The sequence below is a fragment of the uncultured Sphingomonas sp. genome (genome assembly GCF_913776855.1).
GTDB lineage: Bacteria > Pseudomonadota > Alphaproteobacteria > Sphingomonadales > Sphingomonadaceae > Sphingomonas.
The window spans coordinates 1-57,671 of sequence record NZ_CAJYQD010000025.1 but is presented as its reverse complement, the minus strand read 5'-3'; the positions used below and the strand labels follow the sequence as shown (position 1 = coordinate 57,671).

Genomic DNA, 57,671 nt, shown 5'->3' with positions numbered 1-57,671 from the left:
GCTCGCCCGCCTCCTCCGCAATCGCGCGCAGCGTCTGCAGGTCGGCGCCGTCCTCCGCCGCCTGCCCCATCAGCTGCGCCAGCAGCCCCGGTTCGCCCATGTCTTGTCTCCCGCCTGTCGCCGCGCTAGCCCCACTTGCGTGAGACCGCGCCTCCGCATCATCGCCGCCGCCTTCGCCGCGGCGCTTCTCGCCTTCACCTTCGCGCTGCCGTTCCTGAAGGGGAAACGCTGCCTCGACGCCGGCGGCACGTTCGACCGCACGACGCTGGTCTGCACGCCGGCCGAGCCACAGCACTGATCCCCATAGCCACGGGCGTCACCCCAGCGCAGGCTGGGGTCTCTCGCGGCAAGCAGACCGAACCCCACCAGGAGATCCCAGCCTTCGCTGGGATGACGCCCGTGGCGGGAATTACATCCCCACCAACCCCCGCTTCTCCTCGGGCGTCAGGAAATCCGCCCCCGCGACCCGCGCCCACAACTGGTCGCGCTCGTCGCTCAAGGCCGGGATCGCCTCGACCTCGACCTCCAGCGCGCCCGTCCCCAGCCACGCGTCGATCCCCTGCCCGATCGCGCCCAGCACCCGCCGGCCCAGCGGCACGATCGTCTGCCGCCACAGCGCCCGGTTCGCCTCGCGGTAATTGGCAAAGGTATTGTCGCCCGGCAGCCCCAGCAGCATCGGCGGCACCCCGAACGCCAGCGCGATCTCGCGCGCCGCCTGGCCTTTCAGCCCCACGAAATCCATGTCCGCCGGGGTTAGGCTCATCGCCTGCCATTTCAGGCCGCCGTCGAGCAGCATCGGCCGCCCGGCATTGGCCGCGCCCGAAAAGGCATCGTCCATCTGCGCGCGCAGCCGGTCGAACTGTTCGCCCGACAGCACGCCGCCATCGCCCGGATCATGCACCAGCGCTCCGGAAGGCCGCGCCGCATTGTCGAGCAGCGCCTTGTTCCACCGCGCCGCCTGGTTGTGGATCGCCACCGCCCCCGCCGCCACGCCGAGACACCCCAGCCCGTAATGATCGTCCAGTGGATGAAAGCCGCGCAGGTGGATCAGCCCCGGCCGCCCGCCCTCGCCCTCCGCCACGATCCGCAGCACCCGCTCGCCGACCCGATAGCGATAGGCGACCGGCCACCCGCCGGCATCCGCCTCGACCGTCACCCGCTCGGGGCGCAGCGCATACAGCTCGCCGATCCCGCCCGCGCCATCGTCGATGATCTGGACATAGGCATTGCCGTGCAGCAACAGCTGCGCGCCCACGCTCTCCAGCAGATCCTGCCCGGCCGATCGCGCCTCGACCAGCGCCACGGCTTGGCGATCGCCTTTCAGCGGCAACGACGCCAGCCCCTCCGCCACGATCCTGACCGCGCGCTGCGCGATCGGATTGCCCAGATACGCCTCGCGCAGCTGCGCCTCATAGCCTTGCGCCCAATCCCCCGCCGCCGGCCCGCTGCCTTCCCTCCACAGGGTCGCGCCACCCCGCGCCAACACCGGACGCGCCCCATCGCGCCCGGACCTGCGTCCGAACCATTTCATGCGTGTTCTCCTGCTATCGGGCCGTGCCCGGTTATGTTGTGACGGCCTTGCGACGAAGGTGGACGTACCCCCGCGAAGGCGGGGGGCCAGGGCCATGAACACCGCCGTCCGCCCCACCGTCACCCCGGACTTGATCCGGGGTCCCGCTTCTTCTTCTACGATCGAAACCGCGCGCTCGCGGAACCCCCCTCTCGACTACGGTTCTCGACAAGCTCGAACCTGCGCTCGAAGCGAACGGGAGGGGAAGAAATGGAGGCAGGTGGATGGAAGGGTAATCGCCCCCAACCCCACCCACCCCGTTCAGTTCGAGCAGCTTCGAGCCTGTCGAGAAGAGGATCGGGTGAACCATGCCCCGCATGGTTCAGGATTGTCCGGGGGACAACCGACCCGATCCTCGTCGAGAACCCAGCCGGTAAGAAAGCGAAGCCTCACAACACCCGCACCACCGCCTCCCCCTTGCTCCCCAGCATCAGCTCGAACATCGCCCACACCAGCGCATCGGCCCGATCCGGCGACCGCCCCGGCCCCTCATACCCGCCGCCGGTGACCAGCCCGCACAGTTCGTCCTCCAGCGCGGGAAACGCGCCGACATGGAACGCCCGCGCACTCGTATAGAGCGCCGCCACCGGCTCCGCCCGCGCGACCTTGCCGCGCGACGCATGGACCAGCCGCACCGGCAGAGCGGCATCCGCCGCGCGCAGCACGCTCGCGACCATCGCCCCGCCCTGGTTCGCCTCCGCCACCACCCGATCGGCACCATGCCGTGCCGCACACGCTGCGACCGCTGCTGCCCAGCCCTCGGGCGACAACCCCGAAACGCTCGCATCCTCCAGCACATAGGCGAACCCGTCCGCGCCCTTGCCGACCGCGACGATGCCGCACGCATCGCCGCCGATCCCGGCGGGTGGATCGACCCCAACCACCACGCGCACCAGCGCGGGTACCTTGTCCACCCGCCGCGCCTCGATCACCGCCCGCTCCCACAAGGCGCCCGCGACATCCTCGATCAGCTCGCCGTCCAGCTCCTGCCGCCCCAGCCGCGTGCCGGCATAGGCCCCCTCGATCTGCGCGAACCAGCTCTCCGACAGATGGCGATTGTCGCGCGACCGCCCGCCGCTGATCCGCACGCCCTCCATCGCGCGGATGCGGCGCAGCAGCGGAATGACGCGCGGCGTGGTCGTGACCAGCGTCTGCGGCCGCTCGCCCATCCGCATCCCCATCATCAGATTGTCCCACGTCGCATCGGCATTGCGCCATTTGGCCAGCTCGTCACACCACGCGACATGATGCTCCGGCCCGCGCAGTCCCTCCGGGCTTTCGGCGGCATAGACATGCGCCTCGGCCCCCGATCCGAACTCGACCACGCCGCGCGACGGACGCCATGCGACCGGCCCGTAATGCCGCCCGATCGCCAGCAGGCCGGCGGGGCCGCGCACCATCACGCTTTCGACATCGCGCCGCGTCGCCCCGACCAGCGCGATGCGCAGGTCGCGCCGCTCGGCCGCCTGCGCGCACACCCATTCCGATCCGGCGCGCGTCTTGCCGAACCCGCGCCCCGCCTGGATCAGCCACACTGTCCAATCCTGGTCGGCGATCGTCTGTCCGTCATGCGCCCATAGTTTGAACCGCGTTGCCAGCTCGCGCCGCCGATGCGGCGTGACCTTCAGCAGAAACCGTTCGAGCTGCGCGTCATTCAATTCGGCCATCGCCGCGACCAGCGGATCGACGCCGCTCATACCCGGCGCTCCTGCTTGCCGCGCATCGCCTTGATCCGGGCGATCAGCATCGCGTCGGTTTCGGCCTGCGTCGCGCGCAGTTGCGCCTCGCGACGACCGGTACCCGGCTTCACCACGGCACGATGCCGGTCGAGCAGCTTGATCGCCTGCTCGACGCTGATCGCCCCCGTCACGACCTGATCCGGATCGCCGACCGCAACCTCGTCCAGCACTGCGATCGCCTTGGCCAGCAGCATTTCTTCCAGCCGGTCATACCCGGCCAGCAACGCCATGCGCCATTGCTCGGCAAAGGCGGGATCGCGTCGCCTGAGCGCATAGACGCTGGCCTGCGACAGCCCGACCGCTTCGGTCGCCGCCCGCACGTTGCAGGTGGCGGCGACATGATCGAGAAACTGTTCACGTCGGCTCGGCGTCCATCCTTGCGCGATGCGCTGTTTCTGCACCGGGCGATTGGCGCCCGTCGCCAGCACCTCTTCCTTGCTCATGCCCACCCCCAGACGCACGTCGGGGCCGACGACGTTTCCGCCCGGCCCCGAACCCCACACTTCCCGATGTTCCTGTTTTGTGCCATAAGAGCGTTGCGCTGTCAACCCAAATGTTCCCATTTGGTTCGTTTCTCCACAGCCATGGCGGATCGCCCCCCGCATCCCCACATAGGATGCATCGTTGGCAGATGGTCCGTAGGCGCCAGCGACCGGGAGACGCACGCGCTTCCGCTTACGCTGTCGGGAGCGTCAAACCATGGACCTCAACGATCTTCTCCACCGCCATCAGGTTTCGCTGATGCGCGCCGCCCATGCCACATCGGTCGAGGCCGCCCATGCGCATGGGGGGATGGCGCGCGGCTATGAACGCCGGATCGCGGCGTTGCGCGACCTGCTCGGCGCCTCGGGCCGGATGGTGGCGGCATGACCGCCGTCGCCGATCCCGCGCCCGGCCTGGTCGACGCGCCTGCTACGACCGCTGCCGAACCGGCGCAGCGTCCCGGCGCGATGAAGTTCCGCCGCAAATACACGACCGTCCGCCTCACCCCGGAACAGGCGACCCGCCAGGGCCAGGTCGCGACCAGCGCCTTCCGCCATTTCGGCGAACGCGACGCGGCCATGGCGTTCCTCAACGCCCACGACGAAAGCCTCGGCGGCCGCCCGCTCGACCTGGCGATCGCCAGTCCAGAAGGACTGACGCTGGTCGAGGCGGCGATGGTCGCGCGGGAGAGGTAGCCCCGCGTCCCCAACCTTATTCCAAACCCGTTCAGTTCGAGCAGGTTCGAGCTTGTCGAGAACCGCCCGTCGAGAACCCACCCGCTTGGGGCACCCCCGTCTCGACTACGGTTCTCGACAAGCTCGAACCTGCGCTCGAAGCAAACGGGACGGCAGGGAAAAAGTCACAACCCCGCCAGCATCGCCTCCCACGCCGCGACTTCCCCGTCGCGCCGCCCGACGATCCTGAGCGCGCCCGCGACCCCGGTCGCCGGATCGACCTCGATCTCGCCGTCCCATTCGAACGTCGCGTTGCCGGCGATGGTCACCACGCCATCGGCATCGGCCTTTGCCCGCACCATGCCGCCACGATTGAAGACGCGCGTCTCGACACCCCAGCCGATCCGCCCCGTCCGCGCCGCCGCATGGGTCGACGCCGCCATCGCGCTGCCGCAGCTGTTGGTCAGCCCGACGCCGCGTTCATAGGTCCGCACGAACAGCGCGGGTGCATGATCCGCCTCGCGCAGCTCGACGAAGCTGACATTGGCGCGCGTCGGGATCAGCGCCGGCCCACCCTCGCACCAGTCGCCCAGCCGGACCAGCTCGCCCTCGTCCACTGCCTCCACGAACGCCACCAGATGCGGGTTGGGCATCGCCACCGCGGTGAAGCGCCGCGCGCTCGGCAGTCCGGGAATGACCGCCTCGACGAACGGTGCGTCGCCGATGGTCAACCCGACATCGCCGGGGCTAAGCGACACCGGCCCGACCTTCGTCTCGATCGTGGCGACGCCGTGCGCGATCGGCGCGACCATCCGCGCTTGCGCGACGCTGGTCTTCAACCGCACTTGGCCCTCGCTGGTGTCGGTCACCTCGAACCCCAGCCGCGCGGTACAGCGGAGGCCGTTCAGGCACGTCTCCGCCTCCGACCCATCGGGATTGAACATCCGCATCCCGAAAATATTGCTTTTATGCGAACCGGTTAGCAGCAACAGCCCGTCCCCGCCGACATCGCCCGACCGATCCGCCAGCGCCCGCGCGACCCGCGCCCACGCCGCATCGTCCAGGTCGATCGCCCGCGCATCGACCAGCGGAAAATCATTCCCCGACCCATGGCATTTCACGAAAGAAAGTTTCATTTCAAAACCCTTTCCCGCGCCCGCGCGATAAACGCGCGCTCACCCGCCACACGGGTAGCAAAGGCCGGCCGTGCCAGCATCGCGTCCAGATAGCGCGCCAGGTTCGGATACACTGCCGCATCGACCGGCGCACAGGCGTGCAGCGTACTGGCGAATGCGCTGGCGATCGCGATATCGGCCAGCGTCAGCGTGTTCCCGACCAGAAAGTCCCGATCGCCGATTTCCGCGTTCACATAGGTGAGGATCGCCGGCCACTGGTCGCGCTCCGCCGCATCCGCCGCCGCGGCATCGCCCGCACCACCCCGAAACAATGGCCCGACCACCCGGTTGAAGAGCATGGCCCTTCCTGCCGCGAACACCACCGTGTCCGCCAGCTCGTCGAACCAGATCGTCCGCCCGCGCGCCTGCGCCTCTGCCGGAATCAGCGCCGGATCGGGATGTTTCGTCTCGAGATAGGTCACGATCGCGCTCGAATCGGCCAATGAGAAATCGCCATCGACCATCGCCGGGATCTGCCCGAACGGACTGATCGCGCGGAATGCCGGCGAGGTATCGCCGGGCGCGGCCGGGACCAGGTCGAACGCGATCCCCTTTTCCTCGGCGAACACCGCGACCTTGCGGACGAACGGCGAAATGGTCGAACCAAATAGCTGTATCGACATGCGATCTCCCCCCGGCGCGCGCGAAAGGGGCGACACCGGCCGGTCGGCTGTGCCACAATCCGCTATCGTGACGATAGTCCTCCTCCTCGCCGTGATCGCGCAGACGGTCCTGCTGGTCCAGTTGCAGCGGCGTGTCGACGCGCTGGAACGGCGGGGACCGCGCCCGGTCGAGCCGGCATCGCCACCGGTGCCGGCCCCCGCGCCCGTCGCGTCCCGGCCGGCCGCCGCCGCGACTGCGCCTTCCGATGCCCCGCGAGCCGATGCCCCGCGAGAGCGACGCATTCCCCTCCCTCGCCCGACGCGCCCGGCCGCCGACTTCGAAACGCTGATCGGCAGCCGGTTGCCGGTATGGATCGGCGGGCTGGCGCTGGTGGTCGGCGGTATCTTCCTCGTCCGCCTGTCGATCGAGGCGGGATGGCTGACCCCCGCGATCCGCACCGCGCTCGCCGCCTTGTTCGCGATCGCCCTGCTGATCGGCAGCGAGGCCGCACGCCGCATCCCCGCCACCCGTGACGATCCCCGCATCGCACAGGTGCTGGCCGGCGCCGGCATCGCCTCGGCCTATGCCACGCTTTATCTCGCCGCCGCGCTCTATCACCTGATCGGCCCGGCGACCGGGTTCGCGATCATGCTGGCCGTGACCGCGCTCGGCCTGTTCCTGGCGCTGCGCCATGGCCCACCGACCGCCATCATGGCGCTGGTCGGCGGGTTCGCAGCACCCCTGGTCGCGGGCTATGACGCCGCCGGGATCGGCGCGCTGCTCGTCTATCTCGGCCTGTTCGTCGCCGCGTTGCTGGCGCTGGCGATCCTGCGGGGCTGGGCATGGCTCGCGCTGTCGGCGCTGCTCGCGGCGTTCGGCTGGGTCGCCCTGCTGATTGCCCTGGTCCCGCCGGACAGCCTTGGCGGTATTGCCGCGTTCCTGATCGCGCTTGCGATCGGCGGCAGCCTCGCGCTTCCCCGCGCCGTCATTGCCCGGCCATGGCTGCGTGCCGCGCCGCTGCTTGTCGCGCTGGTGCAGATGCTGGCGCTGGCCCCGATGCTCGACTTTTCATGGCTGGCGTGGAGCTTCTACCTCACCCTTTCCGCCGCCGCGCTGTTCCTCGCATGGCGCGACGCGACGCTGCTCCCCGCGGCCCTCGCCGCCGCGCTCCTCGTCACGATCCTCACCGGCGCGGGAATGGTACAGGACGACGGCAACGCGACCGAGGCCATGGTGCCCGTCGCGATGCTGATCTTCGCCGGGACCGGGGCCGCCCTGTCGCGGCGCGGCACCGGCTGGGCATGGCTTGCGCTGATCGGCAGCATCGGGCCGCTGCTCGTCACGCAGCTCTGCACACCGTGGATCGCCCGCCCGGTGCTGTGGCTGCTGCTCGCACTGGCCGGAGCCGCGCTGGCATGGCGGCATCGCGACAGGAGCGACCAGGGCGATGTCGGACTGGTCGGCGGGATCGCCACCGTTGCGCTCGCCATCGGCATCCTGTTCGCCATGCTCCTGCCCACGACATGGCTTGCCCTTGCCCCGTTGGCAGCCGGCGGCGTGCTGGTCGCCGCGCTGCGCTTCGACCGGCAGGCGATCGGGCGGCTGGCGATCCTGCCATGGCTGTTGCTGTTGATCGCCGCCGCCGAACCGATCGCGCAGATGCTGACCGCGCTCGGCAAGTCGCTCGGCTTCGACGTCTTCCCCTATGCCTATCTGCCGAGCGCGATCGACGCCGCCACGCTGATCCTCTTGCCTGGCATCGCGGTCCTCGGCGCGGCATGGCGCGCGCCGACCCTGTTCGGCCCGGCCCGCCGGCTGATCCTGCCGTTGCAGATCGGCCTGAGCGTGCTGGGCGGCTATGTCCTGCTGAAGCAACCCTTAGCCATCGCCACCCTGCCCGCCTTCCAGGCCAACGGGTTCATCGAACGAGCGCTGCTGACCGATCTCGCGCTGCTGATCGGTGCCGTGCTGTGGGGGCGGCATCGTCGGCTCGCCACCGCGTTCCTCACCCTCGGGCTGGCACGGCTCGCCTGGTACGACCTGCTCGGGCTCAACCCGGTCTGGATCGCGCAGGCGGTCGGGCCGCTCCCGCTGCTCAACGCCGCGACGTTGCATCTCGGCTTTGCCGCCGCGCTGATCTGGCGCCTCTCCGACCTGCCGCGCCGCAGCCTGATCGCCGCGCTGCTCACCCTCGCCGCGACGCTCGCCACCATCCGCCAGATCGCGCACGGCACGCTGCTCACGGGGCCGATCGGCCTTGCCGAAAATGGCGGCTATTCGGCGGCGATGCTCGCGCTCGCGATCCTGTGGCTGTGGCGCGGTATCGCAACGGGCAGCGCCGATCTGCGTCGCTTCGGCCTGACGCTGCTGACGCTCACCACGCTGAAGGTCTTCCTGATCGACGCCGCCGCGCTGGAAGGCGTGCTGCGCATCCTGTCGTTCATGGCGCTGGGCGGCGCGTTGATCGGCATCGGCTGGGCGTATCGGCGGTTCGTTGTCGTGGCGGCACCGGCCCCCGCCCCCACCCCGCCACCCACGCCTGTTTCCTGATTGGGTGGCGGGGCGGGGGAGGGGGCCGGTGCCGTCTTCTCTAAAAACCATAATGCGCCGCCAGCCGATCGAGCGCCAGCGTAAGCACCAGCCGCCCGGCCCGCGCCGGCCAGCCCAGCGCCTTTTCCGCCGCCGGCAGCCCTTCGTTCGCGCACACCGTCCGCCACAAGATATCCGACAGCCCCGGCCCGACCGCCGTCACCGCCGCATCGAACCGCGCCTTCGCCGCGACCTGTCCGCCCGACGGATCGCTTGGGATCCCGATACCCCCGCGCGGCGCCCCGTCCCAGCGCATCGTCACCCGCGGCCCCAGCGCCGCGCGTTCATAATCGCCGCGCAGCCGCTCGCCCGCTTCATATTGCCGCGCGTCGACCAGCGACCGCGACCGCAGCCAGTCGAGCGGCGATTCGCGCAGGTTCACCTGCACCCGCCGGCCGCCCGGCTCGTCGCGTACCTGCCCCTCGACCAGCCGCCGCTCCACCAGTTCGCGCAAACCCCGCCTCCATCGCTCGATTCGCCGGCGGGGTTGCCATGACGGCACCTTTGTAGGAAAGCGTTTGTACCGATTTGGTTTGCGCGCAAAGGACGATGCCCCATGATCACCGCCATCCGCGAAGTCCGCCGCGCGCGCGGCCTGACGTTGGAGGAGGTCGCGATCCGCTGCGTGCCGCCGACCACCGCGCAAACCATCGGCCGCCTTGAAACCGGCACCCGGACCGTGTCGGTAGGCTGGCTCAACCGCATTGCCCATGCGCTGGCGGTCGATGCCGCCGATCTGGTCCGCCTGCCCGAACGCCCCGACCTGCCCGTCGCCGCGATCCTCGACGGGTCGGGCGCGACCGCCCCGCGCCGCGCGATGAGCGTCACCCCGCCGCGCAGCGAGGGTGATCTGGTCGCGATGATCGTGCAGGCGACCACCGGCGACTATCGTGCGGGCGACATGGTGTGGTGCCGCCGCCTCGCCCCCGCCGACTATATCGCCGCGCTCCACCGCGACGTGCTGGCCCCGGCGCCGGCCGGCCGCTTCGCCTTCGGCCGGCTGCTGGCGTTCGACGGCGACATGGTATCGATCCTGCCGGCAATGCTCGGCGCCAGCCCGGTGCCCTTGCGCTGCGCGTGGATCGCGGTGGCCGAACGGCTGGTGCGCAATCTCTGATTCACACCGTACCCCCGCCCGCAAACCCCAACTTTCCCCGACGTCACCCTAAAGCGTCGTGACGCCCCCTCCTTCCCGTGTTAGCCCTCTCCCATGCCCGTCTCGGCCACCGCCTCCGCCCGCGAAATCCTGACGAACCTTCACGACGTGATGGCGTCGCGAAGTCCGGCGCAGGCGAAGCTCAATTCGGTCGTCCGCATCATCGCCGAGGCCCTCGATAGCGAGGTCTGCTCGATCTACCTGCTGCGCGAAGGGCTGCTCGAACTCTTCGCCACCGTGGGGCTGGCGCAGGAAGCGGTGCATGTCACCAAATTCGCGCCGAACGAGGGGCTGGTCGGCACGATCGTCGCCAATATCGAAACGCTGAACCTCGCCGAAGCCGCGACCCATCCCGACTTCGCCTATCGACCGGAAACGGGCGAGGACAAATATCACAGCTTTGCCGGGGTCCCGATCATCCGCCGCGAACGCGCGGTGGGGGTACTGACCGTGCAGCACGCCGATCCGCGCCGCTATGCCGATGTCGAGATCGAGGCGCTGCAGACCGTCGCGATGGTGCTGTCCGAACTGATCGCCAATGCCGACCTGATCGATGCGACCGGCGGCACCTCGATCCGGCCGCAGGCGACCGGCGCGGTGCGCGTGCCCGGCTTCAAGCTGGTCGAGGGGATGGGCGCGGGCGTCGCCGTCTTTCATCAGCCGCGCATCGTCATCGAACACACCGTGGCGGAGGATGTCGAGGCGGAGCGCCACCGCGTCTATGCCGCGTTCGACAAGATGCGCGACCAGATCGAACGCATGTCGAACCAGGCCGAATTCGGCGTCGGCGGCGAACATGACGAGGTTTTGGCGACCTACAAGATGTTCGCCTATGACGAAGGCTGGGCACGGCGGATCAACGAGGCGATCGACAGCGGCCTGACCGCCGAGGCCGCGATCGAACGCGTGCAGCAGCGCACCCGGATGCGGATGCGCGAGATCAAGGACCCGTTGCTCGCCGACCGGATGCACGACCTTGAGGACCTGTCCAACCGGTTGCTGCGCATCGTGTCGGGGCAGCTCGGCACCGCCGCGCAGCTGGGCCTCCGGCAGGACACCATCCTGATCGCGCGCAACCTGGGTCCGGCGGAACTGCTCGAATATGACCGCCGCCGCCTGAAGGGGGTGGTGCTGGAGGAAGGGTCGCTGACCGCGCATGTCGTCATCGTCGCCCGCGCGATGGGCGTGCCTGTGCTGGGCCGCGTCCGCGATGTCCGCCGCCTGATCGCGGAGGGCGACCGGCTGTTGCTGAACTCGGTCGAGGACCTGCTGGTCATCCGTCCGACCCCGGCGATGGAAGAGGCGTTCGAATCGAAGCTGGTGCTGACGCAGAAACGCCGCGCCGCCTTTGCCGCGATGAAGGGCGAGCCGCCGGTCACGAAGGACGGCCACCGCATCACGATGATGGTCAATGCCGGCCTGCGCGACGACGTGGCCGCGCTCGACCTGACCGGCGCCGACGGCATCGGGCTGTTCCGCACCGACTTCCAGTTCCTCGTGTCGGCGACCCTGCCGCAACGCGAACGCCAGCAACGGCTGTACCGCGACGTGCTGGACGTGGCCGGCGATCGCCCGGTCGTGTTCCGCACCGTCGACATTGGCGGGGACAAGGCGCTGCCCTATCTCGACCATGCCGAGGGGCATGACGAAGAGAACCCGGCAATGGGCTGGCGCGCGCTGCGCCTGGCGCTCGGCCGCGAAGGCCTGATGAAGGCGCAGGCCCGCGCCCTGATCGAAGCCGCCGACGGCCGCACCCTGAACGTCATGTTCCCCATGGTTTCAGAGCCTTGGGAGTTCGAGGAAGCGCGCGCCCTGTTCGAGGCGCAGCGCGACTGGCTGCGCGGGCGGGGCAAGCCGTTGCCGGCCGACATCCGCTATGGCGCGATGCTGGAGGTGCCGGCGCTGGCCGATGTGCTCGATTTCCTGTGGCCGCAACTCGACTTCCTGTCGATCGGCACCAACGACCTGACCCAGTTCCTGTTCGCCGCCGACCGCGCCGACCCGCGCCTGGCGATGCGCTACGACTGGCTCAGCCCCGCGATCCTGCGCTTCCTGCGCCGGGTGACGAAAGCCGCACACGATGCCGGCAAGCCGGTGGCGGTCTGCGGCGAGATGGGCGGGCGGCCCTTGGAAGCCATGGCGCTGATCGCGCTCGGCATCGACCGGCTGTCGATCACCCCTGCGGCGGTCGGCCCGGTCAAGGCGATGATCCGCTCGCTCGACCGGCAGGCGGCGATGGCGGAGATCGACCGCCTGCTCGCCACCCCCAGCCGGACGCTGCGTCCCGCGCTGGAGGACTGGGCGCGCGAGAACGGCGTAGAACTAAGCTAATCCCCCCGGAACGGGGAGGGGGACCATGCACAGCATGGTGGAGGGAGGTGCCGGCATACGGCACGGTTGCGTTGCGGGGCGATCCCCCTCCACCTCCGCTTCGCGGCGGCCCCCCTCCCCGCGAGCGGGGAGGAGCTTGCTAAAAATTCTCCCCATCCCCGATGGGAAGGGGGGCCGCTCGCGCCAGCGAGCGGTGGAGGGGCAACGCCCCGAACCCCGCCCCTTCGGTGGAACGACCCCAATTCCCCGCCATCCCCCCGCTTCCGCGTTGACAGTCGCCCTGCGCTGGCCGAAACCGCGCGTGGACCGGGGGCGGACGATCAGCGGGTTGGAAGGGTAGTGATGATGGACGGCGACAGCACCACGGGCGCGCCACGCACGGCGGGCATGATGCTGCGTTCGGCACGCGAGGCGCAGGGCCTGTCCCTGTCGGACGTCGCGCAGCGCACGCGAATTCCGCTGCGCCACCTCGAAGCGGTCGAGGACGGCAAGTTTCAGGCGCTCCCCTCGATCACCTATGCGATGGGCTTCGGCCGCGCCTATGCCCGCGCGGTCGGCGTGGACGAGACGGAGGTCGCGCGCGCCCTGCGCGCCGAACTCGCGACCAACTACCAGCGGCCCGAACCGCTGCAGGACCTCGAACCGATCGACATGCGGCGCGGTCCCTCACCCAGCGTCGTCGTCATCGCCGCCGCGATCGCGATCGTGCTGCTGCTGGGCGTCGGACTGTATTTCGGCACCTCGCTGTTCCGCAGCGACGAGCCGGTGACCGCGCCCGCCGCGACCGTCGCCGGCGATCTCGGCATGTTGCCGCCCACGCCGACGCCCGCGAACGGCAACACCGCGCCCGTCGCCCCGCCGGTTCCGGCGGGCGGGGGTCAGGTGACGCTGACCGCGACCGGCACCACCTGGGTCCGCATCTTCGACGACACCGGCACGCTGGTGAACAAGGAGATGAAGGAGGGCGACCGCTACGACGTGCCGATGACCGCGAAGAACCCGCAGATCCGCACCGGGCGCCCCGACCTGCTGACCGTCACCGTCAACGGGTCGAACGTGCCGCCGCTCGGCACCGCCGAACGCCCGATCACCGTGGGGGTCAGCGCAGAGGCCCTGCGCAACCGCGGCTCGGCCAGCCCCACGCCCACGCCGTCGCCCGCCGGTTAAGCGTGGCGACAGCTCGCCTGTCTAGTTTCCAGCGGCCCGTCCAACCTGCTCCGGGGGGAGTTTTCATGCGCCATTTCAAAGCCCTGCCGCTTCTCGCCCTGCTCGCCGCATGGCCCGCTACGGCCCAGACCACCAGCCAGATCGAACCCCGCGTCAACAAGCTGGAGCGTGAGATGCGCGCCGTGCAGCGCAAGGTCTTTCCGGGCGGCGCCCCCAACCAGGTCGAGCCGCAGATCACCGCTCCGACCCAGCCGGTCGACATTCCCGGCAGCCCGTCGAGCGGCCCGCTCGCCACGCTGACCTCGCGCGTCGATGCCCTCGAATCGCAGCAGCAGGCACTGACCGGCCAGCTCGAACAGGCCCAGTACAAGCTGCGGCAGCTCGAATCGGCCTTCGAAGCGTACAAGACCGCGACCGACGGGCGGCTGAAGACGCTGGAATCCGCCGGCGCCCCGGCCATCGCCCCCGCCACGCCCGGCGCGGTCGCTGCAGCCGGCGACACCTCGACCGACACCGGCCCGGCGCCGACGCGCGGTCCCGGCAATGGCGGCGGGACGCTGGGCGGCACCACCGTCCGCCCGCCCGTCGTCAACGCCCCTGCCACGACCAGCGACCCGGCCCGCGCGGCGCGCATCGCCGCGATCGAAAAACCGTCGTCCGGCGACGCGGCGGAAGATGGCTATCTCTACGGCTTCCGCCTGTGGAGCGCGAAACTCTACCCCGAAGCCATCGCCGCGCTGCGCCCGGTCGTCGCCAAATACCCGAAACACCGCCGCGCCAGCTATGCCCAGAACCTGATCGGCCGGTCCTATCTCGACGACGGCAAGCCTAGCCTTGCGTCCCGCGAATTCTACGACAACTACAAGAACATGCCCGACGGCGAACGCGCCGCCGACAGCCTGTTCTATCTGGCGGACGCACTGACCAAGCTGAAGAAGACCAAGGAAGCCTGCGACGTCTATGGCGAGCTGACCGACGTCTATGGCGACAAGATATCGGGTTCGATGAAGGCGGACGTGGCGAAGGGACGGACGGCGAACAAGTGCGCGGCGTGAGGGGGGGGGGGGAATTTACCTCCTCTCCGTTCGTGCTGAGTAAGGGCTGAGCGTAGTCGAAGACCTGTATCGAAGCACTTTTGGCGGTCCTTCGATACGCTGCTTCGAAAGGCTCGGCAGCTACTCAGGACTAACGGGAGTACTCATACTCTACTCCTCACCCTAACCGTTCGGTTCGAGCAGCTTCGAGCTTGTCGAGAACGCTGCGTTCGGGGCAACCCCTTCTCGACTTCGGTTCTCGACAGGCTCGAACCTGCGCTCGAAGCAAACGGGGGAGGAAATAGGGGAACCGAACCGATGCCGGCATCCAATCTGACCCTACCCCCCGAAACCCTCACCCGCTTCACCCGCGACCTTACCGCACTCGCCCCCGCACCGACCCCCGATCGTCCGCTGGCGATCGCTGTCTCCGGCGGTCCCGACTCGATGGCACTGCTGGCGCTCGCCGCCGCCGCCTTCCCCGGCAACGTGATCGCTGCCACCGTCGACCATCGCCTGCGCGCGGCATCGGTGGACGAGGCCCTGATGGTCGCCGACTGGTGCCACACCCACGCCATCCGCCACGCGACGTTATGGCCCGAAAAGCCACCCGCCGGCGCCAGCATCCAGGCGCAGGCACGCCATGCCCGGTACGCCCTGCTCGCCGACTGGGCACTGGCCGCCGACTCATCCGCCCTTGCCACCGCGCACCATGCCGACGACCAGGCCGAAACCTTCCTGATGCGCGCCGCCCGCGCGTCCGGCCCGGCGGGCCTTGCCGGCATCCGGCCGCGCTGGGAGTTTTTTGCCGATCGATGGGCAGTCGCGACACTCTCAAAGGAACCGTACCCCCGCGCAGGCGGGGGTCTAGGGCAACAGGACGCGACCGTAGCGACAGGCGACCCTGGCTCCCCGCCTGCGCGGGGACACGGCGCCCGCATGGCGCAAAGCCTCCCCATCATCCGCCCGCTCCTTACCTGGCGCCGCGCCGACCTCCGCACGCTCGCCGCCGACCTGCCGTTCGTCGACGACCCGTCCAATAGCGACCCGCGCCACGATCGGACCCACGCTCGCGCGCTGCTGGCCGCCGGGCAGATCGACCCGCTCGCCCTCGCCGCCAGCGCCGCGCATTGCCGCGAGGTCGACGCTGCGTTCGCCGAAACGATCGACTGGCTATGGCGCACCCGCCGCCTCGACGCCGAAGCCGGCGAACACCGCATCGACGTGACCGACCTGCCGCGCGAACTGCGCCGCCGACTCGCCCGTTGCGCGATCGGCGACGTCCGCCTCGCCGACGGCATCACCGAAGGCCCCTTCTCCGGCGCCACCAACATCGAATCGCTGCTGGACGCGCTCGAGTCGGGCAAAAAAGCCACGCAAGCCGGTGTTCTGGCATCGGCAAGGGCCGGAATCTGGCACTTCCGCCCCGCTCCACCGCGCCGATCAGACTGATCGACGTTGTTCCATTGCCATTAACCTCGCCAAGCCTATCTTAGGTGGACTGAGAGGTAGCACGTCCGCATGAACGACAACGACAAGCAGAACGGTCCCGAGAATAACGGCGGCAATCCCTGGATGAAGAGCCTGTTGATCTGGGTCGGCATCCTGGTGTCGCTGGCGATCTTCGTCCAGCTGTTCAATGGCCCGTCGACCCAGACGCAGGGACAGGTGATCCCCTACTCGACCTTCCTGAACAAGGTCGATGAAGGATCGGTCCGCGATGTCTCTATCGCGCCGAACACGATCACCGGCACCTACACCAACGACGACAAGTTTCGTACGAACGCGCTGAACGATCCGCAGTTGATCGAACGGCTGCGCACCAAGAACGTCGTCATGAATGCGCGGCCTGAGGAAGGGCCGAACATCTGGATGGCGATCCTCGTCCAGTCGCTGCCGTTCCTGTTGTTCCTCGGCATCGCCTTCTTCGTGCTGCGCCAGATGCAGAAGGGCGGCGGCGGCGGTGGTGCGATGGGCTTCGGCAAGTCGCGCGCGCGGATGCTGACGCAGAAGGAAGGCAAGGTCACCTTCGACGATGTCGCGGGCATCGACGAAGCGCGCGCCGAGCTGACCGAGATCGTTGACTTCCTCAAGGACCCGACCAAGTTCGCGCGGCTGGGCGGCAAGATTCCGAAGGGCGCGCTGCTGGTTGGTTCGCCCGGCACCGGCAAGACTTTGCTCGCCCGCGCGATCGCGGGGGAAGCCGGCGTGCCGTTCTTCACCATTTCGGGGTCGGACTTCGTCGAGATGTTCGTCGGCGTCGGCGCCAGCCGCGTGCGCGACATGTTCGAACAGGCCAAGAAGTCGGCGCCGTGCATCGTCTTCATCGACGAAATCGACGCGGTCGGCCGTCATCGTGGCGCGGGCCTCGGCAATGGCAATGACGAACGCGAGCAGACGCTGAACCAGCTGCTGGTCGAAATGGACGGCTTCGAGGCGAACGAGGGCATCATCATCGTCGCGGCGACCAACCGTCCCGACGTGCTCGACCCCGCGCTGCTGCGTCCGGGCCGGTTCGACCGTCAGGTCGTGGTGCCGCGCCCCGATATCGAGGGCCGGATTAAGATCCTGCAGGTCCATATGAAGAAGGTGCCGCTGGCGCCCGACGTCGATGCCCGCGTCATCGCGCGCGGCACGCCGGGCTTCTCGGGTGCCGACCTCGCCAACCTCGTAAACGAAGCGGCGCTCACCGCCGCGCGCAAGGGCAAGCGCCTCGTCGCGAACCAGGAGTTCGAGGAGGCGAAGGACAAGGTGATGATGGGTGCCGAGCGGCGCTCGATGGTGATGACCGACGATGAAAAGCGGATGACCGCCTATCACGAGGCCGGCCACGCCATCGTCTCGCTCCACGAACCGGCATCGGACCCGATCCACAAGGCGACGATCATCCCGCGCGGCCGGGCGCTGGGGATGGTGATGCGTTTGCCGGAACGGGATTCGTACAGCTATCACCGCGACAAGATGTACGCGAACCTGTCGGTCGCGATGGGTGGCCGCATCGCCGAGGAGATCATCTTCGGCTATGACAAGGTGTCGTCGGGCGCCTCGGGCGACATCCAGCAGGCGACGTCGCTCGCCCGCGACATGGTCACCCGCTGGGGCATGTCCGATGCGGTCGGCCCGGTCGAATATGGCGAGCCGCAGGGCGAAAGCTTCCTCGGCTATTCGTCCTCGGCTCCGGCACGCATGTCGAACAAGACCGCCGAGCTGATCGACAGCGAGATCAAGCGCATCGTCGAGGGCGGGTTGGAACGTGCGCGCCAGCTCCTGACCGATCATGTCGACCAGCTACACACGCTGGCCGGCGCGCTGCTCGAATATGAAACCCTGTCGGGCGACGAGATCAAGCGCCTGATCGCGGGCGAGGATATCGGCCGCGACGAAGGCACGCCGTCGACCCCGCTGGCCGCCGCCGGCACGTCGATCCCGAAGACCCGCCGCCCGCGCGGCCCCTTCGGATCGCCGACGCCGCAGGGCGCATAACCCTGTTCCCGGTGGTGGAGCAGTCGCTCCGCTACCGGACTTCACGCCGCGCGCGAAAACGCGACGAGTGTGAACTTAGTGAACTTTGGGCCGATATTGCCGTCGGTCATATTGACTTCCCCGACGCCCCGCCGAACGATGTGACATCATCGCATCGTCGTCCGGCGATCGGTCAGGAGTCTTCGATTTCATGCGTATCCGTCCGCTGCTGCTTGCCTGCACCCTCGCCTTCGGCGCGTCGACCCTCGCCGCACAGACCGCCCAGCCCGGCCCCGACATCTGGCCGCCCAAGGGGGACATCCCGGCCAACTTCACACCGCCGACCGACAAATACGACTATGTGAAGCGCGAAGTGATGATCCCGATGCGCGACGGGGTGAAGCTGCACACGGTCATCATGATCCCAAAGGGCGCGACGAACGCCCCGATCCTGCTGACCCGCACCCCCTATAACGCGTCGGGCCGCGTCGCCCGTGCCGACAGCACCAGCTATGTCGCCGCCCTGCCGCAGGGCGACGAGGTGTTCACCCGCGCCGGCTATATCCGCGTGTTCCAGGACATTCGCGGGAAGTACGGGTCGGAGGGTGAGTATGTCGTCACCCGCCCGGTCCGCGGACCGCTGAACCCGACCAATGTCGATCACGTCACCGACGCCTATGACACGATCGACTGGCTGGTGAAGAAGGCGAACCTGCCGGAAAGCAACGGCCGCGTCGGGATGCTGGGGTCGTCCTATGAAGGCTTCACCGTCGTCATGGCACTGCTGAACCCGCATCCCGCTTTGAAGGTTGCCGCGCCCGAAAGCCCGATGATCGACGGCTGGATGGGCGACGACTGGTTCCACTACGGCGCGTTCCGCCTCGCCAATATCGGCTGGATCGGCAGCCAGACCGGCTACAAGGGTCCCGGCGCCTCGCCGCCCTCGACCACCTATGACGATTACGACCAGTTCCGGAACGTCGGCTCGGCCAACGACTGGGCGAAGGCATCGGGCTACGCCCAGCTGCCCTTCTGGCAGCGCTTCGTCGCGCACCCGTCCTACGATGCCTATTGGCAGGGACAGGCACTCGACAAGCTGATCGCCGCCAACCCGTCGAACGTCCCCACCATGTGGGAACAGGGCCTGTGGGATCAGGAGGACATGTACGGCGCGATCACCGCCTGGGAGGCGCTGAAGGCCAAGGGCAAGGGCGGCAACAACTTCCTCGTCATGGGGCCGTGGCGCCACAGTGGCGCGAACTATGACGGGTCGTCGCTGGGCGACATCAAGTTCAACGGCGACACCGCGCTGCAATGGCGCGAGAACTACCTCTTCCCCTTCTTCGACCAGTATCTTCGCGACGGCCGCCCGGCGTTCACCCCGCCCCAGGCACTGATCTACAATACCGGCGAGAATCACTGGGACGAACTCGCCCAATGGCCGCCGGCGTGCGAGAAGGGTTGCGCCGCCCCGCTGAAGCCCATCTACCTCGGCGCCGACGGTGACCTCGGCTTTACTGCGGCCAAGGCCGGCGGCGACAGCTATGTCTCCGATCCCGCCAAGCCGGTCCCGCACCTCTCGCGCCCGGTCAATTTCGATGACGGCCGGTGGAAGGCATGGCTGGTCAGCGACCAGCGCCATGTCGATGGCCGCACCGATGTGATGACCTACCAGACGCCGGTGCTGACCCAGCCGGTCAAGGTATCCGGCGCGCCGATGGCGGACATCTTTGCCAAGACCACCGGCACCGATGGCGATTTCGTGGTGAAGGTGATCGACGTCTATCCCGACGTCGTGCCGGGCCAGCCGGCGATGGGCGGATACCAGCTACCGATCAGCCTCGACATCTTCCGCGGGCGTTATCGCAACGACTTCGCCAAGCCCTCGGCGATCCCTGCCAACAAGACGCAGCGCTATCGCTTCCGCCTGCCGACGGTGAACCATGTGTTCCAGCCGGGCCACCGCATCATGGTGCAGGTCCAGTCGTCGCTGTTCCCGCTCTATGACCGCAACCCGCAGACCTATGTCCCGAACATCTTTACCGCGCCCAAGGATGCGTATCGCAAGGCGACGGTGACGATCGAACGCGGCGGGTCGAGCCCGAGTGCAGTGTGGCTGCCGGTGGTGGAGGCGAAGTAACTTCCCCACCAACCAGAAGCGTCACCCCAGCGCAGGCTGGGGTGACGTGTATCGGGTTGTAGGAGAGGAAACCCCTACCCGTGGCTGCGCCCGAAATCCTCGCGGGCGTCGTCCTGCCCCTGTTCGACGATCGACCGGCGGATCGCCCGCGTGCGGGTGAACAGGTCGAACAGCTCGTCACCCTTGTCCCAGCGGATCGCGCGTTGCAGCGCCGACAGGTCCTCGGAAAAGCGCTGCAGCATCGCCAGCACCGCATCCTTGTTGGCCAGGAACACGTCGCGCCACATCGTCGGGTCGGACGCAGCGATCCGGGTGAAGTCGCGGAACCCCCCGGCCGAATATTTGATGACCTCGCTCTGCGTCACCGCCTCCAGGTCCGATGCGGTCCCGACGATGGTGTAGGCGATCAGGTGCGGCAGATGGCTGGTCACCGCCAGCACCAGGTCGTGATGCTGCGCGTCCATCGTATCGATGTCGGCGCCCAGCCGCCGCCAGAATTCGGCAACCCGCTCGACCGCCGCCGGATCGACATCGGCTGCGGGCGTCAGGATGCACCAGCGCCCCTTGAACAGCGTGGCGAAGCCCGCGTCCGGCCCACTACGCTCGGTTCCCGCCACCGGATGCGCCGGTACGACCGTCACGCCCGGCAGCGCCTTGGCAAAGGCGGCGGCGACTCCAGCCTTGCTCGACCCGACATCGCTGACGATGACGCCGGCGGGCAGGTCGGCGGCGATCTCCGCCGCGACGCCGCCGATCGCGCCTACGGGCACGCACAGGATCACCAGGTCGGCATCGATCACCGCCGCGCCGGCATGGTCGGTACAGTCGTCGACCAGCCCCAATGCGCGCACCGTCTCGCGCGCTTCGAGCGACGCGTCATGCCCGGTCAGCCGCACCGTCGGCATCTCGGTACGCACGGCGCGGGCGATCGACGACCCGATCAGCCCCAGCCCGATGATGGCGACGCGGGAAAAGGGCAACATCAGCCGCCCACGATCTCACGCAGCGCGGCGGTGATGCCGCGCACCTCCGCCTCGGTCCCGATCGAGATGCGCAGGCCGTTGGCCAGCCCCTGTCCCGGTAGCCAGCGGACGATGAAGCCGCGCTCCATCAGCGCCTGATAGGCATCGCCCGCGCTGACCGGTCCTTCGAACAGCACCAGCACGAAATTGGCTTTTGACGGCACGGCGCGCAGGCCGGCATTGCCCATGGCGGCGATCTCACCCTCGAACCACGTCCGCCACTGGCGGTTGTGGGCGCGGCTCGCCTCGACGAAACCCTTGTCGCGGATCGCGGCAATCGCCGCCTGCTGTCCGGCGGTGGTCACGTTGAACGGTGCCCGGATGCGGTGCATCGCGTCGATCGCCTCCGCCGAGCCATAGCCCCAGCCGATCCGTTCGGCAGCGAGGCCGTGGATCTTCGAGAAGGTCCGCGTGACCAGCACGTTCGGCTGCGTCCTCGCCAGTTCGAGGCCGTGGTCGTCCTCCGCCGGCTCCAGATATTCGGCATAGGCCTGGTCGAGCACCAGCAGCACGGTCGACGGCAGGCCGGCGTGCAGCCGTGCAATCTCATCGCGCGGGGCGTAGGTGCCCGTCGGGTTGTTCGGGTTGGCGACGAACACGACGCGGGTGCGATCGGTCACGCACGCCAAGATCGCATCGACATCGGTCGCATGATCCCTGTCGGGCGCGATCACCGGCGTTGCCCCCACCCGCCGCGTCGCGATCTCATAGACCGCGAAACCGTAGCGGACGAAGATCACCTCGTCGCCATGCCCCGCATAGGCCCCGGCCGCCAGGTGCAGCACCTCGTCCGACCCGGTGCCATAAATGATGCGCGCCGGGTCCAGCCCATGCGCCTGCCCGATCGCGACGCGCAGGTCGGCGGCGGCGGGATCGGGATAGCGCTCGAGACTACGGTCCGCCGTCGCGAAGGCGGCACGGGCATGCGGCGAGGTGCCAAGCGGGTTCTCGTTCGACGACAGCTTCGCCACCTGCCGCCCGTCGTCGGTCTTCGACCGGCCGGGGACGTAGGGGGCGATGTCGAGGATCCAGGGCTTGGGAGCGGGTGCGTTCATGGGGCAGCGCAGTGGCAAATGCGGGGCGTGAACGCAAGGTTTGGGGCGTGCCCTCTACGTCATCCCCGCGCAGGCGGGGATCCATAAACGCAGCGGTTGCGCCCCCGGCATGAACGTCAGCGCATATGGATTCCCGCCTGCGCGGGAATGACGATGGGGGTGGTGTCGCACGCCCCGACCCTTGAACCCGCCGCGCCGCCCGCCTAACCGCAAGCCCCATGGATTCCCGTTTCGGTCCCGATCGCCGCGCCACCTTAACCACCGGCCTCTCGCTGGATGGCGGCGCGATGCTGCCCGCGATCGACATCGCCTATGAAACCTACGGCACGCTGTCGCCCGCCCGCGACAACGCGATCCTGATCTGCCACGCGCTGACCGGCGACCAGCATGTCGCCTCCACCCATCCGCGTACCGGCAAGCCCGGCTGGTGGTCGCGCATGGTGGGGCCGGGCAAGCCGATCGACCTCAACAAGCATTTCGTCATCTGTTCGAACGTGCTGGGCAGTTGCATGGGGTCGTCGGGTCCGGCCAGCATCGATCCGGCGACCGGCACCCCCTATGCGATGCGCTTTCCGGTGCTGACCATCCGCGACATGGTGCGGGCGCAGGGGATGCTGCTCGACCATCTTGGCATCGACCGGTTGCGCGCCGTGGTTGGCGGATCAATGGGCGGGATGCAGGCGCTGTCGTGGGCCGCGACCCTGCCCGACCGGGTGGAGGCAGTGGTGGTGATCGCTTCGACCGCGCGGCATTCGGCGCAGAATATCGCCTTCCACGAAGTCGGGCGACAGGCGATCATGGCCGATCCCAACTGGCGCGGCGGCGATTATTATAGCGAGGGGTCGCCGCCCGCCGCCGGGCTGTCGGTGGCGCGGATGGCGGCCCATATCACCTATCTGTCCGAAGCGGGCCTGACCGCGAAGTTCGGCCGCAAGCTGCAGACGCGCGCCGATGGACAGGCGGGTACCAAGACCTTCGGCTTCGACGCCGATTTCCAGGTCGAAAGCTATCTCCGGCATCAGGGGCTGGCCTTTACCGACCGGTTCGATGCGAACTCGTACCTCTACATCACTCGCGCGCTCGATTATTTCGATCTGGCGGAGGAACATGGGGGCACGCTGGCCAACGCCTTTCGCGCGACGAAGGCGCGGTTCTGCATCGTCAGCTTCGATACCGACTGGCTGTACCCGACCGCCGAGTCGCGCAATATCGTCCATGCGCTGAACGCCGCCGGCGCGCCGGCCAGCTTCGTCGAGCTTTCCTCGCCATTCGGGCACGACGCGTTCCTGCTCGATTCATCTGAACTGGACCGGATCATGCGCGGCTTCCTGGAGGCGAGGGCATGACGCTCCGCCCCGACCTCGCCATCATCGCCGCGCATGTCGCGCGGGGTTCGCGCGTGCTCGACGTCGGCTGCGGCGACGGGCAACTGATGGCGGCGCTGCGCGACGAACGCGGCGTCGATGCCCGCGGGCTGGAAATCGATCCGGGCAATGTCGCCGATGCGATGGCCAAGGGGCTGTCGGTGATGCAGGGCGATGCCGATCGCGACCTGGCCGACTATCCCGACGCCAGCTTCGACTATGCGATCCTCAGCCAGACGCTGCAGACCGCGATGCGGCCGCACGTCGTGCTGGACCACCTGCTCCGCATCGGCGCGCAGGCGTTCGTGTCCTTCCCCAACTTCGCGCACTGGCGGGTGCGGGCGTCGCTGTTGTGGGGCGGGCGGATGCCGGTGACGACGCTGTTGCCGCTCGAATGGTACGAAACGCCCAACATCCACCACCTGACGATCGACGATTTCCGCGCCTATGTCGCCAAGCAGGGGATCACCGTCGTCGATGCGTGGTTCCTCTCGGGGGGCCGGCGGACGACGGCGGCGGCGGCCAATTTCCGCGCCGAACATGCGGTGTTTCTGCTCAAACGCTGACGCCGCGTTAACCACCCTGAAGGCTTTGCGGCCGATATTCCGGATCTGTCGGGGGACAAGACGGGAATCGGTTCGATGCGTACACGCCTGCTCCTGCTCGCTGCCTGCAGCGCCGTGCTGCTCCATGGCTGCGCGCGCAAGACGCCCGAGGTCGCGGTGGTCGCGCCGCCGCCGGTCCCGGTTGCGGCCCCCGCGCCGAAGCCGAAGCCGCCGATGGGCGCAGCGGCCACGCTCACCATTCCTGCCGTCCTGTCCGATGGCAGCTACGCCACGCCCAACCACGCGCTGTCGGCCGACGCGGCGGTGTGGAACCTGCGGTCGGCGCTGAACGTCGCCGCACTTCAATGCAACATCGCCGACCCGACCGGCGTCGCGCACTATAACCGGTTGCTGAAGGTCCATGCCGCCCGGTTCGCCGCCGCGCACAAGGCGCTGGAGGCCGAATATCGCCGGGGCGGGGGTGACTGGCAGGACCGGTTCGACGATGCGATGACCCGCGTCTACAACTACTTCGCCCAGCCGCCGGTCCGCGAACAATTCTGCGCGACCGCCTTGCCAATGCTGGCGCAGGTCGCCGACCTGCCGGCGGGCGGGATCGACGGCTTTGCCGCACCCGGCATCGCCTCGCTCGACCAGCCGTTCATCGATTTCTACCGCGCCTATGACCGGTATCGCGTCGAACTGGCGGCGTGGCAGGCGGGACACGTGCCGAAACTGGTGGTCGATCCGCAGCTGCTGGTCGCCTCCACCGACGTTACCGGTGGCGGCTATCGTATGGCGGCGCGCTGATCCGCTTGCCAGCGATGCCGCGACCAGTCACGATCGGTGCATGACCCACGCTCCCATTCGCATCGGTATCGGCGGCTGGAGCTTTCCGCCGTGGCGCGGCACCTTTTACCCGGACAAGCTGGCCCAGAAGCGCGAGCTGGAATTCGCGTCGCGCGCGGTGACCGCGATCGAGATCAACGCGACCTATCACGGCACGCAGAAGCCGGCGAGCTTCGCCAACTGGGCCGCGACCGCGCCCGACGGCTTCGTCTTCGCGGTAAAGGCATCGAAATACTGCACCAACCGCAAGGTACTGGCGGAGGCAGGTGAATCGATCGAACGGTTCATCGGCTCGGGCATCGCCGAACTGGGCGACAAGCTGGGACCGATCCTGTGGCAGTTCATGGCGACCAAGAAGTTCGACGCCGACGACTTCGCCGCCTTCCTGTCGCTGCTGCCCGATACCCATGCCGGGGTGGCGCTGCGCCATGCGGTACAGGTCCGGCATGAGAGCTTTGCGGTGCCTGCGTTCGTCGACATGGCGCGCAAGGCGGGGGTGGCGATCGTCCATGCCGATTCCGCCGACTATCCTGCCATCGCCGATGTGACCGGCGACTTCACCTACGCCCGACTGGAGAATGCGCAGGAGCATGTCGCCACCGGCTATGACGATGCAGCCCTCGACCGCTGGGCTGACGCGGCGCGGACCTGGGCCAGTGGCGGAGTGCCGGACGGCCTACCCTATGTCGATGCCGCGCCGCCCACGAAGAAGCCCCGCGAAACCTTTGTCTTCTTCATCAACGGCGCGAAGCTGCGGGCGCCGGCCGGCGCCCAGGCACTGATCGCGCGGCTATAGCCCCTCGCGGCGCAGCGGGCGGGCGAGCAGCGTATCGATCACCTGCGCGACGGGCGTGCCGTCCAGCAGCGCGCCGACTGCCGCCGTCACCGGCATGTCCACGCCCGCTTCCGCCGCCGCCTCGCGCAGCACGGGCGCGGTGAACGCCCCCTCCGCCACCGTCCGGCGATCCGCCATCAGCTCGGCGGCGGCGCGGCCCTGCCCCAGCCCGACGCCCAGCGAATAGTTACGCGACGCGGTCGACGAACAGGTCAGCACCAGATCGCCCAGTCCCGACAGCCCGGCCAGCGTTTCCGCCCGCGCGCCGCGCGCCAGCCCGAACCGCGTCATTTCGGCAAAGCCGCGCGCGATCACCGATGCCCGCGCATTCTGGCCCAGCCCGGCCCCCTCCACGACACCGCAGGCGATGGCGAGGACGTTCTTGACCGCGCCGCCGATCTCCGCGCCGATCACATCGTCGCTGGCATAGGGGCGGAACGCCGGCGCCGCCAATCTTTCGGCCAGCCGGTCGCGCAAGGCCGCATCGGCACAGGCCAGCGTGACGGCGGTCGGCTTGCCCGCCGCGACCTCATGCGCAAAGGTCGGGCCGGACAGGACCGCGACCGGGGCTTGGCGATGGACGGCGCGCGCCACTTCGCCAACCAGCATCCGCGTCCCCGCCTCGATCCCCTTGGCGCACAGCACCAGCGCGCGGGTGCCGACGTCGATCGCCGACAACACGCTGCGGACATGCTGCGCGGGGGCGACGACCAGCAGCGCGTCCGCCGCCTGCAACGCGGCGGCATTGGTCGTGGCGTGGATCGCCGGTGACAGGGCGACGCCGGGCAGGAACAGCGGGTTGCTGTGGGTGGTATTGATTGCGTCGGCGACCTCGTCCTCGCGCACCCAGAGCGTCACATCGCCGCCGCGTGCCGCAACCTGCGCCAGCGCGGTGCCCCATGCGCCGCCGCCGATGACCCCGATCTTCATGCCTTCACTCCTGCCCCACGCACCTTTTCCGCCGACGGGTCGAGCGGCCAGCGCGGCCGCGCGGCCACGTCGAGCGGGTCGCTATGCCCGGCCATGAACCGCTCGGCCCCGGCCCACGCGATCATGGCGGCATTGTCGGTACACAGCCAGAGCGGCGGCGCAACGAAGCGCAGCCCGTTCGCCTCTGCCAGCCCCTCCAGCGCCGAGCGCACCGCGCGATTGGCCGCGACTCCGCCCGCGACCACCAGCGCACTGACCGGCCCGGCGAGGTGCAGCGCCAGCTTTGTCCGGTCGAGCAGGCAGTCGACGACTGCCTGCTGGAACGATGCCGCGATGTCGGCGGTCGTGTGAATGCCGGCATCGTGTGCGCGCAGCACCGCGCTCTTCAGGCCCGCGAAGGAGAAATGCGGATCGGGCGTGCCGACCAGCGGCCGGGGGAGCGGTACGGCCTTCGCATCACCCGCCAGCGCCGCCGCCTCGACGCGCGGGCCGCCGGGATAGCCGAGACCCAGCACCTTTGCGGTCTTGTCGAACGCCTCGCCCGCCGCATCGTCGATGGTGGTGCCCAGCCGCCGATATTGCCCGACGCCATCGACCCGCAGCAGCTGGCAATGGCCGCCCGACACCAGCAGCAGCAGATAGGGATAGGTGAGGTCGGGATCAGTCAGGCGCGGCGACAGCGCATGGCCCTCCAGATGGTTGACCGCGACCAGCGGCTTGCCCGCCGCCAGCGCCAGCGCCTTGGCCGTCACCAGCCCGACCATGACCCCGCCGATCAGTCCGGGGCCAGCGGTGGCTGCGATCGCATCGACCTCGCGCAGCGCGACGCCGGCATCGGCCAGCGCCCCCTCGACCAGCGACGGCAGGATTTCGACATGCGCGCGCGCCGCGATTTCGGGCACGACACCGCCGTACGGGGCGTGCGCCGCCTCCTGCCCCGCCAGGCGATGCGACAGGATGGTGCGGTCGCCGCGCACCAGCGCAACGGCGGTTTCGTCGCAACTGGATTCGATACCGAGGATCAGGGGGGTGGACATGGCGTCGGCCTTAGCGCGGATCGGGGCGCGGTGCGAACCCCCGGCTTGCCCTGCGCAGCCGCGATGGATAGCGAGCGACCATGACCTTCAAACTGGGCACCCGCGGATCGCCGCTGGCATTGGTGCAAGCGCACGCGACGCGCGACGCGCTGGCAACGGCGCACGGGATCGACCCGGCGACGATCGCGATCGTGACGATCAAGACGACCGGCGACCGGGTGCAGGACCGCGCGCTGGCCGAGATCGGCGGCAAGGCGCTGTGGACCAAGGAACTCGACCGCGCGCTGTGCTGTGGCGAGATCGATGCGGCGGTCCATTCGATGAAGGATGTCGAGACGGTCCGCCCGACCGAAATCCGCATTGCCGCGATGCTGCCGCGCGCCGATGTCCGCGATCGGCTGGTCGGGGTCGCGTCGCTGGCGGACCTGCCCAGGGATGGCGTGGTCGGCACCAGTAGCCCGCGCCGTGCCGCGCAGGTGCTGCACCACCGCCCCGACGCGCGGATCGTGCTGTTCCGCGGCAATGTCGACACGCGCCTTGCAAAGCTGGCGGCGGGCGAGGTCGACGCGACGCTGCTCGCCGCCGCCGGGCTGGAGCGGCTGGGGCGACACGATATCGGGACGGCCTTGTCGATCGACATGCTGCTGCCCGCCCCGTCGCAGGGCGCGGTCGGGATCGAGGTGCGCGCCGAGGATGCCGATGCGCTCGCCTTCGTCCGCGCGATCGACCACGCCCCGACGCATCAGGCGGTGCGTGCCGAACGCGGCTTCCTCGCGGCGCTGGGGGCAGATTGCCATTCGCCGGTGGGGGCGCTGGCGACGATCGAGGGCGATGTGCTGACGCTGCGCGCGCAATTGCTGGCGCAGGACGGCAGCGCGCAGGTGGTCGACAGCGCCAGCGGGGCGATCGACGATATCGAGATGCCGCGCGCCTTGGCCGAAGCGATGCTGGCGCGCGCGCCCGACAACGTGGCGAAGCTGTTCGCGCGATGAGCCGGCCGCTGGCGGTGCTGCGCCCCGAACCGGGCAATGCCGCCACCGCGCAGGCGATCGAGGCGCTGGGCCGGACCGCGATCCGCCTGCCACTGTTCGCGATCGAACCGCTGGCGTGGGACGGCCCGCCGGCGACCGACCATGACGCGCTGATCCTGACCAGCGCCAATGCGGTGCGGCAGGCGGGGGCCGCACTGCAGGCTTATGCGGCGCTGCCGGTCCATGCGGTCGGCGCGGCGACGGCGGCGGCGGCGCGGGCGGCGGGACTACGGGTCGTCGCGACCGGCGATTCCGATGGCCGGGCGCTGCTCGACGCCGCCGAACGCGCCGGAGTCCGCCGGGCGCTGCTGCTGACGGCGCGCGATCGGGCGATTGCCGACCATACGGTGCTATCGGCGATCCGCGCGGTCTATGCCAGTGAGGTGATTGAAGGGGTCGACACCGCCCTGCTCGACGGCTCGGTCGCCCTGGTCCATTCCCGGCGCGCGGCCCGGCGGCTGGCGATGCTGGTCGCCGACCCTGCCACCATCGCCGTCGCCGCCATCGCCCCGGCGGTTGCCGACGCGCTGGGTAGCGGATGGCGCGCGGTCGCGGTCGCCGATCGGCCGGACGACACCGCGACCATCGCCGCCGCCGTCGTCCTTGCCGATGCATGTGATTGACCCGACGGACAGGCGCGGGGATAAAGGCAGCATGATCAGCGACGATGTGCCCTTTCCGACGAGCAGCAACCCGCGTCGCCGGGGGGGGCAGGGCAGGCTGGCCGTGGCGATCCTGGCCTTCGTGATCGGCATCGGCGCGACGCTGGCGGTGCTGTATTATGTGGCCCCGCGCTTCGGATGGGGGATGCGGCAGCAGGTCGCCGTGCCGACCGCGCAGCCCACCCCCGCCGCGACCGGTGCCGCCCCGCCGACGCAGGTTTCCGCCCTGCCGATCCTGTCGGCACGCGAGGCGGCACTGGCCGCGCGGATCGCCGACTTGGAAACGCGCATCGTCGGGCTGGACAGCAGCGCGCGCAATGCGGCAGGCTATGCCACCCGCGCCGAGGACATGATGGTGATCGTCGCCACCCGCCGCGCGCTGGATCGCGGGCGGCCGCTCGACTATCTGGAGGGGCAGTTGCGCGACCGGTTCGGGGGCAGCCGGCCCGATGCGGTCCGCACGCTGATCGCCGCCGCGCAGAACCCGGTGACGCTCGACGACCTGCGCAGCGCGCTGGACGCCGCCGCGATCCCGCTGACCGCCGGCCCGGTGAACGAAAATTGGTGGGACGCCCTGCGCCGCGAGATCGGGCAGCTGATCGTGATCCGCCAAGGCACGACGCCCAGCAGCCGCCCCGGCGACCGGTTGGAACGTGCGCGCCGCCGGCTGGATACCGGGCAGGTGGAACAGGCGATGGCCGAGATCGAACGGATGCCCGGCGCCGCGAATGCCGCCCGCTGGACCACCGCCGCCGAACGGTACGTCAATGCGCGCAAGGCGCTGGTCGACCTGGAATCGGTCGCACTCACCACGCCGCATCCGGCGCCGGTCGCGCCGCCGGTGATCCTGCAGCAGGCCCCGCCGCAATCCGTCCCCCCCGCCACGGCCGAAACGGTCGCCCCCACGCTCTAAAGGAAAAGCCCATGGCCGATATGGGCCAGTTCGACTGGCAAGACCCCTTCGCCCTCGATGCGCAGCTGAGCGACGACGAACGCATGGTCCGCGACGTGGCGCATGGCTATGCCCGGAACAAGCTGTTGCCCCGCGTCACCCGCGCGTTCCTCGACGAGGATTTCGCGCGCGAGATCATGACGGAGATGGGCGCGCTGGGCCTGCTGGGCGTGACCATCGATCCGCAATATGGCGGGGCGGGCATGGGCTATGTCGCGTACGGCCTGGTCGCGCGCGAGGTCGAGGCGGTGGATTCGGGCTATCGCAGCGCGATGAGCGTGCAGTCGAGCCTCGTGATGCATCCGATCAACGCCTTTGGGTCGGAGGAGCAGAAGGCGAAGTATCTGCCGAAGCTGGCCAGCGGCGAATGGGTCGGGTGTTTCGGGCTGACCGAACCTGATGCCGGGTCCGATCCGGCCGGGATGCGGACGCGGGCGGAGAAGATCGACGGCGGCTATCGCATCAGCGGTGCCAAGATGTGGATCACCAATGCGCCGATCGCCGATGTCTTCGTGGTCTGGGCCAAGTCCGATGCCCATGGCGGCAAGATCCGCGGCTTCGTGCTGGAAAAGGGCATGGCCGGCCTGTCCGCGCCCAAGATCGAGGGCAAGCTGTCGCTGCGCGCATCGATCACCGGCGAGATCGTGATGGAGGGCGTCGAGGTCGGCGAGGACGCGCTGCTGCCGCATGTCGAGGGGTTGAAGGGGCCGTTCGGCTGCCTGAACCGCGCACGCTACGGCATCGCCTGGGGCACGATGGGCGCGGCGGAATTCTGTATGCACGCCGCCCGCCAGTACACGCTCGACCGGCAGCAGTTCGGCGTGCCGCTGGCGTCCAAACAGCTGGTGCAGCTGAAGCTGGCCGACATGCAGACCGAGATCGCCTTGGGGCTGCAGGCGGCGCTCAGGGCCGGGCGGATGTTCGACGAAGGCTCGCTGGCGCCTGAGGCGATCAGCATCATCAAGCGCAACAATTGCGGCAAGGCGCTGGCCATCGCCCGCACCGCGCGCGACATGCATGGCGGCAACGGCATCGCCGCCGAATTCCATGTGATGCGCCATGCGATCAACCTCGAAACGGTCAACACCTATGAGGGCACGCACGACGTCCATGGCCTGATCCTCGGCCGGGCAATCACCGGGATTGCCGCGTTCTGATGGATCGCCAGCCCGAGCTGGTCGGTGATCTGGTCCGCATCGCGCCGAGCATACCGGAGGATTTCGACGCGCTGTTTGCGGTCGCATCGGACCCGATGATCTGGGACCAGCATCCCGCACACGACCGCTGGCAGCCGGGCGTCTTTCGCGCCTTTTTCGACGAAGGGCTGGCCGGCGGCGGGATGCTGACCATCCGCGACACGGGTGACGGCAGCGTCATCGGGTCGAGCCGTTATGGCCCGTATGACCGGCAGGCGAACGAGATCGAGATCGGCTGGACCTTCCTTGCGCGCGACCGGTGGCGGCGGGGCCATAACCGCGAGACCAAGCGGCTGATGAGCGATCATGTCGCCGGCCAGGTTTCGGCCGTCACCTTTCATATCGGGCAGGATAATCGCCGGTCGCGGAGCGCGGTCGAGGCACTGGGCGCGACGTTGCGGCCGGGCACGATCGACGTGCTGCGCGGCGGACGGATGGTGCCGCACGTCGTCTACGAACTGCGCCGTCGGTGAAGCCGCTGGCCGGGGTCCGCGTGGTCGAGCTGGCCCGCATCCTCGCCGGGCCATGGTGCGGGCAGCTGCTCGCCGATCTGGGCGCCGACGTGGTGAAGGTCGAGCGGCCGGGCAGCGGCGACGACACCCGCCACTGGGGTCCGCCCTTCGTCACCGCACCCGACGGCAGCGCCCGCGACGCGGCCTATTTCCACGCGACCAATCGCGGCAAGACGTCGGTGGCGATCGATATCACCAGCCCTGAGGGACAGGCCGAGGTCCGCGCGCTGGTCGCCGGGGCCGATGTCGTGATCGAGAATTACAAGGTCGGCGGCCTTGCCCGATACGGCCTCGACCACGCGGCGCTGTCGGCGGTGCGGCCGGGGCTGGTGACGTGTTCGATCACCGGATTCGGGCAGGACGGCCCCTATGCCCACCGCGCCGGATACGACTTCATCATTCAGGCGATGGGCGGCGCCATGTCGCTGACCGGGGAGCCGGACGGCGCGCCGCAAAAATCGGGGGTCGCCTATGCCGACCTGTTCACCGGGCTATATGCCGGCGTCGCGATCCTGGCGGCGCTGCGCCGGCGCGACCTGACCGGCGAGGGCGCGCATATCGACATGGCGCTGCTCGACACGCAGGTGGCGGTGCTGGCCAACCAGGCGCTGAACCTGATGGCGGGGGGCAGCGTGCCGACGCGGATGGGCAACGGCCATGCCAATCTGGTGCCGTATCAGGCGTTCGAGACGGCGGACGGCGCGTTGATCGTCGCGGTCGGCAATGACGGGCAGTTCGCGCGGCTGTGCGGCATCCTGGGGCTGGATCTGCACACCGACGCGCGCTTTGCGACCAACCCGGCGCGGGTGGCGCATCGCCGCGAGGTGATCCGGGCGGTGCAGGCCGCCGTGGCGACGTGGCGCAAGGCCGAACTGGCGCACGCGCTGGAAGCCGCCGGCATCCCCGCCGGCCCGATCAACGCGCTGGACGAGGTGTTCGCCGATCCGCAGGTGATCGCGCGCGGCATGGCGATCCGGCCCGATGGTCTGCCGGGCCTTGCCGGGCCGATCGTGATCGATGGCGAACGGATGGTCGCCGATCGGGGCGCGCCGAAGCGGCCATATAGCGGTATTCGACGAGGTTGAACCACCGTCATCGCCCTGCGAGCGACCGCTTCGCGCCGGGCCATTTTCGATCCGGGGCGGCGTCGATCGTCGGTCACGATGCTTCGGCATCGCTCCCTCCTCTCTCCTTGCCCCGAACCGAGAATGGCGCCGTGCCGATGATCCAGCCTGATCGAAAACCGCTCTGAACGCGAAAGTTCACAAAGTTCACACTCGCCACACTTGTTGCACTGTGTCGAAATTGTGGCAGTTGCAGCGGGTTCAAAGAGCGGGCGCGGGTCGCGCGTCGCCGATCATGGCGGGGTTGCGGCGTGTAGGAAAGGGGGGCGTACCGGTCGGCAAGCCTATCCCAACACCCGCCGGACCAGCGCGCCGCAATCGGCATTGCCCGCACGGGGGGCATCATCACCACGGATCGCGTGGCCGATCATGCGCAGGATTCCCCCGGCGCTCTTGACCCCCGGCGGTATGCGTACTTCGGGCGACTGGATGCGGCCGGCGATCCGCACCGGCTGGTCGAGGTGCAGCAATGTGCGCTGTTTGGGCGTTCCGGTCAGCGCGATCGACAGCGTTTCGTCGGACAGGCGCACCACCCCCTGCCCCCGCGTCTGCGCGCGCGAGGTGTCGATCAGCAGCGGATCGATCCGCCCCAGCCCGCCCGTGACGTCGAGCCTGAGGCCAAGGCAGCGCAGCCGCGCCTGCGCATCGTCGTCGGTCAACACGCCGCGCGCGACATCGGCGCCCAGCATCGACGCCATCTTGGCCGGCAGCACCCCGCCTGTCGCCGCGAAGCCGATCGTACCGTTCGACCGGCCGATCGCCTGGCGGATGGTATCGCCGCTGCCGGTCAGCCGCAGCCGGGCGCGCAAGGGGGCGTCGACCGGCGCGCCGCCGGCAAAGGTGGAGATGCGCGAATCCTTCAGCCGCAGATCGAACGTCGCCTTGGGGCTGGTCCGCCCCCGCTGGTCGATGACGACCTGTCCGGTGATGCTCCCCTGCGCCAACCGCACAGTCAGCGGTGCGACGGTCAGCCGGCGGTCGTCGATCGCCAGCACGGTGTCGAGGCTGCGCAGACCGGCCATGTCGAGCAGCCGGTCGACCCGCACCGCGAGCTTGCCGTCGAGATTGCCCATCTTGGCCAGGTTGATGCGGGTGCCCGGCACGACGCGCGGGCCGATGCGGCGCTCGATCGCGGCGGCTTCGGCACGGCCTTCGTCGGTGGCGAGGTCGTCGAACGACAGGGTGGCGAAATGCAGCCGCCCGTCGATACCGGTCTTCTCGCCATCCTTGGTCACCGTGGCGTTGGCCGCCGCCAGCCGCGAACGACCGATGGTGCCGGACAGCTTTTCGATCGTCCAGGTCGGATCGTCATGGCGGACGCGGGCGGTCAGCGCGACCGGTTGCGTGCCGAACAGCCCCGCCTCGACCAGCGCGTCCAGCGTCTTCAGATTGTCGGCGCGCGCGGTCAGGTCGACGGTCATCTGCCGCGTGTCGAGCGGCGAGGCCATGGTCCCCTTTGCATCCAGCGTGATCGTCGGACCGGCGACGCGCGCGGTGAACGGCCACGCGCCGTCCCCCGCAATTGCCGGTCCGTTCAGTGCGACCCGTACCGGACGGTTGTCGATCGCACCGTCGCCACCGGCGCGAAAGCCCTGCGCATCGGACGCGACGGTGACCGAGAAGCGGCGATTCTGCACCGCGTCGCGATAGTCGATGACGAGGTTGCGGACGGTCAGGCTGGTGATGGCAGACGCCGACCCCTTGTCCCCGCGCTTGTCGGGCGCCCAGTTCTTGCGGCCGTCGCGCGACCGCACCATCGCCACCCGCCCGCCGTCGATGGCGAGCGCGGTCAGGTCGAACTTGCCCCGGAGCAGCGGCAGGACGCGGAAGCGGAAATCGATGCGCTGCAACCGGACCAGATCACCCTTCCCCGCCCAGCTGGGCTGGGCGATCGCCAGGTCGCGGACGATCAGGGTCGGCGAAAAGGACAGTGGCTCGACCCGCTCGATCGTGCCGATCGACACGTCGGACCCGAAGCGTTCAGCCAGCTTCACCGACACCCGGTCACGCAGCACCCCCCAGGGAAAGGCGGCCAGCACCAGCAGGATCAGCAGCGCGACCCCGACGATGCCACCCACAAGATACCGCCAGTTGCGCGAAAGCCATGCCATCTGGCGACAAGTCGGGAACAGGCAGTTCGTTCCATGGGCGCAATGGAATTACTGACAGCGGTGTAGGTGGCGGCGATCTACGGGCGTCACCTGGAGGACGGGTTATGAGAATGGCGGGAATTGGTGGTTAGTGGACGTTTGATGGTGGCGCTACTGCTCCCGCATCAGCACGGACAGCAACTCTCACCGTCTCGAATCCAGCCCGCATTGCTGAGCGCTGCGCCAGCTTAACACACCTTTCTGGAGTGTTTGCGGCATAAGAAATGACAATTCCCCGCTTGCTATCAAACTTGCCCTCTAAGTCGCTTTCAAACTGTCGGGCCGTTAATCCGACATCCCCTGTCCAAAACCAGCACTCGCTTTCTCTATAGCTGACCGATGCGCCATAGACGACTGCGTCATCTCGTTGTTCTTCAGGAGGCGATGCGCTCCAACTTAACGCCATAACAATTGGCAGGATTGCGAATATGTCCATATCTGTAGGTTAAGCTTCGTGGGCGATGTCTGCAAATAAGCGTAGGCGGACACCCGAGCCACTCCGCGCAAGGCGCCTTCTGCGCGGTAACCAGCGACCTTAACCGCCGCGCCGGTCGACGGAACGGCGAGACGCGGCAACCGCTCAGAAATCGACCGCGATGCCCTTGTGCGTCCAGTCGCCATAGCGCGTGGGGCTGAGGCCCAGCGGGTCGTCGGCGTCGGGTTTTTCAGGCAGCGGTTCCGGGGTCGGTACCGGCGGCGACTTCGAGAGATGCGCTGGCGGCTTCACATGTGGCGGTCGCTTGCCCATAGGGGGTCCTTTCCGGTTCGCTTGCAGATGCACTTGGCGGATCGGCGACAGGATTCAAGTGCCCCCCTTTCCACATGGGAACCCGATCATGGCCCGCCCCCGTCTAGCCCCCGAAGCGCCCGGTGTGCCCGCGCGCCGGGCCGCGCTGAAACTGCTCGATGCCGTTATCCGGCGCGGATTGCCGCTGGAGGCGGCGCTGGCGAGTGCGACCGCCGAGCTGGACCGGCGCGAGGACCGGGGGCTGGCCCATGCCATCGCCGCCGCCGTGCTGCGCCGCCTGCCCGATCTCGACGCGCTGATCGACAGTGCGACGCAGCGCCCGCTGCCCGACGATGCCAAGGCGCGGTTCGTGCTGCGCGTGGCGCTGGCGCAGGCGCTGGTGCTGAACACCCCGCCGCACGCCGCGATCGCGACCGCGCTGCCGCTGGTCGATGGCGGCCCGCGCAAGCTGGTCCACGGGGTATTCGGCACGCTGATGCGCGGCAATGCGCGGTTGCCCGATGCGGCGACCCTGCCCGCCGATACCGATGCGCGCTGGGTCGCGGCATGGGGCGAGGACATGGTGATGGCGGCGGCACAGGCGATCGCGCAGCAGCCGCCGGTCGATCTGTCGCTGAAGGGCGAGGACGGACCGGAGGGCGTGGCACTTGCCCCGCGTCACCGCCGGCTGGCCGAACATGGCGCCATCGTCGACCTGCCGGGCTATGCCGAGGGAGCGTGGTGGGTGCAGGACCTGGCGGCGTCGATCCCGGCGCGGCTGCTGGGCAAGGGGCCAGGCCGTGCGCTCGACCTGTGCGCCGCACCCGGCGGCAAGACGTTGCAGCTGGCCGCCGCCGGATGGGACGTGACCGCGCTCGACAATTCGACGAGCCGGCTGATGCGGCTGACCGAAAATCTGGAGCGGACCGGGCTGTCGGCCAAGGTCGTGACCGGCGACGCCCTGGTGTGGAAGCCGGCCGAGCCGGTCGATGCGATCCTGCTCGACGCGCCGTGCAGCGCGACCGGCATCTTCCGCCGCCACCCCGATGTGCTGCACCGCGTGCGCCCGAGCGTGATTGCCGAGACGGCCGCGTTGCAGGCACGGCTGCTGGCGCGGGCGGCGGACTGGGTGAAGCCCGGCGGGCGGCTGGTCTATGCCACCTGCTCGCTGGAGCCGGCCGAGGGCGAGGCGCAGCTCGACCGCTTCCTGAGCGGCCGGTCGGATTTCGCGGTGGAGCCGGCGACGGCCGACGAACTGCCCGAAGGCGTTAGCGCGAACCCGCGCGGCTATGTGCGGACGTTGCCGGGGATGCTGGCGGAGCAGGGCGGGCTGGACGGGTTCTTCATCGTCCGGTTGCGGCGGTGCTGAAGAAGATCGGTTCACGCGAAGGCGCGGAGACGCGGAGGGGTTGCGCTTGCTGCACCCGTTCCCCCGCAGCGGGCCTTCCGGCACAACGGCTACCGAGAAGCAAAAGACCGCTTGCGCGGCGTGCGGCAGCCACGAACGCACTCCCTCCGCGCCTCCGCGTGAACCAATTCTTGCTACTTCCTTTACCCTTTGCTTGCCGCATCGGCAGACCGTGCTAGGACGAATGCCATGCAACCCGTCCGTATCGCGCCCTCCATCCTGTCCGCCGACTTCGCCAAGCTGGGCGAGGAAGTCCGCGCCATCGATGAAGCCGGGGCGGACTGGATCCATATCGATGTGATGGACGGGCATTTCGTGCCCAATCTGACGATCGGCCCGGCCGTCGTGAAGGCGCTGCGCCCGCATAGCCCCAAGCCGTTCGACGTCCACCTGATGGTGTCGCCGGTCGATCCGCTGGTCGAGGCGTTTGCCGAGGCCGGGGCGGACATCCTGTCGGTCCACCCGGAATCGGGGCCGCACCTCCACCGCACGCTCCAGCGGATCAAGGCGCTGGGCAAGCGCGCCGGCGTCGTCCTCAACCCCGGCACCCCGGTCGAGGTGGTCGACCAGGTCATCGACCTGACCGACCTGCTGCTGGTGATGAGCGTCAATCCCGGTTTCGGCGGACAGAAGTTCATCGACAGCCAGTTGCGCAAGATCGAGGCGCTCCGCGCCCGGATCGACGCGACGGGGCGGCAGATCGACCTGCAGGTCGATGGCGGGATCGACCGGGTGACCGCGCCCAAGGCGATTGCGGCGGGGGCCGACTGTCTGGTCGCCGGCACCGCGACCTTCACCGGCGGCCCGACCGCCTATGCCGCGAATATCGCCGCACTGCGCGGCGCATGATCCCGCCCCAGCCGATCGACGAACCGCGGGGCGAGATCGACGTCGGCAAGCGGCTGGTGCGGCAGGGCGGCGGCACCGGGCTGTCGCTGTCCGAACGGATTGCGGAGAAGCTGCAACGCCTGGCGTGGCGCACGCCGCTGCACGGGCTGCGGCTGAAGGGGCGGCATCCGCTCAAGCTGATCGCGGTGGCCGACGACCCGTTCTTCGGCGACATCGCGCGCGGGCAGGCGTTGCTGCGCGGCGAACTGATGTTCCGGGGCGAGGCGGTGCCGATCGATCGCCTTGGCCTCGACCGGCCCAAATTCTCCGCCGCCTTTGCCGAGCATCTGCACAGCTTTGCGTGGCTGCGCGACCTGTCGAGCGTCGCGCCGCGGGTGACCGCCGTGCCGATCGCCGAGACGCTGATGCTGCAATGGCTGGCGGCGCATGGCGAGCGGGTGTCGGAGCCGGCATGGGGCGCCCATGCCACCGGGCGGCGATTGCTGTTCTGGATCGCGCACGCGCCGCTGATCCTGTCGTCGACCGATCTGGTCTATCGCTCGCGCGTGCTGAACACCATCGCCCGCGCCGCCCGGCATCTGGACGGCGAAGCGGGCAAGGCGCCGGCGGGTATCCGCGCGATCACCGCCTGGGCGGGCGTGGTCGCCGCCGGGCTGGTCATTCCCGGCGGCGATCCGCGCCGGGCGTTCGGCGAACATGGGCTGACGCGGGCGCTGACGACCGGCCTGTTCGAGGATGGCGGCATCGTCGGCCGATCGCCCGCCGAACAGCTGGACGCGGTGATGACGCTGACCAGCTTGCGCGAAATCTATGCCGCGCGGCGGATGGACGTGCCCGAGGCGCAGGGACTGGCGCTCACCCGGATGGTCGCTGCCCTGCTGGGCGTGTGCCATGGCGAGGGGGGGCTGGCCTGCTGGCAGGGGTCCGGGCCGGTCGACGGCGAACGCATCGCCGATGTCGTCGCGGCGACCGGCGTGCGTACCCGGCCCCTGCGCCACGCTGGCGACTGGGGGTATCAGCGCCTTGCCGCCGGGCGTACCGTGTTGATGGTCGATTGCGCCCCGCCCCCGGTGGCGCGCGCGGCGCGCGAAGGCTGCGCGTCGACGCTGGCATTCGAGCTGTCCGATGCCGGGCAGCGGATCGTGGTCAATTGCGGCGGCGCGGGCGCAGCGGCGCTGACACTCTCCCCCGAACTGCGCCGCGCGCTACGGACCACCGCCGCCCATTCGACTTTGGTGCTGGCCGATGCCAATTCGACCGCGATCCATGCCGACGGGTCGCTGGGCAAGGGGGTCGGCGTGGTCGATCTGGCGCGGCAGGAAAGCGACGCGATCAGCCGCATCGAAGTCGCGCATGACGGCTATGCCAAACGCCTCGGCTTTCAGCATCGCCGCGTCCTGACGCTCAGCGCCGATGGCCGCGACGTGCAGGGTGAGGATATGCTGATCCCGACCGGCCGGCGCGGGCGCAAGGGCGAGACGGGCTTCGTCGCGCGCTTCCATCTGGCACCCGGCATCGAGATCGCGCCGACCCCGGACGGACAGGCCGCGTTCCTGCGCATCCCCGATGGCGGCCCGGTATGGCAGTTCCGCTGCAAGGGCGCGACGCTGGGCGTCGAGGAAAGCCTGTGGATCGACGAGGGCGGCTTGCCCGTACCGACGTTCCAGCTGGTGCTGTCGGGCGCGACGGCGGCGGGGGGCCATGATTTTTCGTGGCGGTTCCACCGGGCGCGATAGGGGCATCACCGGCGTTCGCGATGATTCCTTGACGCCCTCCCCCCATGTCCGTCAGCTTGGCTTCGGGGGGCAACGGGAGAAACACTATGATTCGCAATATCTTGCAAGTGCTTGCCCTTGGTGCCGTCGTCTCGACGTCCGTCGCACTGCCGGTTGCTGCCCAAGTACGCCGGCAGGAATATGTCGTGGTCTGGTACACCGACGAAAGCATGTCGACGATTTCCGGCCAGCGTATTGCCTTCTGCGATGGCGGGTCGTTCCGTTCGGGGATGCCTACCCTGTACGAAGAAACGACCTATTATGGTTGCGACTGAGCTTGGCCCTCCGGCGGAGTGCAGCGTCGGGAATTTTGCCTGACACAATAAGAGTCGGGTGAGACATCGCACCGTCACCCCTGGGCGCAGTCTGAGGTGACGGTGCGGTCGTACGGTCGTCTACCCCGGCGACGCCGCCGATCCCGCCAGCAGACCGCCATCGATGTTCACCTCGGTCCCGGTGATATAGGTCGCCTCGTCCGACGCCAGCATCGCCGCGACCGCCGCAACTTCCTCCGGCAGCCCGAAACGCTTGAGCGGCGTATCCGCCACCAGCGCCGCCATCCGCGCTTCGCGGTCGGGGTCGTCGCCCAGCATCGGTTCCCAGATCGGGGTCAGGATCGCCGCCGGGTGAACCGAGTTGCAGCGGATGCGCCAGCCCTGTTGCGCGCAATACAGCGCGACGCTCTTGCTGTGATTACGGATCGCCGCCTTGGACGAGGCATAGGCTGCCGCCCCCGGAATACCGACAAGGCCCGATCGCGACGAGATGTTGATGATCGATCCGGTCCCAGCCGTCTTCATCGCGCCGATCGCATAGCGACAGCCGAGGAACGTCCCGTCGAGATTGACGGCATGGACCGCGCGCCAATCCTCCAGCGAGGCATGTTCGGGATCATGGGCGACCATGCCGCCTTCGAACCCCGTCACGCCGGCATTGTTGACCACGACATCGGCGACCGGCACGTCGCGCGCCAGCCGTGCCCAGTCGCCCTCCTCGCGCACATCGAGCGCGACGAAGCGACAGCCGAGCGCAGCGGCGGCGGCCTGTCCGGCTTGCACGTCGCTGTCGGTCAGGACGACGATGCCGCCCTCGTCATGAAAGCGCGTGGCAATGGCGTGGCCGATCCCGCGCGCCGCGCCGGTGACGACGCAGCGTTTAGATTGCAGACGTTGCATGATGGAGTCCCTGTCAAAGTGATCGTGCGGCGGGAATTCCGCCGAGTTCAGCAGTGGGACTGGACCATCGTTCCGACTCCGTTTGGGACGGGGTGGAAGGTACGCCTACCCAACGAAAGTCGCAAGCCGCGCCCCCTTGCCCCGCCGCCGCATTCGCGCGAAAGGGCGCGGCCATGGATCATGTTACCGCACAGCGCGCGCTCCTCTCGGTTTCCGACAAGAGCGGCATCGTCGACCTCGCCACCGCCCTTGCCGACCATGGCGTCGAGCTGGTCTCCACCGGCGGCACCGCCGCCGCGCTGCGCGATGCGGGCCTCACCGTCCGCGACATTTCGGAGCTGACCGGCTTTCCCGAAATGATGGACGGCCGGGTCAAGACGCTGCACCCGGTGGTCCATGGCGGGCTGCTGGCGGTGCGCGACAATCCGCAGCATGTCGCGTCGATGGACGAACACGGCATCGGCGCGATCGATATCGTCGTCGTCAACCTCTATCCGTTCGAAGCGACCGTGGCCAAGGGCGCCGACCGCGACACGATCATCGAGAATATCGACATCGGCGGTCCGTCGATGGTCCGTTCGGCCGCGAAGAACCATGATGCGGTCGCGATCGTCACCGATCCCGCCGACTATGCCGCGCTGATCGCCGAATTGGCCGAAACCGGCGGGGCGACGACCCTCGCCACCCGCCGCCGCTTCGCCGCCAAGGCCTATGCCGCGACCGCCGCCTATGACTCGGCCATCGCGCAGTGGTTCGCCTTTGCCGATCAGGGGCAGGCGTTCCCTGACACGCTCCCCCTCGCCTTCACCCGTGGCGCGGAGCTGCGCTATGGCGAAAACCCGCACCAGTCGGCCTCGCTCTATATCCCGCGCGGCCCCGCCGCGCGCGGCATCGCCCAGGCCGAGCAGGTGCAGGGCAAGGCGCTGAGCTACAACAACTATAACGACGCCGATGCCGCGCTGGAGCTGGTCAGCGAGTTTCGCGACGGCCCGCCGACCGTGGTCATCGTCAAGCACGCCAACCCGTGCGGCGTCGCGACCGGCGACACGCTGATCGAGGCCTATCAGGCGGCGCTCGCTTGTGACAGCGTGTCGGCGTTCGGCGGAATCATCGCGGTCAACCGCCCGCTCGACGGCGAAACCGCGCGCGCGATCAGCGGCATCTTCACCGAAGTCGTCGCCGCCCCTTCCGCCGATGACGAGGCGAAGGCGGTGTTCGCGGCCAAGAAGAATCTCCGCCTGCTGCTGACCGGCGAGCTGCCCGATCCGGCGCGCGGCGGGCTGATGGTCAAGACCATCGCCGGCGGGCTGCTGGTCCAGTCGCGCGACGGCGGCAATCTGGGTCAGGTCGAGCTGAAGGTTGTGACGAAGCGTCAGCCGACGGAACAGGAACTGGCCGATTGCCGCTTCGCGTGGACCGTCGCCAAGCATGTGAAGTCGAACGCGATCGTCTATGCCAAGGATGGCAGCACGGCGGGCATCGGCGCGGGCCAGATGAACCGGCTGGAATCGGCGCGCATCGCCGCGTGGAAGGCGAAGGATGCGGCGGAGAAGGCCGGCTGGGAGCAGGCGCGTACCATCGGATCGGCGGTCGCATCGGACGCCTTCTTCCCCTTCGCCGACGGCCTGCTGGCCGCGGTCGAGGCGGGCGCGACGGCAGTGATCCAGCCGGGCGGATCGATCCGCGACGACGAAGTGATCGCAGCCGCCGACGAAGCCGGGCTGGCCATGGTGTTCACCGGGATGCGCCACTTCCGGCATTGATCCGGGGGCGGGACCAGCGCCTGAACGTACCCCCGCGCAGGCGGGGGTCCAGATCGGCATACACAAGCGCTTGTTTTGCTTGGCTCTGGGCCCCCGCCTGCGCGGTGGCACATTCGAGGATATGGCGTCCACGGTTCGTTTGCCTCCCCCGCCGCCACCCGGTACGACGCCTTCATGCCGTCGTTCCGCAACACCCCCTACGCCGCGTTCCTGTTCGACATGGACGGGACGCTGCTCGATTCCAGCGCAGCGGTGGAGCGGGTCTGGCGGCGCTGGTGCGATCGGCACGGGATCGATGCCGACGCGCTGATCGCGGTGTGCCACGGCGTGCGCGGTGAAGACACGGTGCGCCGCTTCGCCACGCCGGGCATGGATGTCGATGCCGAGGCGGCATGGCTGAACGCCGCCGAACTCGAAGATGTCGAGGGCGTCGTGGCGATCGACGGCATCCAGGACCTGATCGCCGGGCTGGCCGCGCAGGAATGGGCGATCGTCACCTCCGCGCCGCGGAATCTGGCCGAAGTACGGCTGCACGCCATCGGCCTGCCGGTGCCGGCCGTCTTCATCACCGCCGAGGATGTGACGCACGGCAAGCCCGACCCGCAGGGCTTCCGCCTGGCCGCCGAGCGGCTGGGCGTGGCGGTCGCGGACTGTCTGGTGTTCGAGGATTCGCCGGCGGGCGTCGCGGCGGGCAAGGCGGCCGGCGCAACGGTCGCGATCGTCGGGCCGCGCGTGGCGGCAGAGGAAGGGACCTATGCGATCACCGATTACCGCTGAGCCGAAGATCGATCGCCGCACGCTGCTGGCCGGACTGGGCGTATCGCTGGCGCTGCCGCGCGCGGCATTGGCGACCAATCCGGCCTTTCCCGGCTGGTATGCCGATCCGGAAATCCGCATCTTTCGCGGCCGATACTGGATTTATCCGACCTATTCGGCCGATCAGGGCACACCCGCGCCGCAGAGCCGCTTCACGCCGTGGCAGGTGAAGGAGCGTGAAAGCCCGCATATCTGGCACCCGTTCCTGCGCCAGACGTTCCTCGACGCCTTTTCCTCGCCCGACCTGGTGCATTGGACGCGGCATCCACGCGTGCTGGACGTGGAGCGCGTCGGCTGGGCGGCCTATTCGATGTGGGCGCCGTCGGCGATCGAACATCGCGGGCGCTACTACCTGTTCTTCGGCGCGAACGACATCAAGAACGATGCGCAGACCGGCGGCATCGGCGTTGCGGTCGCGGACCGGCCGGAAGGACCGTTTCGCGACGCGATCGGCAAGCCGCTGATCGGCAGGATCATCGGCGGCGCGCAGCCGATCGACCAGATGGCGTTCCGCGACGACGACGGGCAGGTCTATCTCTATTATGGCGGGTGGAAGCACTGCAACGTCGTGCGCCTGTCCGACACGCTGACCGACATCGTGCCGTTCGCCGATGGCACCACCTTCAAATCGATCACCCCGTCCCCCGATTATGTCGAGGGGCCGTTCATGGCGAAGCGCGGCGGCGTCTATTACCTGATGTGGTCGGAGGGCGACTGGACCGGGCCGGACTACCGCGTCGCCTATGCCACGGGGCCGAGTGCGCTGGGGCCGTTCACCCCGCGCGGGGTGGTGCTGCAACAGGATGCGCGGGTGGCGCGCGGCGCGGGGCATCATTCGCTGTTGCAGATTCCCGGCACCGACGACTGGTACATCGTCTATCACCGCCGCCCGTTGACCGAAACCGACGGCAACCACCGCGAAGTCGCGATCGACCGGCTCACCTTCCGCGCCGATGGCAGCATCGTACCGGTGGTCATTACCGACAAGGGTGTGGCGCCACGACTGCTGGCGAAGCGTTAGCGGCGGGCTACACCCCCAGCCATTCCAGCCCGTTCGGCAGGACACTGGCGGAAAAATCGACCTGCAACACGCGCCGCCTTACCGGACGAACCGCCGCATCCGATGCGTGCAGGATCGGGGTGGCATAGCACCAGACATGACCCGGTTCGGCCAGACAGGTCGCAACGCCGTGGGTCTGGACGACCAACGGAATGGCGTCGACCGGCACCCGCCCGGCGCGGTGCGATCCCGGCGCAACCAGCAGCGGCGCATTGTCCGCACCCACCGGGTCGAGATGCACCCGAAGCGTCACCATGTCGGCCAGCAGGGCAAAGGGCGGCTCGACATGGTGCAGCCCCGCCTTGACCGTCCACGGTCCGAAGCCCGGCGTATCGATCCGATCGCGGACACAGATCGTGCGATCCTGATGCCAGCCGAGCGCCCAGTTGGTCGCCGCGCTCTTGTCGAACAGGACCGCCCGGACCGGACGACAGACGTCGCCCAACACGCGGGCAGCAATCGTACCGATCGCGCCATCAGCGGCCAGCAGCGATGCCAGCGCGGCATTGCCGGCGATCCGGACGCCGGCACGGTCGGGCGGGACCTCCGCCAGCGCCGCCTCGATCACCGGCAGTTCGGCCATTACCGCGCGATCGAAGCGCTCCGCCCCGTCGGTGGCGAAGCGCAGCGCGGCGGCGGCCTTATCCGTGGACCGCGACGATCGACGATACGACCGTCTGGATCAGCTGCTGGCGTTCCTGCACCGGTCGCGAGGTGTCGCCGATCATCACCGCGACGGCATAGGATTTGCCGTCGGGCGCGGTCAGGATGCCGACATCGTTGAAGCCCGCGGTGCGCCCGCCCAGATCCTGTCCGGTGCCGGTCTTGTGCGCGACGCTCCACCCGGTCGGCAGCGCGGCGCGGATACGGGCGCGGCCGGTGCGGGTGTGGCTCATCGTGTCGAGCAGCCAGCGGGTCGATTGCGGCGACAGCAGCATCCCGTGGTGCAGCCGGGCCAGCGCATCGGCGATGGCACCCGCACCCGCGCCATCGGGCGGATCGGCGACATAGGCCTGATAGGCGGCGCGGCGGACATTGGGGTCGAGCCGCGCGCGCGCCTGGGCAAAGGCATTGCCCTGCGAATATTCCTGTTTCCACGGCAGGCCGGCGGTCTTGGCCTGGAGCAGCCGTTCACCCGGACCGAAGCGGATATTGCCAAGGCCCCGGCTGGCGATGAAGTCGCGCACCGCGACCGGGCCACCGGCCAGGTTCAGCAATTTGTCGTTCGCCGTATTGTCGCTCATGGTCAGCGCGCGGCGCAGCAGGTCGCCGACGGTCGTGTTGAACACGCCGTCCTTCATCAGATACGCGATCGGCTGGTGAAACAGGGTCAGGTCGCTGCGGGTGATCGACACCGGGGTGGTCAGCGCCAGCCGCCCTTCGTCGATCGCGTTCATGGTGGTCAGCGCGACCCACAGCTTGCTGACCGATTGCTGCGGCATCCGCTGGTCCATCGCATGGCCCACGACCCAGCCGTCATCGATGCTGCGCACCGCGATGCCGACCCGTCCCTGGAACCCGCCGCCCAGCGCATTGATCGCCGACACCAAGGCCGGCGGCGCGGGGCTGGTCTGTGCGGGCAGGGGCACCGGCACTGCATAGCGCGGCGCGGCGGCCTGCGCGGCGGGCGGCAGCGTGCGCGTCGCCAGACCGGCACCGCCCAGCACCACCACCGCCACCATCAGCGCCGCGTTGCGCGACCCGATTCGATTCAACATGTGTGCGACCATCTCACCCCGGAATATGGGGTAACCATGCTTGTCCGGGTGTTAACATAACAGGGCATGGCGGACCGCTTGCGACGAATCCCCCTTCAGGGACGACGAATGGCACCCGTCATCAGGGAACGAGAATGGTGTCGACCGCCTCAGCCCCGGTTTCGGGGTAATCCAGCGTATAGTGCAGCCCCCGGCTTTCCTTGCGCTTCAGCGCCGACTGCACGATCAGGTCGGCGGATTGCAGCAGGTTGCGCAGTTCGATCAGGTCGGCGGTGACGCGGAAATGGCCGTAATAGTCGGCAACCTCCTCCGCCAGCAACGCGATGCGGTGGCGCGCGCGCTCCAGCCGCTTGGTCGAACGGACGATGCCGACATAATTCCACATGAACCGGCGGATTTCGGTCCAGTTCTGCTTGATGACCACCTCCTCGTCGGAATCGGTCACGCGGCTTTCGTCCCAGCCCCGGATCGGCGGCGGCGGCGGCAGGTTGTCCCAGCGCGCGGCAATGTCCTTTGCCGCCGCTTCGCCGAACACGAAACATTCGAGCAGCGAGTTGGACGCGAGGCGGTTCGCGCCGTGCAGCCCCGATTGCGATACCTCGCCGACCGCGTACAGGCCGGGCAGGTCGGTGCGCCCGTCGCGGTCGATCACCACCCCGCCGCAGGTATAATGCTGCGCGGGCACCACCGGGATCGGCTGGCGCGTCATGTCGATGCCCAGCCCCAGCAGCTTTTCATAGATATTGGGGAAGTGCCCGCGCACGAACGCCGGGTCCATATGGCTGATGTCGAGATGGACGTAATCGAGGCCGAAGCGCTTGATCTCCGCATCGATCGCCCGTGCCACGATGTCGCGCGGGGCCAGTTCGGCGCGCGGGTCGTAATAGGGCATGAAATTCTTGCCGGTGGTCGGGTTGATCAGCTTGCCGCCCTCGCCCCGCACCGCTTCGGTGATGAGGAAGTTCTTGACCTCCAGATTATAGAGGCAGGTCGGGTGGAACTGCATGAATTCCATGTTCGACACCCGGCAGCCCGCGCGCCACGCCATGGCGATACCGTCGCCGGTCGCGCCGCGCGGCGCGGTGCTGAACAGATAGGTGCGCCCCGCCCCGCCGGTCGCGAGGATCGTCGCGCGCGCGGTGAACAGCTCGACCCGGTCGGTCGCGCGGTTGAAGGCATAGACGCCCCACACATTGCCCGCGCCGGAATAGCGTTGCTCGTGCCGGCTGGTCGCCAGGTCGACCGCCACCATGTCGGGCAGCAGGGTTATGTTGGAATGGGCGCGGGCGGCGCGGATCAGCGCCTCCTGCACCGCCCATCCGGTCGCGTCGTCGACATGGACGATGCGGCGGTGCGAATGGCCGCCCTCGCGGGTCAGGTGCAGCGCCTCGCCCTCCATGTTGAACGGCACGCCCAGCGACGCGAGCCGCTCGATCGCGGCGGGGGCTGCCTCCACGACGAATTCGACGATCGCGCGGTCGTTCAGGCCCGCGCCCGCGACCATCGTGTCCTCGACATGGTTTTCGAACGTGTCGCCGGGTTCGAGGACGGCGGCGATCCCGCCCTGCGCCCATGCCGTCGACCCCTCGTTCAGCGCCCCCTTGGCCAGCACCGTCACGCGGAACCGCTCCGCCAGATGCAGCGCGGCGGTCAGGCCGGCGGCCCCCGACCCGATGATGAGGATGTCGCTCTGGGCAGGGTCGTGGGACAAGATGCGCTCCGCTTGGGGGTTGTCCGACGACTAGGCGGGTTGGGTAGGGCGTGACAAGCAGTGGAGGCGGATTGGCAACCATCCGCTACCGTCATTCCCGCGAAGGCGGGAATCCATAGACGCTGACGTTGCTGATAGAGGTGCGACCGCTGCGTTTATGGACTCCCGCCTTCGCGGGAGTGACGAAGGATAGGGGCCTGCGCTTGGGTGCCCCCTCCCCGGCTCAGAACGACGCCGACAGCTGCGCGAACCAGTTGCGCGGGCGGGCGAAGATGCGCTCCGCATAGCCGAGCGTCGCGAGCGAGGCATTGCCCTGGATCAGGTAGCGCTGGTCGAGGATGTTGTTGACGCCCGCGCTGATCTCGATCCCGTTGGCGAGCTTCAGACCCACCGATCCGTTGCCGACGAAATAGCCGTCCTCCTCGATCAACGGGATGCTGCCGGTGATGAAGGTGATCTTCGACGTATAGCTTCCATCGACCCGCGGGGTCAGCGTCATGCCACCCCCCAGCTCGATCCTGTAAGACAGGCCCAGATTGGCCTGCAGATCGGGGGTGAAGGGCAGGTCGTCGTTCGGCGTCACGGTGGCGGTCGCGCCGGGGATCGGGGTGATGCTCTTGATCTTGTCCTTGAGCACGCTGAGGCCGCCATCGACCATCAGGCCCCATGGCGCGCGCCAGCTCGCCTCCGCCTCCAACCCGCGGATGCGCGCTTCGCCAGCGTTGAACAGCAGCGGCACGACGCCCTGGCGGAAGATCAGCTGGATGTCCTGATATTCCGCCTGGAACGCGGCGAGGTTCAGGCGCAACCGGCCGATATTGGTCTTCACGCCCAGTTCGTAGCTGGTGACGCTTTCGTCCGAGAACGGCACCGGCAGGTTGTCCGACGTCGCCGCATTATAGCGCGTGTTGAACCCGCCCGACTTGAAGCTCCTGGCATAGGACGCATAGGTGCTGACCGCGCCGCTCCAGCGATATTGCACGCTGGCCGAGCCGGTGAGCGCGGCGAAGTCGCGCTGGAACGGGCGGGGGAAGATGACCAGCGGCCCGCCCTGCGTCGTCGCCAGCGTCGGCAGCGGATTGGGATCGGGCTGGGTCGCGGGGAACAGGTTCAGCACCGTCCCCTGATAATATTTGCGGTCGGAGGTGTAGCGCAGACCCCCGCTCATCTCCAGCCGCTCGGTCGGCGACCAGCTGACCTCACCGAACAGCGCAACCGAATTGGTCTTCAGGCGCGACACCTGCAGGTCGCGGCTGCCCGGACCGCCGGCCAGCAGCGAGCGGATGACCGGCGGCGACGGCGGGAAGGCGAGGAACACCGTCGCGCGCTCGTCGGTCGATTCGTTGAAATAATAGCCGCCGAGGATGCCGTTGACCTTCCCGAAGTCGAGCTGGAGCTGGACCTCCTGGCTGAACTGCGCCGATTGCGACCCGACATCGGTGGTGATGAGGGTGAGCGGCGTGTTGTCGGCGTCGCGGATGCCGCGCGAACTGGTTTCGCGATATGCGGTGATGAGCTTCACCAGCGCCTGTTCGGTCAGGTGGATGTTGGCGGTGCCGGCGACGCCCCACACCTCCGACATGCTCATGACCGGCGCGTTGCCGCCGTTCACGAAATCGCCCTTGGCCTGCAGATCGTTGGCGCAGCGCGCGTCGTTGATCATCGGGACATTGGGCGCGCCGAAGCGGGGATCGCCGGCCACGATCGGCGAGAAGGGGATGGTGGCCCCCGGACAGCCGGCGGCAACGCTGGCGATGGCGGCGACCGGCGCCTGTTCGTTGACGCCCGCGAGGACGAACGGCGCGCCATGTTCGTCGCGCCGCGAATAATCGGCGCGCAGGAACAGGTCGAAATCGCTCGACGGCTCCCATTTCAGCGCGCCGTTGAGCGAATAGCCGTTCTCGTTGCCGAGATCGAGGCCGTCGAATGCGCGGATGACATAGCCGTCGCGGCGGCGGAACCCGCCCGACACCCGCGCGGCCAGCGTCTCGCCCAGCGGCACGTTCACCGCCGCGAACCCTTCGCGCAGGTTATAGTCGCCGACGCGCAACCGGGCGCGAACGCTGGTCTTGCCCAGCTGCGGCTGACGGGTGCGCACCAGGATTGCGCCGCCGATGGTGTTGCGCCCGAACAGCGTCCCCTGCGGCCCGCGCAGCACCTCCACCCCGTCGATATCGCCGAAATCGATCGCCCCGCCGACCGCACGGCCGAGATACACTTCATCGAGATAGATGCCGACGCCCGGATCGACCGCCGCGGTCGGATCGACCTGCCCGACGCCGCGGATGAACACGACCGACGCCGCGCTGTTGCCCGACAGCTGCCCTGCCGGCTTGAACTGCAAGCTGGGGGTGATGCGTTCGAGGTCCTGCGTCTGCACGATCTGGCGCTGGTCGAGCATGTCCGAGCTGAACGCCGAAATCGCGACCGGCGTGTCCTGCAGGCTTTCCTCGCGCCGGCGGGCGGTGACGATGATTTCGCCATCCTCGGGTTCGGCGGCGGCGGGCGGCGTATCCTGCGCCGACGCGGCGGCGGGGACGGCGGCAACCGCCAGGGCACCGATCGCGGCATGACAGCGCAGCACGGCAAGCATCGTCGAACGAAGGCCAGTCATAGCATCCTCCCAGGGATGGGGAGATCTGTCGCTCCCCTTGTTTCCCACAGGCTACGCACCGGACTGCTATTGTCAATAACTGTAATGCTTCATTGCTACATGTTGCGTGGTCATGATATCAGTCCGCTTCGGCGAGGATGAGGGCGTCGAGCGCGACCACACCCTCGCCCTTCGGATAGACGACCACCGGGTTCAGATCGACCTCGCGGATCGAGTGCGTCCCGGCCAGCACCCGGCCCAGATTGGCGATCAGGGTCGCGACCGCATCGACATCCAGCGCGGGCGAACCGCGATAGCCATCGAGCAGCGCTCCCTGCTTGAGCGCGCGCAGTTCGGCAACGATCGCGTCATGGGTCAGGTCGGTCGGCAGCAGCCGGACATCGTGCAGCAGCTCGGCAGTCACCCCACCGAACCCGACCAGGATCACCGGCCCCCAATCGGGATCGTTGCGTGCGCCGACGATCAGTTCGACCCCGCGCCGGCCCATCGCCTCCACCTGCGCGCCATCGAGTGCGATGGTCGCGTCATAGGCGGCGACATTGGCGTAGAGCCGCTCCCATGCCGCCGCCAGCGCGGCATCGTCGGCGATGTTCAGGATCACGCCGCCGGCATCGCTCTTGTGGCTGAGCGCGGCGGCCTGCGCCTTGATCGCGACCGGATAGCCGATACGGCCGGCGATCGCCTGCGCATCGCTGAGGGTCGCGGCGAACCCGCCCGCCGGGAACGGGATGCCGACCGGGGCCAGCAGGCCCTTGGCGCGATATTCGGGGATCACCCCGTGGGCCAGGTCGAGCGTCACCGGATCGGCCGCCACCACCGCGAAATCGCGCGCCGCATGGGTCAGCAGGTGCCGCAGCGCGCGAAAGGCGCGGTCGGGCGACGGGAAGTACGGTACGCCGATCGCGCGCAGCCCGGCGATATACTCCGCCGGCACCGGCGCACCGTCGTCCAGCCCGGCGAAGATGACCGGTTTGTCCGGGGCCAACGCGCGGATCGCTTCGGTGATCGCCGGAAACTTGCGCGCCGACGTCGCCGCGTCGGTCTGGATGATCCCGAACACCAGCGCGGCATAGGCATCGTCGGCCAGCAGCGGGATCAGCGTGCGGCGATACAGGTCGGGATCGACCAGCGCCTGCGCGGTCAGGTCCATCGGGTTGGACACGGGGATGAAATCGGGAATCGCCCCGCGCATCGCCGCCGCCGTCGCCCCCGCCATCGCCGGCAGGTCGAGGCCGATCGCCTCCGCCAGGTCGAGCGTCAGCGCCTTGAACGCGCCGCTTTCGGTCAGCACCGCCGTGCCGCCGCGCCGCACCGGCTTGGCGCGCACCGCGATGTCGACCACATCACCCAGCGCTTCGAGGCTGTCGACCAGTATCACGCCCGCGCGCTCGACCTTCGCCTTCATCAGCTGCCAGTCGCCCGCCATCGCGCCGGTATGGGTCGCGGCACTTTCGCGCGCGGCGCTCGACGTGCCGGGGTGGAGCAGCACGACAGGCTTGCCCGCCGCACGCGCCTGTTCCGCAAGCGCCAGGAAGCGCGCGGGCTGGCGGAATTGCTCGACGATCATCGCGATCGCCTGGGTCGCCGGATCGGCGATCAGATGCTCGACATAGTCCTCGACCCCCGATGCCGCTTCGTTGCCGGTCGATACCGACGCGGTGATCCCCAGGTCCTTCGCCATCAGCGTCGTGCCCAGCACCACCGCCATCGCGCCCGACTGGCTGACGATGCCGACCGCCGGCTTGCCGGTCAGGTCGAGGACCGGCGCCTCGACAAAGGTCAGCGGCACCCCGGCGGCATAGTTGACCAGCCCCAAGCAGTTCGGCCCCTCGACCACCATGTCATGCTCGGCGGCGATCCGCGCGACCTCCGCCTGCGCCGCCAGCCCCTCCTCACCCCCTTCGGCAAAGCCCGCCGAAAAGATGATCGCCGCCCCGACCCCACGCGCTGCCAGCACCTTGACCGCATCCAGCACCGCCGGCCCCGGTATCGCCAGCACCGCGGCATCGACGCCCATGGCCAAGTCGTCGATCGACTTCAGGCACGGCCGCCCGTCGATCGTGTCGCGCTTCGGGTTGATGAGGTGAATGTCGCCGGCATAGCTGTGCCGTTCGAGGTTGCGCAGCACCGCATTGCCCAGCGCGCCCGGCGTCGGCGACGCACCGACGATGACGACCGAACGGGGGGTAAGCAGGCGGGAAAGGTCGGGCATGAGATATATCCCTTTCCTCCCCGGTTCGGGGAGGCGGCAGCGCGGCAGCGCTGACGGAGGGGGCGTCCACGCAACGCGACCGTTGCGAATACCGACACCCCCCTCCACCATGCTGCGCATGGTCCCCCTCCCCGTGCCGGGGAGGATCTTTTCAGGTCAGGCTTTCGTGCGATCCTTGTCGTACGCGCCCAGCCCCGGCTTGTAGCTCTTCTCGTCGATGAACTGCCGGATGCCTTCCTTGCGGCCTTCATTGTCGAACGAATTGGCCGCTTCCTGCGCACGAACCAGATAGTCCTCGGCATCGTCATAGCTCATGACGCCGACCCGCTTCATCGCGTCCTTGGTCGCCTTCAGCGCGACCGGGTTCTTGGCCAGCAGCACCTTGGCCACCTCGGTCACGCGGTCCTTCAGCTGCGCCAGCGGCAGTGCCTCGTTGACCAGGCCCCATTCGACGGCGGTCCGACCATCGATATTCTCGCCCATCATCGCGTGGTACATGGCTTTCCGGAACGGCATCAGCTCCTGCGCGACCTTGGTCGCACCGCCGCCCGGCAGGATCCCCCAGTTGATCTCCGACAGGCCAAACTTCGCCTCCTCGGCGGCGAACGCCAGGTCGCAGGCGAACAGCGGGCCATATCCGCCGCCGAAACACCAGCCATTGACCATCGCGATCGTCGGCTTCTGATACCAGCGCAGCCGCCGCCACCAGCCATAGCTCTCGCGCTGTGCTTTCCGCGTGCCGGCCAGCCCCTGCGATTCGGTTTCGCGGAAATATTCCTTCAAATCCATGCCCGCGGTCCATGCCGGCCCCTCGCCCGACAGCACCAGCACGCCCACATCGTCCCGAAACTCCAGCGCGTCGAGGACCTCCATCATGTCGCGGTTGAGCGTCGGACTCATGGCGTTGCGCTTGTCGGGTCGGTTGAACCGTACCCACGCAATGCCGCCCTCGACATCATAGGCGACGACGCCGTTGCTGCTCGTTTCGGTCATGGTGCAAACCTCTTGCTGGCGCCGGCGATCGGTTTCGCCGGCGAAAATGTCGAATGGGACACGCGGGTCGGCGCGGGACACGCGCCGTACCGTCAGATGGGATAATGGCCCGGCTGGGTCTCGATCGTGATCCAGCGCAGCTCGGTAAAGGCGTCGATCCCCGCCCGGCCGCCGAACCGGCCATATCCGGATGCCTTCACGCCACCGAACGGCATCTGCGCCTCATCATGCACGGTCGGGCCGTTGACGTGGCAGATGCCCGACTGGATGCGCCGGGCGACGCGTAGGCCGCGTGCGGTATCGCGGGTAAAGACCGATGCCGACAGGCCATAGGCGGTGTCGTTGGCTAGGGTAATCGCATGATCCTCGTCACGCGCGCGGATCACCCCGACGACGGGGCCGAAGCTTTCGTCGCGGAACAGCTTCATGTCCGGCGTCACGTGATCGATGACATGGGCGGGCATCAGCACGCCATCCGCCGCGCCGCCATTCACCTGCACCGCGCCCGCGCCGACCGCATCGGCGATCAGCGACTGGACATGCGCCACCGTCTTCCGGTCGACCACCGCGCCCAGCGGCGTTTGTCCCAAGCGCGGGTCGCCGACCGCCATCGTGCGGACCTTCGCGGCGAATTTCTCGACAAAGGCATCGGCGACCGCATCGACCACGATGATCCGCTCGGTCGACATGCAGATCTGGCCCTGGTTCATGAACGCACCGAACGCGGCGGCCTTCACCGCCTCGTCGAGGTCGGCATCGTCCAGCACGATCAGCGGCGCCTTGCCGCCCAGTTCCAGTAGCACGGGCTTCAGATGCTCGGCCGCGCGTTTCGCGATGATCCGCCCGACATGGGTCGACCCGGTGAAGTTGATCCGGCGGATATGCGGGTTGTCGATCAGCGCGCCGACGACGTCCCCCGCATCCTCGGGCGCGTTGGTGACGATCGACACCGCGCCTGCGGGCAGCGCCTCGGCAAAGGCTTCGGCGATCAGGCTGTGGGTGCGCGGGCATTGCTCGCTCGCCTTCAGCACCACCGTATTGCCGCACGCCAGCGGCGCAGCGACCGCGCGCACGCCCAGGATGATCGGCGCGTTCCACGGCGCAATGCCCAGCATGACGCCGACCGGCTCGCGCAGCGCCATCGCGATGCAGCCCGGCTTGTCCGACGGGATCACCTCGCCCGCGATCTGCGTGGTCAGTGCGGCGGCCTCGCGCACCATCGATACCGCCAGCATCAGGTTGAACCGCGCCCACCCCTCGGTCGCGCCGATCTCGCCCATCATCGCGTCGACGAACTGGTCGCCCTTCGCCGCCAGCGCGTCCGCCGCCTTGGTCAGCGCGGCACGGCGGGCATTGGGTCCCAGCGCCGACCATGCGGGAAAGGCAGCGGCGGCGGCATCGACCGCGGCGTTCGCTTGCGCTGGACCGAACGCCTGTGCCGTGGTGGCGACGGCCCCGGTCACGGGATTCATCCGGTCGAACGTTGTTGCGGACGCCATCGCGGCCTCTCCTTATTTGTTATGTTTCATAGCCTAAAAGGAGTTGCGGAGGCCGTCAATCGGGCAATTGGCCTAACGCGTCATCGTCGCTGCGGATTTCCCGCCCAGCAGCAGCAACGCTACCGCCGCGACCAGCGACCCGACGCCCATCAGCACCGCGACGGTCTGCAACCCATATCCCGCGGAAAACAGGAAACCGGCAATCATCGGCGCCAACGCCGACCCGCCCCGCCCGATGCCGATGACGAACCCCGTCGCGGTGGCACGGAGACCAGTCGGAAACCGTTCCGCCACCAGCGCATACAACCCGACGACGCCGGCATTGGTCGCAAAGCCGGCAGCGGCGGCAACGATCGACAGACCCGACAGGTCGCTCTGCGCACGCCCGAATACGATGACCAGCGCAGTCGACAACAGCATCGCGCCGATCGTCAGCGCCAACAACCGCAGCTTTCCCGTCAGCAGCCCCAGGATCAGCGATCCCGTTGCCCCACCGATACTGGCCCAGACCAGTACCCCCGCCGCCTGTGGGGCCGGAAAGCCCATGTCGACGACGATCTTCGGGATCCATTTCAGGATGAAATAGAAGGTCATGATATGCGCCAGATAAGCGAGCGTCAGCGCGATGGTGGTGCGCAGCAGCGCGGGGGAAAACAGCGCCACGACCGGCGCCTTGGCGGCGATCCCGTGCAGTTCGGGATCGGGCAGTGCGTCGATGGCATCATGGCCCATCCGGCGCAGGGCAACGTTGATCCGCGAGAGTGCGTCGGCCGGACGCCGATGCATCAGGAACGCGACCGACTCGGGTGCGCGCCACAGCACCAGCGGCACGAACAGCGCGCTGCACAAGGCGCCAAAGAGGAACACCGCCCGCCAATCATAGTGGGTCAACAGCACGGCGGACACCGACCCGCCGACGATCGTCCCGATCGGATAGCCTGCCGCCATCAATACGACGGCCAGCGCCCGATGCTTCGCATTGGCCGCTTCGGCAACCGCCGCATTGGTCGATGCCAACATCCCGCCAATGCCGAGGCCGGTCGCAACGCGCCAGAACGACAGGCCGACGATACCCGTCGCACTTGCCGCACCCAACATGCCGCAGGTCATCACGCCCAGACAGCCGAGGATCGTGGTCCGTCGCCCCAGTCGATCGGCAAGGCCGCCCAGAAACAGCGACCCGATCGCCATCCCGACCAGCTCCATCGACAACACGATGCCCAGCGCGGCGCGATCGATGCTCCAGTCGGCGGCGATACCCGGCGAGGCAAAGCTGATCGACAGCACGTCGAACCCGTCGAGCGCGTTCAGCCCGACCATCGTGCCGACGATTCCCCATTGGAATCGCGACATCGGCGCCTGCTCGATCGCTATGCGGGGGTCTTCGACCACACTACGTCCTCTCCGGTTTTTGTTATGTAAGGTAACATATACCGGGAGTTGGGTTTGCGGCAACCGCCATTGCCGATCCTCCCTGTGATCCAAAGGGGTTGTGGATAACTGTGGATAACGCCGCTGACCCCTGTGGATAACTACGGGATCGCATGAGTGAGATTGCCTGCGCCGACACAGTTCGCGCGAACGATACAAAGGGTTCGTGCGGCTCCGCAACAGCATGGCTGCCGAGCCGTCGTGGTCGCTTCGTTACGCCGGACGTGGTTCTGATCTGACGATCGGACCGTCGAACGAAGGCACCGCATATGGGCAGGAAGGAAACACTGTCGATCCATCAGCTGCGCGCGGTCCGAACTGGTTGGGGCAATGCCCCCATGCTGCAGAATATAAAGGAAGCCGAACAGCCTCCGGAACGCTGGAGCGTTGGGGCCAGGCAAGTCGGGCTGGTTTCGGAAGGCGGCGATCGCAGGATCACCGGACGCAGGAAAGCCCCGTCTCTGGGGAGGCGGGGTGTTGTGTGATTTGGTTGCGGGGACAGGATTTGAACCTGTGACCTTCAGGTTATGAGC

The 57,671-nt window shown here is 68.5% G+C and carries 51 protein-coding genes (1 of these 51 running past the window's edge); 28 read left to right on the top strand and 23 right to left on the bottom strand.

The window, feature by feature from the left end:
• A protein-coding gene (locus QZ755_RS06730) for a DUF6127 family protein (protein WP_294321058.1) crosses the window boundary here: on the bottom strand, positions 1–100 show its start. The gene continues 209 nt to the left of window position 1, outside the view; the window shows 100 of its 309 coding nt (coding positions 1–100); the start codon lies at positions 98–100; the stop codon falls past the left edge of the window.
• 39 nt (positions 101–139) lie between these two features.
• On the opposite strand from QZ755_RS06730, the gene QZ755_RS06725 reads away from it, so the two are divergent.
• On the top strand, positions 140–298 hold the full coding sequence (locus tag QZ755_RS06725; RefSeq protein WP_294321055.1) for a hypothetical protein: 159 nt from the start codon (positions 140–142) through the stop codon (positions 296–298).
• A 111-nt stretch (positions 299–409) separates the two neighbouring features.
• On the opposite strand, the gene QZ755_RS06720 is transcribed toward QZ755_RS06725, so the two are convergent.
• The 3 genes from QZ755_RS06720 to QZ755_RS06710 all read right to left on the bottom strand — a co-directional run bounded on the left by QZ755_RS06720 (position 410) and on the right by QZ755_RS06710 (position 3,752).
• Positions 410–1,531 carry a phage portal protein gene (locus tag QZ755_RS06720; protein WP_294321053.1) on the bottom strand — a complete coding sequence of 374 codons (1,122 nt, stop codon included), beginning with the start codon at positions 1,529–1,531 and terminating at the stop codon, positions 410–412.
• A 428-nt stretch (positions 1,532–1,959) separates the two neighbouring features.
• Positions 1,960–3,267, bottom strand: coding sequence for a terminase family protein (locus QZ755_RS06715; RefSeq protein WP_294321051.1), 1,308 nt, complete (start codon positions 3,265–3,267; stop codon positions 1,960–1,962).
• Positions 3,264–3,752 (bottom strand): hypothetical protein, encoded by a 489-nt coding sequence (locus QZ755_RS06710; RefSeq protein WP_294321048.1) that lies wholly within the window; start codon positions 3,750–3,752, stop codon positions 3,264–3,266. The genes QZ755_RS06715 and QZ755_RS06710 overlap by 4 nt, the downstream gene beginning before the upstream one ends.
• A 256-nt stretch (positions 3,753–4,008) precedes the next feature.
• On the opposite strand from QZ755_RS06710, the gene QZ755_RS06705 reads away from it, so the two are divergent.
• Both QZ755_RS06705 and QZ755_RS06700 read left to right on the top strand, forming a co-directional pair.
• Complete coding sequence (locus QZ755_RS06705; protein ID WP_294321046.1) at positions 4,009–4,179, top strand: hypothetical protein; 171 nt, start codon at positions 4,009–4,011, stop codon at positions 4,177–4,179.
• Entirely contained in the window at positions 4,176–4,487 is a 312-nt protein-coding gene (locus tag QZ755_RS06700) for a hypothetical protein (RefSeq protein ID WP_294321044.1), read from the top strand. Before QZ755_RS06705 ends, QZ755_RS06700 begins: the two co-directional genes overlap by 4 nt.
• 164 nt (positions 4,488–4,651) lie before the next feature.
• Here the strand turns inward: QZ755_RS06700 and dapF are convergent, their stop codons facing one another.
• Positions 4,652–5,602 (bottom strand): diaminopimelate epimerase, encoded by a 951-nt coding sequence (dapF, locus tag QZ755_RS06695; RefSeq protein ID WP_294321042.1) that lies wholly within the window; start codon positions 5,600–5,602, stop codon positions 4,652–4,654.
• Positions 5,599–6,264 (bottom strand): glutathione S-transferase family protein, encoded by a 666-nt coding sequence (locus tag QZ755_RS06690; protein ID WP_294321039.1) that lies wholly within the window; start codon positions 6,262–6,264, stop codon positions 5,599–5,601. The genes dapF and QZ755_RS06690 overlap by 4 nt, the downstream gene beginning before the upstream one ends.
• A gap of 67 nt (positions 6,265–6,331) precedes the next feature.
• On the opposite strand from QZ755_RS06690, the gene QZ755_RS06685 reads away from it, so the two are divergent.
• On the top strand, positions 6,332–8,794 hold the full coding sequence (locus QZ755_RS06685) for a DUF2339 domain-containing protein (RefSeq protein WP_294321035.1): 2,463 nt from the start codon (positions 6,332–6,334) through the stop codon (positions 8,792–8,794).
• A gap of 40 nt (positions 8,795–8,834) precedes the next feature.
• On the opposite strand, the gene QZ755_RS06680 is transcribed toward QZ755_RS06685, so the two are convergent.
• Positions 8,835–9,287, bottom strand: coding sequence for a DUF6456 domain-containing protein (locus tag QZ755_RS06680; protein ID WP_294321032.1), 453 nt, complete (start codon positions 9,285–9,287; stop codon positions 8,835–8,837).
• 102 nt (positions 9,288–9,389) lie between these two features.
• On the opposite strand from QZ755_RS06680, the gene QZ755_RS06675 reads away from it, so the two are divergent.
• The 7 genes from QZ755_RS06675 (at position 9,390) to QZ755_RS06645 (ending at position 20,123) form a co-directional block, all read left to right on the top strand.
• Positions 9,390–9,950: a helix-turn-helix transcriptional regulator gene (locus tag QZ755_RS06675; protein ID WP_294321029.1), complete on the top strand. Its 561-nt coding sequence runs from the start codon at positions 9,390–9,392 to the stop codon at positions 9,948–9,950.
• 93 nt (positions 9,951–10,043) lie between these two features.
• The gene (gene ptsP / locus QZ755_RS06670; RefSeq protein WP_294321025.1) at positions 10,044–12,320 is read left to right on the top strand and encodes a phosphoenolpyruvate--protein phosphotransferase; all 2,277 of its coding nucleotides are present in this window, start codon (positions 10,044–10,046) and stop codon (positions 12,318–12,320) included.
• 342 nt (positions 12,321–12,662) lie between these two features.
• The gene (locus QZ755_RS06665; RefSeq protein ID WP_294321020.1) at positions 12,663–13,487 is read left to right on the top strand and encodes a helix-turn-helix domain-containing protein; all 825 of its coding nucleotides are present in this window, start codon (positions 12,663–12,665) and stop codon (positions 13,485–13,487) included.
• Between the two features lie 65 nt (positions 13,488–13,552).
• Positions 13,553–14,542, top strand: coding sequence for a hypothetical protein (locus QZ755_RS06660; protein WP_294321018.1), 990 nt, complete (start codon positions 13,553–13,555; stop codon positions 14,540–14,542).
• 297 nt (positions 14,543–14,839) lie between these two features.
• Positions 14,840–15,973, top strand: a complete 1,134-nt coding sequence (gene tilS, locus QZ755_RS06655; protein WP_294321015.1) for a tRNA lysidine(34) synthetase TilS — start codon at positions 14,840–14,842, stop codon at positions 15,971–15,973.
• A 69-nt stretch (positions 15,974–16,042) separates the two neighbouring features.
• On the top strand, positions 16,043–18,004 hold the full coding sequence (gene ftsH, locus QZ755_RS06650; protein ID WP_294321013.1) for an ATP-dependent zinc metalloprotease FtsH: 1,962 nt from the start codon (positions 16,043–16,045) through the stop codon (positions 18,002–18,004).
• 190 nt (positions 18,005–18,194) lie between these two features.
• Positions 18,195–20,123 (top strand): CocE/NonD family hydrolase, encoded by a 1,929-nt coding sequence (locus QZ755_RS06645; RefSeq protein ID WP_294321010.1) that lies wholly within the window; start codon positions 18,195–18,197, stop codon positions 20,121–20,123.
• A 74-nt stretch (positions 20,124–20,197) separates the two neighbouring features.
• On the opposite strand, the gene QZ755_RS06640 is transcribed toward QZ755_RS06645, so the two are convergent.
• Both QZ755_RS06640 and hisC read right to left on the bottom strand, forming a co-directional pair.
• Positions 20,198–21,106, bottom strand: coding sequence for a prephenate/arogenate dehydrogenase family protein (locus QZ755_RS06640; RefSeq protein ID WP_294321007.1), 909 nt, complete (start codon positions 21,104–21,106; stop codon positions 20,198–20,200).
• A complete protein-coding gene (gene hisC / locus QZ755_RS06635) occupies positions 21,106–22,200 on the bottom strand; it encodes a histidinol-phosphate transaminase (protein ID WP_294321005.1) in 1,095 nt (364 codons plus the stop codon). The genes QZ755_RS06640 and hisC overlap by 1 nt, the downstream gene beginning before the upstream one ends.
• A gap of 218 nt (positions 22,201–22,418) precedes the next feature.
• Between hisC and QZ755_RS06630 the strand changes: the two genes are divergently transcribed.
• The 4 genes from QZ755_RS06630 (at position 22,419) to QZ755_RS06615 (ending at position 25,754) form a co-directional block, all read left to right on the top strand.
• Positions 22,419–23,546, top strand: coding sequence for a homoserine O-acetyltransferase (locus QZ755_RS06630; protein WP_294321003.1), 1,128 nt, complete (start codon positions 22,419–22,421; stop codon positions 23,544–23,546).
• Complete coding sequence (gene metW / locus QZ755_RS06625; protein WP_294321000.1) at positions 23,543–24,130, top strand: methionine biosynthesis protein MetW; 588 nt, start codon at positions 23,543–23,545, stop codon at positions 24,128–24,130. Before QZ755_RS06630 ends, metW begins: the two co-directional genes overlap by 4 nt.
• A 75-nt stretch (positions 24,131–24,205) precedes the next feature.
• Positions 24,206–24,919, top strand: coding sequence for a hypothetical protein (locus QZ755_RS06620; protein ID WP_294320998.1), 714 nt, complete (start codon positions 24,206–24,208; stop codon positions 24,917–24,919).
• 40 nt (positions 24,920–24,959) lie between these two features.
• Complete coding sequence (locus QZ755_RS06615) at positions 24,960–25,754, top strand: DUF72 domain-containing protein (protein WP_294320995.1); 795 nt, start codon at positions 24,960–24,962, stop codon at positions 25,752–25,754.
• Here the strand turns inward: QZ755_RS06615 and QZ755_RS06610 are convergent.
• The gene (locus QZ755_RS06610; RefSeq protein WP_294320994.1) at positions 25,749–26,723 is read right to left on the bottom strand and encodes an NAD(P)H-dependent glycerol-3-phosphate dehydrogenase; all 975 of its coding nucleotides are present in this window, start codon (positions 26,721–26,723) and stop codon (positions 25,749–25,751) included. The genes QZ755_RS06615 and QZ755_RS06610 overlap by 6 nt on opposite strands.
• On the bottom strand, positions 26,720–27,760 hold the full coding sequence (gene tsaD / locus QZ755_RS06605) for a tRNA (adenosine(37)-N6)-threonylcarbamoyltransferase complex transferase subunit TsaD (protein WP_294320991.1): 1,041 nt from the start codon (positions 27,758–27,760) through the stop codon (positions 26,720–26,722). The genes QZ755_RS06610 and tsaD overlap by 4 nt, the downstream gene beginning before the upstream one ends.
• Positions 27,761–27,840: 80 nt before the next feature.
• Between tsaD and hemC the strand changes: the two genes are divergently transcribed.
• From hemC to QZ755_RS06575, 6 genes are read left to right on the top strand one after another with little or no spacing between them, the layout of a single operon-like run.
• Positions 27,841–28,752, top strand: a complete 912-nt coding sequence (gene hemC, locus QZ755_RS06600; RefSeq protein ID WP_294320988.1) for a hydroxymethylbilane synthase — start codon at positions 27,841–27,843, stop codon at positions 28,750–28,752.
• Entirely contained in the window at positions 28,749–29,414 is a 666-nt protein-coding gene (locus QZ755_RS06595; protein ID WP_294320985.1) for a uroporphyrinogen-III synthase, read from the top strand. Before hemC ends, QZ755_RS06595 begins: the two co-directional genes overlap by 4 nt.
• A gap of 31 nt (positions 29,415–29,445) precedes the next feature.
• Entirely contained in the window at positions 29,446–30,366 is a 921-nt protein-coding gene (locus QZ755_RS06590; protein WP_294320983.1) for a hypothetical protein, read from the top strand.
• An 11-nt stretch (positions 30,367–30,377) separates the two neighbouring features.
• Complete coding sequence (locus tag QZ755_RS06585) at positions 30,378–31,562, top strand: acyl-CoA dehydrogenase (RefSeq protein ID WP_294320981.1); 1,185 nt, start codon at positions 30,378–30,380, stop codon at positions 31,560–31,562.
• A complete protein-coding gene (locus QZ755_RS06580; RefSeq protein WP_294320979.1) occupies positions 31,562–32,074 on the top strand; it encodes a GNAT family N-acetyltransferase in 513 nt (170 codons plus the stop codon). Before QZ755_RS06585 ends, QZ755_RS06580 begins: the two co-directional genes overlap by 1 nt.
• Positions 32,071–33,198, top strand: a complete 1,128-nt coding sequence (locus tag QZ755_RS06575) for a CaiB/BaiF CoA-transferase family protein (RefSeq protein WP_294320977.1) — start codon at positions 32,071–32,073, stop codon at positions 33,196–33,198. The genes QZ755_RS06580 and QZ755_RS06575 overlap by 4 nt, the downstream gene beginning before the upstream one ends.
• A 323-nt stretch (positions 33,199–33,521) precedes the next feature.
• Here the strand turns inward: QZ755_RS06575 and QZ755_RS06570 are convergent, their stop codons facing one another.
• From QZ755_RS06570 to QZ755_RS06560, 3 genes are all read right to left on the bottom strand, one after another.
• A complete protein-coding gene (locus tag QZ755_RS06570) occupies positions 33,522–35,348 on the bottom strand; it encodes an AsmA family protein (protein WP_294320974.1) in 1,827 nt (608 codons plus the stop codon).
• Positions 35,349–35,475: 127 nt separating this feature from the next.
• Entirely contained in the window at positions 35,476–35,823 is a 348-nt protein-coding gene (locus tag QZ755_RS06565; RefSeq protein ID WP_294320971.1) for a hypothetical protein, read from the bottom strand.
• A 144-nt stretch (positions 35,824–35,967) separates the two neighbouring features.
• Positions 35,968–36,135 (bottom strand): DUF1674 domain-containing protein, encoded by a 168-nt coding sequence (locus QZ755_RS06560; RefSeq protein WP_242414736.1) that lies wholly within the window; start codon positions 36,133–36,135, stop codon positions 35,968–35,970.
• Positions 36,136–36,223: 88 nt separating this feature from the next.
• On the opposite strand from QZ755_RS06560, the gene QZ755_RS06555 reads away from it, so the two are divergent.
• From QZ755_RS06555 to QZ755_RS06540, 4 genes are all read left to right on the top strand, one after another.
• Positions 36,224–37,483, top strand: coding sequence for a transcription antitermination factor NusB (locus QZ755_RS06555; protein WP_294320965.1), 1,260 nt, complete (start codon positions 36,224–36,226; stop codon positions 37,481–37,483).
• 228 nt (positions 37,484–37,711) lie between these two features.
• Positions 37,712–38,371: a ribulose-phosphate 3-epimerase gene (rpe, locus tag QZ755_RS06550; RefSeq protein WP_294320962.1), complete on the top strand. Its 660-nt coding sequence runs from the start codon at positions 37,712–37,714 to the stop codon at positions 38,369–38,371.
• Positions 38,368–40,107, top strand: a complete 1,740-nt coding sequence (locus QZ755_RS06545) for a heparinase II/III family protein (RefSeq protein WP_294320958.1) — start codon at positions 38,368–38,370, stop codon at positions 40,105–40,107. The genes rpe and QZ755_RS06545 overlap by 4 nt, the downstream gene beginning before the upstream one ends.
• An 86-nt stretch (positions 40,108–40,193) precedes the next feature.
• A complete protein-coding gene (locus tag QZ755_RS06540; RefSeq protein ID WP_294320956.1) occupies positions 40,194–40,421 on the top strand; it encodes a hypothetical protein in 228 nt (75 codons plus the stop codon).
• A 120-nt stretch (positions 40,422–40,541) separates the two neighbouring features.
• On the opposite strand, the gene QZ755_RS06535 is transcribed toward QZ755_RS06540, so the two are convergent.
• On the bottom strand, positions 40,542–41,321 hold the full coding sequence (locus QZ755_RS06535; RefSeq protein WP_294320953.1) for an SDR family oxidoreductase: 780 nt from the start codon (positions 41,319–41,321) through the stop codon (positions 40,542–40,544).
• Positions 41,322–41,494: 173 nt separating this feature from the next.
• Here QZ755_RS06535 and purH point away from each other — a divergent pair, with 173 nt between their 5' ends.
• From purH to QZ755_RS06520, 3 genes are all read left to right on the top strand, one after another.
• Positions 41,495–43,084, top strand: coding sequence for a bifunctional phosphoribosylaminoimidazolecarboxamide formyltransferase/IMP cyclohydrolase (purH, locus tag QZ755_RS06530; RefSeq protein ID WP_294320950.1), 1,590 nt, complete (start codon positions 41,495–41,497; stop codon positions 43,082–43,084).
• Positions 43,085–43,258: 174 nt separating this feature from the next.
• Positions 43,259–43,861: an HAD-IA family hydrolase gene (locus tag QZ755_RS06525; protein WP_294320949.1), complete on the top strand. Its 603-nt coding sequence runs from the start codon at positions 43,259–43,261 to the stop codon at positions 43,859–43,861.
• Positions 43,839–44,921 (top strand): glycoside hydrolase family 43 protein, encoded by a 1,083-nt coding sequence (locus tag QZ755_RS06520; protein ID WP_294320946.1) that lies wholly within the window; start codon positions 43,839–43,841, stop codon positions 44,919–44,921. Before QZ755_RS06525 ends, QZ755_RS06520 begins: the two co-directional genes overlap by 23 nt.
• A 7-nt stretch (positions 44,922–44,928) precedes the next feature.
• Here the strand turns inward: QZ755_RS06520 and QZ755_RS06515 are convergent, their stop codons facing one another.
• From QZ755_RS06515 to QZ755_RS06480, 8 genes are all read right to left on the bottom strand, one after another.
• Positions 44,929–45,543 (bottom strand): phytanoyl-CoA dioxygenase family protein, encoded by a 615-nt coding sequence (locus QZ755_RS06515; RefSeq protein ID WP_294320943.1) that lies wholly within the window; start codon positions 45,541–45,543, stop codon positions 44,929–44,931.
• 58 nt (positions 45,544–45,601) lie between these two features.
• Positions 45,602–46,678, bottom strand: coding sequence for a serine hydrolase (locus tag QZ755_RS06510; protein ID WP_294320941.1), 1,077 nt, complete (start codon positions 46,676–46,678; stop codon positions 45,602–45,604).
• Between the two features lie 121 nt (positions 46,679–46,799).
• A complete protein-coding gene (gene nadB, locus QZ755_RS06505; protein WP_294320938.1) occupies positions 46,800–48,389 on the bottom strand; it encodes an L-aspartate oxidase in 1,590 nt (529 codons plus the stop codon).
• A 223-nt stretch (positions 48,390–48,612) separates the two neighbouring features.
• On the bottom strand, positions 48,613–51,003 hold the full coding sequence (locus QZ755_RS06500) for a TonB-dependent receptor (RefSeq protein ID WP_294320937.1): 2,391 nt from the start codon (positions 51,001–51,003) through the stop codon (positions 48,613–48,615).
• 118 nt (positions 51,004–51,121) lie between these two features.
• Positions 51,122–53,215, bottom strand: coding sequence for an acetate--CoA ligase family protein (locus QZ755_RS06495; RefSeq protein ID WP_294320936.1), 2,094 nt, complete (start codon positions 53,213–53,215; stop codon positions 51,122–51,124).
• A gap of 156 nt (positions 53,216–53,371) precedes the next feature.
• Complete coding sequence (locus QZ755_RS06490; protein ID WP_294320934.1) at positions 53,372–54,208, bottom strand: p-hydroxycinnamoyl CoA hydratase/lyase; 837 nt, start codon at positions 54,206–54,208, stop codon at positions 53,372–53,374.
• A gap of 92 nt (positions 54,209–54,300) precedes the next feature.
• The gene (locus tag QZ755_RS06485) at positions 54,301–55,707 is read right to left on the bottom strand and encodes an aldehyde dehydrogenase (protein ID WP_294320931.1); all 1,407 of its coding nucleotides are present in this window, start codon (positions 55,705–55,707) and stop codon (positions 54,301–54,303) included.
• Positions 55,708–55,779: 72 nt separating this feature from the next.
• Positions 55,780–57,060, bottom strand: a complete 1,281-nt coding sequence (locus tag QZ755_RS06480; protein ID WP_294320929.1) for an MFS transporter — start codon at positions 57,058–57,060, stop codon at positions 55,780–55,782.
• Positions 57,061–57,671: the final 611 nt, after the last annotated feature.

Coding starts and splice junctions, on each gene's coding strand:
- QZ755_RS06720 (WP_294321053.1), bottom strand. CDS start 1,531: ATGAAATGGTTCGGACGCAGGTCCGGGCGCGATGGGGCGCGTCCGGTG.
- QZ755_RS06715 (WP_294321051.1), bottom strand. CDS start 3,267: ATGAGCGGCGTCGATCCGCTGGTCGCGGCGATGGCCGAATTGAATGAC.
- QZ755_RS06710 (WP_294321048.1), bottom strand. CDS start 3,752: ATGAGCAAGGAAGAGGTGCTGGCGACGGGCGCCAATCGCCCGGTGCAG.
- QZ755_RS06705 (WP_294321046.1), top strand. CDS start 4,009: ATGGACCTCAACGATCTTCTCCACCGCCATCAGGTTTCGCTGATGCGC.
- QZ755_RS06700 (WP_294321044.1), top strand. CDS start 4,176: ATGACCGCCGTCGCCGATCCCGCGCCCGGCCTGGTCGACGCGCCTGCT.
- dapF (WP_294321042.1), bottom strand. CDS start 5,602: ATGAAACTTTCTTTCGTGAAATGCCATGGGTCGGGGAATGATTTTCCG.
- QZ755_RS06690 (WP_294321039.1), bottom strand. CDS start 6,264: ATGTCGATACAGCTATTTGGTTCGACCATTTCGCCGTTCGTCCGCAAG.
- QZ755_RS06675 (WP_294321029.1), top strand. CDS start 9,390: ATGATCACCGCCATCCGCGAAGTCCGCCGCGCGCGCGGCCTGACGTTG.
- ptsP (WP_294321025.1), top strand. CDS start 10,044: ATGCCCGTCTCGGCCACCGCCTCCGCCCGCGAAATCCTGACGAACCTT.
- QZ755_RS06665 (WP_294321020.1), top strand. CDS start 12,663: ATGATGGACGGCGACAGCACCACGGGCGCGCCACGCACGGCGGGCATG.
- QZ755_RS06660 (WP_294321018.1), top strand. CDS start 13,553: ATGCGCCATTTCAAAGCCCTGCCGCTTCTCGCCCTGCTCGCCGCATGG.
- tilS (WP_294321015.1), top strand. CDS start 14,840: ATGCCGGCATCCAATCTGACCCTACCCCCCGAAACCCTCACCCGCTTC.
- ftsH (WP_294321013.1), top strand. CDS start 16,043: ATGAACGACAACGACAAGCAGAACGGTCCCGAGAATAACGGCGGCAAT.
- QZ755_RS06645 (WP_294321010.1), top strand. CDS start 18,195: ATGCGTATCCGTCCGCTGCTGCTTGCCTGCACCCTCGCCTTCGGCGCG.
- QZ755_RS06640 (WP_294321007.1), bottom strand. CDS start 21,106: ATGTTGCCCTTTTCCCGCGTCGCCATCATCGGGCTGGGGCTGATCGGG.
- hisC (WP_294321005.1), bottom strand. CDS start 22,200: ATGAACGCACCCGCTCCCAAGCCCTGGATCCTCGACATCGCCCCCTAC.
- QZ755_RS06630 (WP_294321003.1), top strand. CDS start 22,419: ATGGATTCCCGTTTCGGTCCCGATCGCCGCGCCACCTTAACCACCGGC.
- metW (WP_294321000.1), top strand. CDS start 23,543: ATGACGCTCCGCCCCGACCTCGCCATCATCGCCGCGCATGTCGCGCGG.
- QZ755_RS06620 (WP_294320998.1), top strand. CDS start 24,206: ATGCGTACACGCCTGCTCCTGCTCGCTGCCTGCAGCGCCGTGCTGCTC.
- QZ755_RS06615 (WP_294320995.1), top strand. CDS start 24,960: ATGACCCACGCTCCCATTCGCATCGGTATCGGCGGCTGGAGCTTTCCG.
- QZ755_RS06610 (WP_294320994.1), bottom strand. CDS start 26,723: ATGAAGATCGGGGTCATCGGCGGCGGCGCATGGGGCACCGCGCTGGCG.
- tsaD (WP_294320991.1), bottom strand. CDS start 27,760: ATGTCCACCCCCCTGATCCTCGGTATCGAATCCAGTTGCGACGAAACC.
- hemC (WP_294320988.1), top strand. CDS start 27,841: ATGACCTTCAAACTGGGCACCCGCGGATCGCCGCTGGCATTGGTGCAA.
- QZ755_RS06595 (WP_294320985.1), top strand. CDS start 28,749: ATGAGCCGGCCGCTGGCGGTGCTGCGCCCCGAACCGGGCAATGCCGCC.
- QZ755_RS06590 (WP_294320983.1), top strand. CDS start 29,446: ATGATCAGCGACGATGTGCCCTTTCCGACGAGCAGCAACCCGCGTCGC.
- QZ755_RS06585 (WP_294320981.1), top strand. CDS start 30,378: ATGGCCGATATGGGCCAGTTCGACTGGCAAGACCCCTTCGCCCTCGAT.
- QZ755_RS06580 (WP_294320979.1), top strand. CDS start 31,562: ATGGATCGCCAGCCCGAGCTGGTCGGTGATCTGGTCCGCATCGCGCCG.
- QZ755_RS06570 (WP_294320974.1), bottom strand. CDS start 35,348: ATGGCATGGCTTTCGCGCAACTGGCGGTATCTTGTGGGTGGCATCGTC.
- QZ755_RS06565 (WP_294320971.1), bottom strand. CDS start 35,823: ATGGACATATTCGCAATCCTGCCAATTGTTATGGCGTTAAGTTGGAGC.
- QZ755_RS06560 (WP_242414736.1), bottom strand. CDS start 36,135: ATGGGCAAGCGACCGCCACATGTGAAGCCGCCAGCGCATCTCTCGAAG.
- QZ755_RS06555 (WP_294320965.1), top strand. CDS start 36,224: ATGGCCCGCCCCCGTCTAGCCCCCGAAGCGCCCGGTGTGCCCGCGCGC.
- rpe (WP_294320962.1), top strand. CDS start 37,712: ATGCAACCCGTCCGTATCGCGCCCTCCATCCTGTCCGCCGACTTCGCC.
- QZ755_RS06545 (WP_294320958.1), top strand. CDS start 38,368: ATGATCCCGCCCCAGCCGATCGACGAACCGCGGGGCGAGATCGACGTC.
- QZ755_RS06540 (WP_294320956.1), top strand. CDS start 40,194: ATGATTCGCAATATCTTGCAAGTGCTTGCCCTTGGTGCCGTCGTCTCG.
- QZ755_RS06535 (WP_294320953.1), bottom strand. CDS start 41,321: ATGCAACGTCTGCAATCTAAACGCTGCGTCGTCACCGGCGCGGCGCGC.
- purH (WP_294320950.1), top strand. CDS start 41,495: ATGGATCATGTTACCGCACAGCGCGCGCTCCTCTCGGTTTCCGACAAG.
- QZ755_RS06525 (WP_294320949.1), top strand. CDS start 43,259: ATGCCGTCGTTCCGCAACACCCCCTACGCCGCGTTCCTGTTCGACATG.
- QZ755_RS06520 (WP_294320946.1), top strand. CDS start 43,839: ATGCGATCACCGATTACCGCTGAGCCGAAGATCGATCGCCGCACGCTG.
- QZ755_RS06515 (WP_294320943.1), bottom strand. CDS start 45,543: ATGGCCGAACTGCCGGTGATCGAGGCGGCGCTGGCGGAGGTCCCGCCC.
- QZ755_RS06510 (WP_294320941.1), bottom strand. CDS start 46,678: ATGTTGAATCGAATCGGGTCGCGCAACGCGGCGCTGATGGTGGCGGTG.
- QZ755_RS06500 (WP_294320937.1), bottom strand. CDS start 51,003: ATGACTGGCCTTCGTTCGACGATGCTTGCCGTGCTGCGCTGTCATGCC.
- QZ755_RS06495 (WP_294320936.1), bottom strand. CDS start 53,215: ATGCCCGACCTTTCCCGCCTGCTTACCCCCCGTTCGGTCGTCATCGTC.
- QZ755_RS06490 (WP_294320934.1), bottom strand. CDS start 54,208: ATGACCGAAACGAGCAGCAACGGCGTCGTCGCCTATGATGTCGAGGGC.
- QZ755_RS06485 (WP_294320931.1), bottom strand. CDS start 55,707: ATGGCGTCCGCAACAACGTTCGACCGGATGAATCCCGTGACCGGGGCC.
- QZ755_RS06480 (WP_294320929.1), bottom strand. CDS start 57,060: ATGTCGCGATTCCAATGGGGAATCGTCGGCACGATGGTCGGGCTGAAC.